At 62.2% G+C, this 57671-nt stretch carries 50 protein-coding genes (1 of these 50 running past the window's edge); 14 read left to right on the top strand and 36 right to left on the bottom strand.

The features are described from left to right. From tsaB to ppc, 4 genes are all read right to left on the bottom strand, one after another. Positions 1–544 carry the 5' portion of a tRNA (adenosine(37)-N6)-threonylcarbamoyltransferase complex dimerization subunit type 1 TsaB gene (gene tsaB, locus EZI54_RS05330; RefSeq protein WP_131479809.1) on the bottom strand. The gene continues 152 nt to the left of window position 1, outside the view, so only the first 544 of its 696 coding nucleotides appear in the window; the start codon lies at positions 542–544; its stop codon lies off the left edge, out of view. Positions 545–586: 42 nt separating this feature from the next. After that, entirely contained in the window at positions 587–1240 is a 654-nt protein-coding gene (gene adk, locus EZI54_RS05325) for an adenylate kinase (RefSeq protein ID WP_131479807.1), read from the bottom strand. 398 nt (positions 1241–1638) lie between these two features. Further along, positions 1639–3015 carry an aminoacyl-tRNA deacylase and HDOD domain-containing protein gene (locus EZI54_RS05320; protein WP_131479805.1) on the bottom strand — a complete coding sequence of 459 codons (1377 nt, stop codon included), beginning with the start codon at positions 3013–3015 and terminating at the stop codon, positions 1639–1641. 90 nt (positions 3016–3105) lie between these two features. Continuing rightward, positions 3106–5748, bottom strand: coding sequence for a phosphoenolpyruvate carboxylase (gene ppc / locus EZI54_RS05315; RefSeq protein WP_131479803.1), 2643 nt, complete (start codon positions 5746–5748; stop codon positions 3106–3108). 206 nt (positions 5749–5954) lie between these two features. Between ppc and EZI54_RS05310 the strand changes: the two genes are divergently transcribed. After that, a complete protein-coding gene (locus tag EZI54_RS05310) occupies positions 5955–6188 on the top strand; it encodes a hypothetical protein (protein ID WP_131479801.1) in 234 nt (77 codons plus the stop codon). 224 nt (positions 6189–6412) lie between these two features. Here the strand turns inward: EZI54_RS05310 and EZI54_RS05305 are convergent, their stop codons facing one another. The 5 genes from EZI54_RS05305 to cysM all read right to left on the bottom strand — a co-directional run bounded on the left by EZI54_RS05305 (position 6413) and on the right by cysM (position 12573). Further along, positions 6413–6757 (bottom strand): pilin assembly protein, encoded by a 345-nt coding sequence (locus tag EZI54_RS05305; RefSeq protein WP_131479799.1) that lies wholly within the window; start codon positions 6755–6757, stop codon positions 6413–6415. A 270-nt stretch (positions 6758–7027) separates the two neighbouring features. Continuing rightward, entirely contained in the window at positions 7028–7885 is an 858-nt protein-coding gene (mazG, locus tag EZI54_RS05300) for a nucleoside triphosphate pyrophosphohydrolase (RefSeq protein ID WP_131479797.1), read from the bottom strand. 14 nt (positions 7886–7899) lie between these two features. After that, the gene (relA, locus tag EZI54_RS05295) at positions 7900–10140 is read right to left on the bottom strand and encodes a GTP diphosphokinase (protein WP_131479795.1); all 2241 of its coding nucleotides are present in this window, start codon (positions 10138–10140) and stop codon (positions 7900–7902) included. Positions 10141–10229: 89 nt separating this feature from the next. Next, entirely contained in the window at positions 10230–11573 is a 1344-nt protein-coding gene (gene rlmD / locus EZI54_RS05290; RefSeq protein WP_131479794.1) for a 23S rRNA (uracil(1939)-C(5))-methyltransferase RlmD, read from the bottom strand. 106 nt (positions 11574–11679) lie between these two features. Further along, positions 11680–12573 (bottom strand): cysteine synthase CysM, encoded by an 894-nt coding sequence (gene cysM / locus EZI54_RS05285; RefSeq protein WP_131479792.1) that lies wholly within the window; start codon positions 12571–12573, stop codon positions 11680–11682. A gap of 388 nt (positions 12574–12961) precedes the next feature. On the opposite strand from cysM, the gene EZI54_RS05280 reads away from it, so the two are divergent. Then, complete coding sequence (locus EZI54_RS05280; protein ID WP_131479790.1) at positions 12962–15841, top strand: response regulator; 2880 nt, start codon at positions 12962–12964, stop codon at positions 15839–15841. 22 nt (positions 15842–15863) lie between these two features. On the opposite strand, the gene pdxJ is transcribed toward EZI54_RS05280, so the two are convergent. The 13 genes from pdxJ to rpoE form a co-directional block, all read right to left on the bottom strand. After that, a complete protein-coding gene (gene pdxJ / locus EZI54_RS05275) occupies positions 15864–16604 on the bottom strand; it encodes a pyridoxine 5'-phosphate synthase (RefSeq protein WP_131479788.1) in 741 nt (246 codons plus the stop codon). Further along, positions 16594–17322: a DNA repair protein RecO gene (recO, locus tag EZI54_RS05270; protein WP_131479786.1), complete on the bottom strand. Its 729-nt coding sequence runs from the start codon at positions 17320–17322 to the stop codon at positions 16594–16596. Before recO ends, pdxJ begins: the two co-directional genes overlap by 11 nt. A gap of 49 nt (positions 17323–17371) precedes the next feature. Continuing rightward, entirely contained in the window at positions 17372–18289 is a 918-nt protein-coding gene (era, locus tag EZI54_RS05265; protein WP_131479784.1) for a GTPase Era, read from the bottom strand. Then, positions 18289–18981, bottom strand: a complete 693-nt coding sequence (gene rnc / locus EZI54_RS05260; RefSeq protein ID WP_131479782.1) for a ribonuclease III — start codon at positions 18979–18981, stop codon at positions 18289–18291. The genes era and rnc overlap by 1 nt, the downstream gene beginning before the upstream one ends. After that, on the bottom strand, positions 18978–19343 hold the full coding sequence (locus EZI54_RS05255) for a DUF4845 domain-containing protein (protein WP_131479780.1): 366 nt from the start codon (positions 19341–19343) through the stop codon (positions 18978–18980). The genes rnc and EZI54_RS05255 overlap by 4 nt, the downstream gene beginning before the upstream one ends. Before the next feature lie 55 nt (positions 19344–19398). Then, a complete protein-coding gene (lepB, locus tag EZI54_RS05250) occupies positions 19399–20208 on the bottom strand; it encodes a signal peptidase I (RefSeq protein ID WP_131479778.1) in 810 nt (269 codons plus the stop codon). Positions 20209–20244: 36 nt separating this feature from the next. After that, a complete protein-coding gene (gene lepA / locus EZI54_RS05245) occupies positions 20245–22044 on the bottom strand; it encodes a translation elongation factor 4 (RefSeq protein ID WP_131479776.1) in 1800 nt (599 codons plus the stop codon). Between the two features lie 142 nt (positions 22045–22186). After that, positions 22187–24904 carry a bifunctional diguanylate cyclase/phosphodiesterase gene (locus tag EZI54_RS05240; protein WP_131479774.1) on the bottom strand — a complete coding sequence of 906 codons (2718 nt, stop codon included), beginning with the start codon at positions 24902–24904 and terminating at the stop codon, positions 22187–22189. A gap of 195 nt (positions 24905–25099) precedes the next feature. Beyond that, the gene (locus EZI54_RS05235; RefSeq protein WP_131479772.1) at positions 25100–26509 is read right to left on the bottom strand and encodes a DegQ family serine endoprotease; all 1410 of its coding nucleotides are present in this window, start codon (positions 26507–26509) and stop codon (positions 25100–25102) included. Between the two features lie 105 nt (positions 26510–26614). Further along, complete coding sequence (locus EZI54_RS05230; protein ID WP_131479770.1) at positions 26615–27106, bottom strand: SoxR reducing system RseC family protein; 492 nt, start codon at positions 27104–27106, stop codon at positions 26615–26617. Then, positions 27099–28082: a MucB/RseB C-terminal domain-containing protein gene (locus EZI54_RS05225; RefSeq protein ID WP_131479768.1), complete on the bottom strand. Its 984-nt coding sequence runs from the start codon at positions 28080–28082 to the stop codon at positions 27099–27101. The genes EZI54_RS05230 and EZI54_RS05225 overlap by 8 nt, the downstream gene beginning before the upstream one ends. 103 nt (positions 28083–28185) lie before the next feature. After that, complete coding sequence (locus EZI54_RS05220; protein ID WP_131479766.1) at positions 28186–28770, bottom strand: sigma-E factor negative regulatory protein; 585 nt, start codon at positions 28768–28770, stop codon at positions 28186–28188. Positions 28771–28819: 49 nt separating this feature from the next. Then, complete coding sequence (gene rpoE, locus EZI54_RS05215; RefSeq protein ID WP_131479764.1) at positions 28820–29431, bottom strand: RNA polymerase sigma factor RpoE; 612 nt, start codon at positions 29429–29431, stop codon at positions 28820–28822. Positions 29432–29696: 265 nt separating this feature from the next. Here rpoE and nadB point away from each other — a divergent pair, with 265 nt between their 5' ends. The 5 genes from nadB to EZI54_RS05190 all read left to right on the top strand — a co-directional run bounded on the left by nadB (position 29697) and on the right by EZI54_RS05190 (position 34036). Beyond that, positions 29697–31301 carry an L-aspartate oxidase gene (gene nadB, locus EZI54_RS05210; RefSeq protein ID WP_207389152.1) on the top strand — a complete coding sequence of 535 codons (1605 nt, stop codon included), beginning with the start codon at positions 29697–29699 and terminating at the stop codon, positions 31299–31301. Positions 31302–31338: 37 nt separating this feature from the next. Next, entirely contained in the window at positions 31339–31593 is a 255-nt protein-coding gene (locus tag EZI54_RS05205) for an FAD assembly factor SdhE (protein ID WP_131479761.1), read from the top strand. Further along, positions 31577–32047 (top strand): hypothetical protein, encoded by a 471-nt coding sequence (locus EZI54_RS05200; RefSeq protein ID WP_131479759.1) that lies wholly within the window; start codon positions 31577–31579, stop codon positions 32045–32047. The genes EZI54_RS05205 and EZI54_RS05200 overlap by 17 nt, the downstream gene beginning before the upstream one ends. 12 nt (positions 32048–32059) lie before the next feature. Further along, entirely contained in the window at positions 32060–33022 is a 963-nt protein-coding gene (gene ygfZ, locus EZI54_RS05195) for a CAF17-like 4Fe-4S cluster assembly/insertion protein YgfZ (RefSeq protein ID WP_131479757.1), read from the top strand. Positions 33023–33202: 180 nt separating this feature from the next. After that, the gene (locus EZI54_RS05190; RefSeq protein ID WP_131479755.1) at positions 33203–34036 is read left to right on the top strand and encodes an HDOD domain-containing protein; all 834 of its coding nucleotides are present in this window, start codon (positions 33203–33205) and stop codon (positions 34034–34036) included. Between the two features lie 37 nt (positions 34037–34073). On the opposite strand, the gene ung is transcribed toward EZI54_RS05190, so the two are convergent. The 13 genes from ung to ffh form a co-directional block, all read right to left on the bottom strand. Next, positions 34074–34814 carry a uracil-DNA glycosylase gene (ung, locus tag EZI54_RS05185; protein WP_131479753.1) on the bottom strand — a complete coding sequence of 247 codons (741 nt, stop codon included), beginning with the start codon at positions 34812–34814 and terminating at the stop codon, positions 34074–34076. A gap of 4 nt (positions 34815–34818) precedes the next feature. Further along, positions 34819–36330, bottom strand: coding sequence for a lysine--tRNA ligase (gene lysS, locus EZI54_RS05180; RefSeq protein WP_131479751.1), 1512 nt, complete (start codon positions 36328–36330; stop codon positions 34819–34821). 64 nt (positions 36331–36394) lie between these two features. Then, positions 36395–37490 (bottom strand): peptide chain release factor 2 gene (prfB, locus tag EZI54_RS05175; RefSeq protein WP_131479749.1). Its coding sequence is split into 2 segments (ribosomal slippage): positions 36395–37417 and positions 37419–37490, totalling 1095 coding nucleotides; the frame shifts between segments, so codons are not numbered across the junction. A gap of 66 nt (positions 37491–37556) precedes the next feature. Then, entirely contained in the window at positions 37557–39308 is a 1752-nt protein-coding gene (recJ, locus tag EZI54_RS05170) for a single-stranded-DNA-specific exonuclease RecJ (protein WP_131479747.1), read from the bottom strand. Positions 39309–39364: 56 nt separating this feature from the next. Beyond that, positions 39365–40765 (bottom strand): threonine synthase, encoded by a 1401-nt coding sequence (gene thrC, locus EZI54_RS05165; RefSeq protein WP_131479745.1) that lies wholly within the window; start codon positions 40763–40765, stop codon positions 39365–39367. Between the two features lie 69 nt (positions 40766–40834). After that, a complete protein-coding gene (locus tag EZI54_RS05160; protein WP_131479743.1) occupies positions 40835–42136 on the bottom strand; it encodes a homoserine dehydrogenase in 1302 nt (433 codons plus the stop codon). A gap of 139 nt (positions 42137–42275) precedes the next feature. Next, on the bottom strand, positions 42276–43043 hold the full coding sequence (locus tag EZI54_RS05155; RefSeq protein ID WP_131479741.1) for a DsbC family protein: 768 nt from the start codon (positions 43041–43043) through the stop codon (positions 42276–42278). Between the two features lie 85 nt (positions 43044–43128). Continuing rightward, positions 43129–44040 carry a site-specific tyrosine recombinase XerD gene (xerD, locus tag EZI54_RS05150; protein WP_131479739.1) on the bottom strand — a complete coding sequence of 304 codons (912 nt, stop codon included), beginning with the start codon at positions 44038–44040 and terminating at the stop codon, positions 43129–43131. Positions 44041–44127: 87 nt separating this feature from the next. Then, positions 44128–44484, bottom strand: coding sequence for a 50S ribosomal protein L19 (rplS, locus tag EZI54_RS05145; protein WP_131479737.1), 357 nt, complete (start codon positions 44482–44484; stop codon positions 44128–44130). Positions 44485–44509: 25 nt separating this feature from the next. Further along, positions 44510–45268 (bottom strand): tRNA (guanosine(37)-N1)-methyltransferase TrmD, encoded by a 759-nt coding sequence (gene trmD / locus EZI54_RS05140; protein ID WP_131479735.1) that lies wholly within the window; start codon positions 45266–45268, stop codon positions 44510–44512. 3 nt (positions 45269–45271) lie between these two features. Continuing rightward, positions 45272–45799, bottom strand: a complete 528-nt coding sequence (rimM, locus tag EZI54_RS05135) for a ribosome maturation factor RimM (RefSeq protein WP_131479734.1) — start codon at positions 45797–45799, stop codon at positions 45272–45274. A gap of 36 nt (positions 45800–45835) precedes the next feature. Next, positions 45836–46081 carry a 30S ribosomal protein S16 gene (gene rpsP, locus EZI54_RS05130; RefSeq protein WP_131479732.1) on the bottom strand — a complete coding sequence of 82 codons (246 nt, stop codon included), beginning with the start codon at positions 46079–46081 and terminating at the stop codon, positions 45836–45838. A gap of 204 nt (positions 46082–46285) precedes the next feature. Next, on the bottom strand, positions 46286–47671 hold the full coding sequence (ffh, locus tag EZI54_RS05125) for a signal recognition particle protein (RefSeq protein WP_131479730.1): 1386 nt from the start codon (positions 47669–47671) through the stop codon (positions 46286–46288). A gap of 168 nt (positions 47672–47839) precedes the next feature. On the opposite strand from ffh, the gene EZI54_RS05120 reads away from it, so the two are divergent. From EZI54_RS05120 to EZI54_RS05105, 4 genes are all read left to right on the top strand, one after another. Further along, positions 47840–48643, top strand: coding sequence for a cytochrome C assembly family protein (locus tag EZI54_RS05120; protein WP_131479728.1), 804 nt, complete (start codon positions 47840–47842; stop codon positions 48641–48643). 102 nt (positions 48644–48745) lie between these two features. Further along, positions 48746–50023 carry an HlyC/CorC family transporter gene (locus EZI54_RS05115; RefSeq protein WP_131479726.1) on the top strand — a complete coding sequence of 426 codons (1278 nt, stop codon included), beginning with the start codon at positions 48746–48748 and terminating at the stop codon, positions 50021–50023. Between the two features lie 430 nt (positions 50024–50453). Further along, a complete protein-coding gene (locus EZI54_RS05110) occupies positions 50454–52682 on the top strand; it encodes a DUF1631 domain-containing protein (protein ID WP_131479724.1) in 2229 nt (742 codons plus the stop codon). Between the two features lie 39 nt (positions 52683–52721). Further along, positions 52722–53537 carry an energy transducer TonB family protein gene (locus EZI54_RS05105; RefSeq protein WP_131479722.1) on the top strand — a complete coding sequence of 272 codons (816 nt, stop codon included), beginning with the start codon at positions 52722–52724 and terminating at the stop codon, positions 53535–53537. Here the strand turns inward: EZI54_RS05105 and grxD are convergent, their stop codons facing one another. Continuing rightward, entirely contained in the window at positions 53538–53873 is a 336-nt protein-coding gene (gene grxD / locus EZI54_RS05100) for a Grx4 family monothiol glutaredoxin (protein ID WP_131479720.1), read from the bottom strand. It lies immediately after the preceding gene. Positions 53874–54261: 388 nt separating this feature from the next. Here grxD and EZI54_RS05095 point away from each other — a divergent pair, with 388 nt between their 5' ends. Genes EZI54_RS05095 through EZI54_RS05085 form a run of 3 tightly spaced genes read left to right on the top strand, consistent with a single transcriptional unit; the run spans position 54262 to position 57482 of the window. Further along, on the top strand, positions 54262–55470 hold the full coding sequence (locus tag EZI54_RS05095) for an aspartate aminotransferase family protein (RefSeq protein ID WP_131479718.1): 1209 nt from the start codon (positions 54262–54264) through the stop codon (positions 55468–55470). A gap of 25 nt (positions 55471–55495) precedes the next feature. Then, entirely contained in the window at positions 55496–56404 is a 909-nt protein-coding gene (gene argF / locus EZI54_RS05090) for an ornithine carbamoyltransferase (RefSeq protein ID WP_131479716.1), read from the top strand. Position 56405: 1 nt separating this feature from the next. Then, on the top strand, positions 56406–57482 hold the full coding sequence (locus EZI54_RS05085; protein WP_423226986.1) for an ABC transporter ATP-binding protein: 1077 nt from the start codon (positions 56406–56408) through the stop codon (positions 57480–57482). The last annotated feature ends 189 nt before the right edge of the window (positions 57483–57671 follow it).

Genomic DNA, 57671 nt, shown 5'->3' with positions numbered 1-57671 from the left:
ACATTGCGGCTCTGACAGGTTCGGGCATCCGATCCGCGAGATGCCAGCCCGATCCGGCGCCCAGCCAGCGACTGGCGTCTCCGGACAGGACAACCTGATCCGGCGGGCAGACCCGCTCCTGCGCGGTGGATTGTACCCGACCTTCATGGATGCGATAACAGTTCCAGTAGACCTCGCTCATGCGCGCATCGAACGCGACGGCGATGCCGTCACCTTCACCGGCAAGGCCGGTACGCAGGGCCCGGGAGGCCACCGCAGCAAGCGAGGAAACGGGGACGACCGGCAGGTCGAGCCCAAACGCGAGCCCCTGCACCACGCCGGTCGCGATCCTCAGTCCGGTAAAGGATCCCGGACCGCGGCCGAAAGCCAGGGCATCCAGCGCAGCCAGGGGCACACCGCTTTCATCCACCAACTCCCGGATCATGGGCAGCAGGTGCTGGGTGTGACCGCGTGGCGACCGGATGGCACGCTCGAACAGCGTGCCGTCTGTCCAGAGGGCTGCTGAACAGCCCTCGGCGGTGGTATCCAGTGCCAGTAGTTTCATGCGAACGCCGGTTTTACAGGAAGTCGATCCAGATCGACGGTATTACTGCAGCTTGTTGAGGATCTGGTCGCGGATTTCCTGCATGCTACCGACACCGTCCACCCGGACGTAGGTCGGAGCCGCATCGGCGTCCTGCCTGGCCCAGTCCCGGTAGTAGTCGACCAGCGGTGCGGTCTGCTCATGGTAGATCCGCAGGCGATTGCGCACGGTTTCCTCAGAATCGTCGTTGCGCTGGATCAGCGGCTCGCCGGTCTCGTCGTCCTTGCCTTCCACCTTGGGCGGGTCGTACTTGACGTGGTAGATGCGACCGCTGGCCTCGTGCACACGACGACCGGACAGGCGGGTGACGATTTCCTCGTCGTCAACGGCGATTTCCACCACGTAATCGATGGCGACGCCCTCCTGCTTCAGGGCTTCAGCCTGGGGAATGGTGCGGGGGAAGCCATCCAGCAGGAAACCATTCCTGCAATCGGCTTCCTGGATACGGTCCTTGATGAGCGCAATGATGGTCTCGTCCGGCACCAGGCCACCGCTGGCCATGATTTCCTTCACTTCCAGGCCCAGCGGCGACTCCGCCTTAACCGCTGCGCGCAGCATGTCACCGGTGGAAATCTGGGGAATACCAAACTTCTCGGTAATGAATTGGGCCTGGGTGCCCTTGCCTGCGCCTGGCGCGCCCAAAAGAATGATTCTCATAGTGGAATTGCTCCCGTTTATCGATGAAATCGTCGTGCGGAATCGGGAGGTCAAACCTGCAACCGATCGGGTTTCGCACGCCGCATCCGCCCCCCGTTCGTCGGGGCCGATGGGCTGTCTTGTTTTTTATCGCCGGCCGCTCATGGCGAACCGGTCCAGAATCTGAGATTGCCGACGCCAATCCTCTCCGGATAACGCGGAGATTGACGGAGTCGGCCGGAGCCCCGGGGCATCTGACGCCACCATGGGAACCATCGTGCACGGAACGGGAGCGGCGCGCGCCACCCGGGCCACCGCACAACCTGCCTGACCGCCCGTGCAGTCAAAGGATCGGGCATTATACGAACTCGTGCCCGCTATAGAAAGGGTACCAAGGTAGGAACATCGCCCGGGCGATTTCAGGCCGCCAGCGAGCGGGCCAGCTCGTCCAGCTCCTGGGCCACATCGTCGGTCGCGGCGACGAACATCGCCACATCGGCCTCGGTGAATCCCAGCGAGCCGGCCAGTGCAGCCGTATCGTCAGGATTGAATTCATCACCGATATCCTTGCTCTTGAGGAGGCCGTTGGCGAGCTGGACAATATGCACGTAGTCGGCATGCTCCCCTTCGTACTCGGGATGCTGGTGCATACCGGCGGTCTTGACCACGGCATCGGGCAGTTGCCAGAGGCGATGCAGGATGCCGCCGATCGCGCCGTGGCCCACCGTGAGGAACTCCTGGTCACCACCGAACACCTGCATTTCCAGGGCCCGCATGCTCTGGTCCGGATTGGCCTCGCGCAGACGATTGAGCTGTTCGAATTCCATCGGGAACAGGTGGCCGACCAGCAGCAGCCCGAAGTTGTGCAACAGGCCACACAGGTAGGCCAGCCCCTTGTCGATACCCTTGAGCGCGGCCATCTGCTGGCAGAGGTGGGCACAATACAGCGAGTGGCGCCAGAACGCATCGGTACCCAGCATACCGTCGCGCGGCACATCGAAGGCGCGCACCGACGCAATCCCCATGGCCACGTGGGCGACGCGGTCGAAACCGAGCACCCGGGTGACGGCTTCCTGCACGGAATTGATCTGCCCGGGGTAGTTGAACAGGGCCGAGCGCGCGTAACGCATGATCTGGGCGGACAGACTGGGATCATACTCGATGAGGTCCGCCAGTTCCCGGGCCGTCGCCTCCGGGTTGGTCGTGAGGCGCAGGATCTTCAGCGCCAGGGCCGGCATCGGCGGCAGACGATAGAGCTTTTGCAGGCGGCGGGCCACGTCGTCCAGCGTGATGTCGGCCCCGTGCCCCTTTTCCAGGTCGTGTGCCGTATCAACAATGCTGATGCTGGCCTTGCGGGCACCCGCCAGGACCAGCCTCAACCCCCGGCCGTCCAGGCGCAGGAGGCTGTTGTTGGAGCCGGAGGTCAGGTAGGCGTGGGCCATCTCCAGGACGGGAGTGTCGACCACGACGGGGACATCGTAGGGCGCACCCACCGGTGGATGGAAACCGGGTTCGCAGTCGGCAAAGAGCCGGTCTGCCTGGCGGGCCGTCAGCAGTTGCAGGCGGCGGCCGGTCACCCGGGAAACCGCTTCCACATCGATTGCGGTCTGGTAACTGTGAACCGCCATGACGACCCCGTTGAGATCAATCAGCAGGGTCGCCCGCACCACCTCCTGTTGCGGTACGCCGACACTTGAGACAGCCACATCGAAATTCGGCATTTCGTCGTGATTGATCGTCTCGTAATCAATTCCCTTGCGATTGAGGAACATCTCCAGCTTGGCTGATGCCGGCACACCACTACCCCTGTCATGCAAACCTACATACTTCAAGCCTAACCCAAACCCATGGGTTTGGGATACGGTCCGGCGCCCCTTTCCTGCGGATCAGCCGGTATTGCGCATGCCCGCGGAGATCCCCGCCATGGTGACCTTGAGCGCACGCTCGACCTGCTCGGGAACCTTGCCCTGCCCTTCGCCCTCGCGGTCGCGGCGCAGCAGTTCCGCCTGCAGGTAGTGCAACGGATCGGTGTACGGGTTGCGCACCCGCATGGAGTGCGCAAATACCGGTTCATCGAGTAACAGTTCGTCCTGCTGCTTGAGCGCCTTCACCTGACGGATACAGCCGGCAAGCCGCTCCCGCAATTCCTTGCCCAGCGGCTTGTAGGCAGGCTCGACCAGTGTTTCCTCGTAGTAGCTGGCAATGCGCAGGTCGGCCTTCGCCAGCACCATCTCCAACATGTCCACATAGGTCTTGAAGAAGGGCCAGCGGGCCATCATGTCGCGCAGCAACGGCTCATGCCCGGCTTCGGCGGCCTCTTTCAGGGCCACATCGCTGCCCAGCCAACTGGGCAGCAACATGCGCATCTGGGTCCAGGCGAAGATCCAGGGAATGGCCCGCAGGCTTTCCACGCCGCCGGTGGGCTTGCGCCGCGCCGGACGACTGCCCAGGGCCAGCTTGCCGAGCGCCTGCTCCGGCGTCGACTGACGGAAATAGGGTACGAAGTCCGGATTCTCCCGCACGACGTCCCGGTAAGCCTTGAGCGACCGCTCCGTCAGCCAGTCCATCATGTCGCGCCACGCCTGCTCCGGCGCGGGCGGTGGTGCCAGGGTGGCTTCGATGACCGCCGTGCCATAGAGGGTCAGGCTCTGCTCCGCCAGCTTGGGCAAACCGAACTTGAAGCGGATCATTTCACCCTGCTCGGTGATCCGGAAGCTCCCGTTCACCGAGCCCGGCGGCTGCGACAGGATCGCGCGGTTGGCCGGGCCACCACCCCGCCCCACAGTCCCGCCGCGGCCATGGAACAGTGTCAGGTGCACACCGTATTCGGCCGCCACGTCCGTCAGGGCTTCCTGGGCCTGGTATTGGGCCCAGGCGGCCATCAGTTGGCCGGCATCCTTGGCGGAATCGGAGTAGCCGATCATCACTTCCTGGCGGTCGGCGCAGTACTGGCGATACCAGTCGACACTGAACAGGGCCGTCATGGTGGCTGGCGCGCCCCGCAGGTCATCCAGGGTCTCGAACAGGGGCACGACGCGCATCGGGTGCTGCATGCCGGACTCCCGCAACAGCAGGATGACGCTGAGCACGTCCGACGGCTGGCTGGCCATGGAGATAACGTAGGAGCCCAGGGATTCCGGCGTCTGCTGGGCCACCACGGCGCAGGTATCGAGCACTTCCCGGACGTTGTCGGAGGGGGTCCAGTGGCGCGGCACCAACGGCCGGCGGCTCCGCAATTCCTGCACCAGGAAAGTCTGGCGTTGCTCCTCGCTCCAGTTGGCGTAGTCGCCCAGCCCCAGTTCGCCGACGATTTCGGCCACGGCTTCGGCGTGGCGCCCCGCTTCCTGACGGATGTCCAGCTTCACCAGGGGCAGGCCGAAGGTATGGACGCGACGCAGCGTATCCAGCAGCAGTCCGTCGGCGATCTCGTCCAGCCCGGATGCCACCAGCGAGTCATAGCACAGCTGCAGTGGTCGTATCAGTTCCTCATTCCCGAACAGGATGTCCCTGTCGTCCACCGGCTCGCCATTGACGCAGGCTTCGGCCCAATCCCGGGTTTTCAGCAGGCGCCTGCGCAATTGCCCCAATACGGCCCGGTAGGGTTCGCGGGTTTCACCGGCCTCTGCACGCAGTTCGTCGGTCGCTTCCCACATGGACAGCTCGGCCCGCAGGGTCTGGATGTCCCGCAGGTAGAGATCCGCCGCCATCCAGCGGCCCAGCCAGAACACCTCGCGGGTCACTTCGTGGGTCACGTTGGGGTTGCCGTCCCGGTCGCCCCCCATCCATGAGGCGATGCGGATCGGCGCCGCGTCGATGGGCAGGCCCTTACCAGTGGCCTCGCGCAGGGACCGGTCCAGACTGCGCAGGAATCGCGGCAGTGCTTCCCACAGGCTGTTCTCGATGACTGCAAAGCCCCACTTGGCCTCGTCCACGGCTGTCGGGCGCTGGTAGCGGATTTCGTCGGTATTCCAGGCCTCGGAAATCAGTTGGCGCAGGCGGGTGGTGATTTCGTTTCTCTCCGCCAGCAGCAGATCGTCATGATCCAGTTGCCCCAGGCAATTGGAAATCTCGTCGTACTTGAGGATCAGCGTGCGCCGGGTCACCTCGGTCGGGTGCGCCGTCAGCACGAACTCGATGCTCAGTTCCGTGACCCGGCGGTGCAGTTCGTCCGGATCAACACCCTTTTCCAGCAGTCGCTGGAACACCTCGCCCAGGGATTCCACCATCATGTCGGCGTGGTGGCCCTGCTTGCGCCGGATGCCGTGATACTGCTCGGCGATGTTGGCCAGGTTGAGGAACTGGCTGAAGGCACGGGTAACCGGCAACATCTGATCATCGCTGAGTTCGCTGAGCAGTTTTTCCAGGCGCTGACCGGAACCACTCTCCTGGCGACGGTCGGCCTTGGCGGCTGCACGGATTTCCTCGATCAGGTCAAAGCAGTCCTGCCCGGGAAACTTGCGGATACTGTCGCCCAGCAGCTCGCCCAGCATGCGGACATTTTCCCTCAGATCTGGATGCAGTTCGGTCATAGTGCGCTATCGTCCCTCTTGCAGATTACCGGGCCGCGCCGATACCGGCGGCCCTTTGAGATGCAAATCGCATTTCAATATAACAGCCTGTTACCGGTACATCATCACAGGCTGCTAAAATACGGGAAGCTGCAGGATTGCAATCACTGCCCCAAACCTGTTTATTGGAAGCAGACTACCCGCCGTCGAACACGTGAGGACGACCCATGAAAGTGACCGACCTGCCCGCACACTGGGAAGGCAAGAAAGAAGAAAGCGAACGGCCACAGAGCTACACCCTGCGCCTGCCGCTGGAGGATGCGGCGCGGATTGCCGCCCTGGCCGAGCTTTACCCGGATCGCACCGAGACCGACATTCTCAACGATATGATCGGCGCGGCGCTGGACGACCTGACCCGCCAGACGCCGCTGAAAGGCAAGCTGGAATCCGTGAAGAAATAAAAACCGGTATCTTTCCGCCCGGGGCGCACAGCGGCGCACCGGGCACCCTTCCTGACGTCCCGTCCCACGATCAACTGCATCGCAGGTCAAAGAGTGTTCAAAACTTCGCCAAGGGGACTTATTCAGGGGAGTCGTGTGCTTCTCAGGGCCGCCGGGCGGCGACCCCGAAGGGAGAGGGGGCCAGTCGAAGTGCTGGCTTTAACGGGTCGATCAGACCGTCAGCGTCAGGCGGCGGATTCGAGCTGCCGCGCCTTCAGATCCTGCATGTGCTTCTGACTCAGGCTGACGAATCTCGGCGTGAGGCCCTCGTCCTCGTAGATTTCGAAGCCATCTTCATCAAAGGCAACCACCTTGGTGCCCTGGACGTAGGGAAAGCTGGTTTCCAGCTCGTCCAGTGCAGCAGAGACCAGGTCACGGATCAGGTCCTGTGGCGACTTCATCGGGTAAAGCTCGGCCAGCTTTTCCAGGCGCGCCTGATGCTGCTCGGACAGCGCAGCTTCAAACGAGTCCCGGCTCAGGCGACCACGTGCATGCTTATCCCAATACTTCACCAGATCCTTGATCTTCATGGTTCAACGCTCCCGCTTCAGTACTCGATCAAGACCGCGCAGGCACCTTTTGAGTCCCTTTGCGGCAAACTTCTTATTTGAGCGTTGCGTCAGGACAAAGCCACTCTGACGTAACGGACATCGCAATCCCGGTGGGTAACCGGCAGCGCTTGCTGAAAGTGTAGCTTAACGATGTTCGGCTTACTGCGTGATATCGTTACGGATTGTACCTAGTCAGGCGCTGAATGAATCCGCTCTGTAACAGTCAGCGGGGCCCTGTCCATCCTCGTTTCAGCTGTCGTTGGTGGCCTTCTCGACCCCCTTCACGGATTGCCAGATAGCATCCAGCTGTTCGAGCGTCTGGTCGTCGAATTCGCGCCCTTGTGAGGCCAGTTCCCGCTCGATGGCCCGAAAGCGGGCATCGAATTTCCGGTTGGTGCGTCTCAGCGCCTGTTCCGGATTCACCTTCAGGAAGCGTGCCAGATTCACGCATACGAACAATAGATCCCCCAGCTCATCTTCCAGCGCGTCCCGGTCGTCGGGATGCTCGCCGGTGTAGGCCCAGGCCTCCTTCAGTTCGTCGATTTCCTCGTGCAGCTTGTCGAAAACCGGCCCGATATCCGGCCAGTCGAAGCCATGGCTGGCCGCCCGGCGCTGCAGCTTTTCGGCGCGCACCATCGCCGGCAGCGATCCGGCAATCCCGTCCAGCCTACTGGTTTCCGCCGCTGGATCGGGGTTCGCCGCCCGTTCTTCCGCCTTGATGCGCTCCCAACTGGCCTTGATCTGCTCATCGGTGGGCCGGTTATCCGGGTCGACCCGGCTTTCCAGTGTGCCCTCCGGGAAGACATGCGGGTGACGGCGGATCAGCTTGCGCACCAGGTGATCGACGACGCCATCGAAATCGAAATGGCCCCCTTCCGCACCCAACTGGCCGTAGAAGATCACCTGGAACAGCAGGTCACCCAACTCATCCTTCAGGTGGGGGTAGTCTTCCCGCTCGATGGCGTCGGCCACTTCGTGGGCCTCTTCCAGCGTATGGGGGACGATGCTGCGGAAGTCCTGCCTGCAGTCCCACGGGCAGCCAATCTCCGGATCCCGCAGGCGCGCCATCAGGGTCTTGAGGTCGTCGATGTCATAGCTCCGGGGCATGTCTTCCTCCACGGTTACTGGCTGCGCTTGCGGTGAACGCCCATGATGTTGGGCAGGTTGCGGATCTGGGCCAGCAACTTGGCCAACTGCTCCAGGCTCGATATCTCCACCGTTACGGTCATGGTGGCGGAATTGTCGTCCTTGTTGGACAACGTATTCAATGCCAGCACGTTGGTCCGGGACGAGGCCAGGATGGTGGTGATGTCCCGCAGCAGACCCGACCGGTCGTATGCCTCGATCTCGATGTCCACCGGGTAGACCGCTTCCTGGCGACCGCCCCAATCCACCTCGATGATCCGGTTCGGTTCGTATTCGCGCAGGTGCAGGAAAGTGAGGCAGTCCTGCCGGTGCACGGTCACGCCCCGCCCGACCGTAATGTAACCGCCAATCGGGTCTCCCGGCAGCGGCTTGCAGCATTTGGCCACCTGGGTCTTGAGCTTGCCCACGCCCTGGATCTGGATGTCCGAGTCGGCATCGTAGGTCTGGTGGCGCGTGCCCTGGAGTTTCAGGTCCAATTGCTGGCGACGCGGCTCAACCAACTGCTGGGCGATGTTGGCCACATGGGTCGGACGCAGGTCGCCGGCCCCCACGGCGGCAAACATGTCGTCGGCGGTCTGGTAGTTGACCTTCTGCGCCAGCTGGGTCAGATCCACTTCGTAGATCGACAGACGCTTGAACTCGTCCTCGAGGATGGCCCGGCCGTCGACCACGTTGCGTTCGCGATCCTGCTCCTTGAACCAGTGGGTCACCTTGGCCCGGGCCCGGGACGTCTGGATATAGCCCAGGCTGGAGTTCAGCCAGTCCCGGCTGGGCGCCGGGTTGTTGGAGGTCAGGATGAACACCTGGTCACCGGTTTTCAGCGGATAGGTCAGCGGCACGATACGTCCGTTCACCTTGGCCCCACGGCAGGCGTGGCCCACCTCGGTGTGCACGCGATAGGCGAAATCCACCGGCGTCGCCCCCTGGGGCAGATCCACCACGTGCCCCTCCGGTGTGAAGACGTACACCCGGTCCGGCGTGACGTCGGTCTTGAGCTGGTCCACCAGCCCCGACAGATCCCCCAGATCCTCCTGCCATTCCAGAACCTGGCGCAGCCAGTTGATCTTGGCTTCATAGCCGGTGGACTTGTTGCCGGTGTCCATGCCCTTGTAGAGCCAGTGGGCACACACGCCCAGTTCGGCCTCCTCGTGCATGGCATGGGTGCGGATCTGGACCTCCATCACCTTGCCTTCCGGCCCGATCACCGCCGTGTGCAGGGACTGGTAGCCGTTTTCCTTGGGGCTGGCGATGTAGTCGTCGAACTCATTGGGAATGTGGCGCCACAGGCTGTGCACGATACCCAGCGCGGAATAGCAGTCCCGCACCGTCGGCACCAGGATCCGGAACGCGCGCACGTCATAGACCTGGCTGAAGTCGATGCCCTTGCGGCGCATCTTCCGCCAGATGCTGTAGATGTGCTTGGCGCGGCCCGACAGCTCGCCCTGGATACCGGCGAGATCCAGCTCGTGCTTGATGTCCGCCAGGACCCGCTTGACGTACTGGTCCCGGTCCAGCCGCTTCTCGTCCAGCAGCTTGGCGATTTTCTTGTAGGCGGATTCGTGCAGGTAGCGGAACGAGAGATCCTCGAGCTCCCACTTGATGTGACCGATCCCCAGGCGATGGGCCAGCGGGGCGTAGATGTCGAACACCTCGCGGGCCACCCGCATGCGCTTTTCCGGCGGCGCACTCTTAACCGCCCGGATGGCACAGGTCCGTTCGGCCAGCTTGATCAGGGCAACGCGGACGTCGTCGATCATGGTCACGAGCATCTTGCGGACGTTGTCCAACTGGCCCTGGCTCTGGCCCAGCACGTTGCCTTTGAGTGGATGATGCAGTGACGAGATGGCGGCCATCTGCTGGACACCGTCGATCAGGCGGGCGACGTCGTCGCCGAATTCCTCGCGGATTTCGTCCAGGGTGGCCCGCTCTTCACGCACCGCCCGATAGAGGATGGCGGCGACCAGGGCCGTCTGGTCCAGGTGCAGCTCGGCCAGCACCTGGGCCATCTCCACGCCGGTACGAAAGCTGCTGGCGCCCGGCGCCCAGAGCCGGTCTTCACGGACAGCCTGTAGATCGATGAGCGCGGCCTTTTCGCAGGCGCGGCGAAACTGATCCACATCCTCGAGGGTGGTCTGGGCCTGGATGTGCCGGACCCAGCCTTCGATGTCCACCTGACCATCCGTGGTCACGGCGTAATCTTCTCGAACCTTAACCATAGCGGTCCACTTTCCCCTTGTCCCTGGCGCCGGCAGTCAGCACTGCCCGCACCCCGGCCCCTGGCTGTTGTCGTTGTCGGAGGCAACGTCTAGCTGCGCTCGAACAGGGCCATTGATTCAACGTGCGTGGTGTGCGGAAACATGTCCATCACCCCGGCCTTGACCAGCCGGTAGCCTTTTTCCACCAGCACGCCCGCATCCCGGGCCAGCGTGGCCGGGTTGCAGGAGACGTACACGATCCGTCGGGCGCCAAAGGCCGCCAGGTATTCACAGACGTCCTGGGCACCCGAACGGGGCGGGTCGATCAGGATCTTGTCAAAGCCCTCGGCCGCCCAGGTCTCGGCGGTAAAATCGCCCTGCAGGTTGGCACCGTGGAAACGGATGTTGTCCAGGCCATTCGCCTCGGCGTTCTCCCGTCCGCGGACCACCATGGCCTCATCCCCTTCCACACCCACCACTTCACCAGCCTTGCGGGCCAGCGGCAGGGTGAAGTTACCGAGGCCGCAGAACAGGTCAAGGACCCGCTCATCGTCCTGCGGTGCCAGCCAGTCCAGCGCCTGCCGGACCATATTGCGGTTGATCCCTGCATTCACCTGCGTGAAATCCATCGGATGGAACTGCAGGGTGACGTCAAAATCGGCCAGCCGGTAGGACAGACGCTCGTCGGCCCGGCCCGCACTTGCCGGCCAGATCCGGTGCACCGTATCCGGCCCCTTCGGCTGCAGATAGATGTGCAATTCATGCGCCTTTCCGAAGGCGATCAGCTTTTCCGTGTCGCTTTCCGACAGGGTTTCCATATTACGGAACACCATGGCGGCGACATCGTCACCACAGGCCACTTCCACCTGGGCGATGGTACGGTAGGCCTCCATACCGTAGAAAAGTTCACGCAGGGCGCCGATCCGCTCACCAATGCGGGGATCCATCACCACGCAGCGGTCGATATCGGTCAGGAAGCTGTTGCGTTTCTCACGGAAGCCCACCAGGACGGCATCGCGCTTGGGCACGAAGCGCACCCCCAGGCGCGCCTTGCGGCGGTATCCCAGCCCTTCCGACCGCATCGGGGCCACCCACTGTTCCGGCTCGATGCCCCCAAAGTGGGCAAAGTGCTCTTTCAGCGTTTGCTCCTTGAACGCAATCTGGGCGTCCGGCGCCATATGCTGGAGGCTGCACCCACCGCACAGGTCGGCAAATTCACAGGGGGGTGTCTGCCGCTGCGGCGATGCCTCAAGCACCTCCATGGCACGCAGCTCGTCGAAGCTGCGGCGACTGCTTACATACTTGGCCATCACCGATTCGCCCGGCAGGGCAGCGTCCACGAACTGGGTCTTGCCGTCGAGGTGACAGATGCCCCGGCCATCATGACTCAGCTTTTCAATCTGACAGTGGATCGGTTCGGCGGGTAACGCTTTTCTTCTACGTCTCTTGCTCATCAGGAATTCCGGTCAGGCACGGCGGGCCCAGCGTGGGAGACTGTATGAAAACGACGTCATTCGTTACGTTTCCACACAGCGCCCGCAGCCCGCCTATTTCACAACTTCAGGCGCCGGGGAACACGCCGGTGGACAGGTACCGGTCACCCCGGTCACAGATAATGGCGACGATTACCGCATTCTCAACCTGCTCGGAGAGACGCAATGCGGCGGCAATCGCACCACCGGAGGAGACGCCGCAGAAGATGCCCTCTTCGCGGGCCAGGGCTCGCATGGTGTCCTCCGCGTCCTTCTGGTCGACATCCAGCACCTGGTCGACGCGGCTGGCGTCGTAGATCCTGGGGAGGTATTCCTGCGGCCAGCGGCGAATGCCGGGGATGGAGGAACCATCCGACGGCTGCAGCCCCACGATCCTGATATCCGGGTTGCGTTCCTTGAGGTAACGGGACACCCCCATGATGGTGCCGGTCGTCCCCATGGAACTGACGAAATGGGTGATCCGCCCCCGGGTCTGCTCCCAGATTTCGGGACCGGTGGTGCGGTAGTGGGCCAACGGGTTGTCCTGGTTGGCAAACTGGTCGAGCACCAGCCCCTTGCCTTCCTTCTGCATCTGCGCGGCCAGGTCGCGGGCCCCTTCCATGCCCTCTTCCTTGCTGACGGTGACGATCTCGGCCCCGTAGGCGCGCATGGAGGCCCGGCGTTCCTCACTCATGTTCGCCGGCATGATCAGCACCATGCGATACCCCTTGATGGCCGCCGCCATGGCCAGCGCGATGCCGGTGTTGCCACTGGTGGCCTCGATCAGGGTGTCGCCCGGCTTGATGTCGCCACGGCGCTCGGCTTCCTGGATCATGCTGATGGCCGGACGATCCTTGACGGAGCCCGCCGGATTGTTGCCTTCCAGCTTGGCCAGAATCACATTGGACGTCTCCCCCGGCAGGCGCTGCAGGCGCACCAGCGGCGTATGACCGACGTAATCTTCAATGGTGGGGAAATGCATGGATTTTCGGACTCCTGACAGCAATGACTTGTGGAAAAAACTGTCGGTTCGGTCCACCGGCAGCCACCGCAAGCTGTGATACACTCTGACGACGCATCATACGCGCATCGTCGCCGGTATCCCAATACAGCTTGTCGCTACCAAAATGACTGCAGGTTCTAAGCGGGGCCGGTGACATCGCTTTGTGCACCCTGAACGGGGAGCGGTGATGCCGTTCCCGATTCTGTCGGGGTTCAAGATTATGATGGTATGGCATACCCGATGTCGCCCCGCCCGACTCCGGGATGCCAATAAGAATCAGGGACGACGCTTTGTACATCCGGGAAGCTGTGTCCCCCGCCACGGATGATCCGGTACAAGGCCTGCTGACGGAATCAGGAAGCGCACCATGCGACGCTGGGGTATTCGCAAGAAAGTCATTTTTGTCACGCTGGTACCGACCATCCTGACCACGCTCATCCTGGGCGCATTCTTCACCCAGAGCTGGGTCGGCAACATCGAGCACCTGCTGCGCGATCGCGGCGAGTCCCTTTCCCGGCAACTGGCGGCTGCGTCCGAATACGGTATGTTCACCGGCAACCGCAGCCTGCTGAACAACCTGTCGAATGCCCTGCTCGAAGAGCAGGATGTCCGCTCCATCACCTTCTTCAACGCCAAGGGCCAACACCTGCTGCACACTGGCCCCAGCCTGTCCGATGACATTGGCGATAACAAGCTGACCGACAAGAAAACCCTGACCCTGCCGGGTGAGAACAGTTCCATCTTTATCGCGCCGGTCTTCCTGCAGGACCTGATGATTGACAGCATGCTGGACCTGGAGTCCCGCAAGACCGCGCCCAGTGCCGTCGAACCGATTGGCTGGGCGGCGGTGGAAATGTCCCACACCCGCACCGATGCCGAACGCTACAAGGCCCTGCTGATCAGCCTGCTGCTGATCCTGGGCGGCATTGCACTGAACGTGCTGATCGCGCTGCGCATGAGCCGCAGCGTTACCGACCCCATCTTCGAACTGAACTCCGCCGTCGCCCGGCTCAAGGGCGGCGATCTCAAGACCCGGGTGCACACCCAGGCCGGCCCCGAGTTCGAGCAACTGGAATCCGGGCTCAACGCCATGGCCCAGGAACTGAGCGAAGCCCAGGCGGAAATGCAGCAGAACATCGACCAGGCCACCGAGGACCTGCGCGAAACCCTGGAAACCATCGAGATCCAGAACATCGAACTGGATCTGGCCCGCAAGGAGGCCCTGGAAGCCAGCCGGATCAAGTCCGAGTTCCTGGCCAACATGTCCCACGAGATCCGCACCCCGCTGAACGGGATCATCGGCTTCACGGAGCTGCTGCTGAAGACCCCGGGGGCCCAGCAGCAGCGGGACCACCTCAACACCATTCGCAAGTCGTCGGAAATCCTGCTGACCATCATCAACGACATCCTCGACTTCTCCAAGATCGAGGCGGGCAAGCTGGTGCTGGACCGCATCCCCTTCGGCCTGCGCGACACGGTCGAGGAGGTCATGGTGATGCTGGCGCCGGCCGCCCACGCCAAGAACCTGGACCTGGTCCCGCTCATCTACAGCGACGTGCCGGACACCATCATGGGCGACCCGCTGCGGGTGAAGCAGGTGATCACCAACCTCGTCAACAACGCCATCAAGTTCACCCAGACCGGCGAAGTGGTCCTGCGGGCCAGCCTGGAGGAAGAGGACACCGAAGGCTTTCAGGTGGTGCTGCGCTTCAGCGTCACCGATTCCGGCGTGGGCCTGTCCCGTGCCCAGCAGCAGTCCCTGTTCAATGCCTTCAGCCAGGCGGACGCATCTACCGCGCGACAGTATGGCGGGACCGGCCTCGGTCTGGTGATTTCCAAGCGGCTGGTGGAAGAGATGGGGGGCGAGATCGGACTGGACAGCGAACTGGGACGCGGCTCCACCTTCTGGTTCACCCTGTCCACCGAAGTGGCCCGCAATGCCGAGCCTCCAGCTCCCCGCGATGCCCTGCAGCGTGAGCGGGTGATCTATCTGGAGCAGCAGAAGACCACGGCCCTGGCGGTCACTCACCTGTTGCGGGACTGGGGCATAACGGTGGACGAAGCGACCTCGCCCGGCGACCTGCTGGAAAAGGTGGAGCAGGCGCAGTACGACAACCATGGCTATGCCGTCGCCATGGTTGGCGTAACCCGCCACCTCCTGCACTCCAGCCAGTACCGGGAGATGTTCCATACCCTCGAGGTGGAGCGGGACTGTCGCACGCTGCTGCTGACACCCACCCTGGACGATCAGGACGGCCATCTGGCCGGCGTCTCCAGCGGCCACGTCTCCAAGCCGGTGTGCCGCGACCGGTTGTACGATGAGCTGTTCATGCTGATTCATGGCAGCCATGCCCCGGACCAGGCGCTGCCCGGCGACCCGCCTGCCGCCTTACCACCGCCTGCGCCGGACCACACGCCCCGTGTACTGGCCGTGGACGATAACGACGCCAATCTCAAGCTGGTACTGACGCTCCTGGCCGACTGCAAGGTCCGGGCGGAGGGCGCCACCAGTGGTTTCGAAGCCCTGAGCAAGGCGCGCCAGACCCGCTTCGACCTGATTTTCATGGACCTGCAGATGCCGGGCATGGACGGCCTGGAAACCACCGGCCGCATCCGCCATCTGGACGACCGCCAGCCGCCGGTGCCGATCATCGCGCTGACCGCCCATGCGCTGTCCGAGGAAAAGGACCGCCTGCTACGCCAGGGCTTCGACGGTTACCTGGCCAAGCCGGTGAGCAGCCAGCAACTGCTGGACACCCTGTACCACCACACCGGCTATCGCGGCCCGGGCACCGGTGACGACAGGACGGCCATGCCGGCGCCGGAACCCCAACCCCGCAGCATTCGCCCGTCGAGCCGGGAGAAACAGCTGCCCTGCGTGGACATCGAGGAGAGCATCCGGCTGGCCGCCGGCAAGGCGGATCTCGCGGAAGAGTTGTTCAGCATGCTGCTGGAACAGGTCACCTTCGACCAGAACAGCATCCGGGACCTGCTCGAGAAAGGCGATAACGCCGAGTTGCTGGAGCGGGTGCACAAGCTGCACGGCGCGACCCGCTACTGCGGGGTACCGGAATTGCGCAGTATCGCTGAAACGCTGGAAACCGCCATCAAGCGTGACAGCGACGAACGCGAACCCCTGGCCCGCTCACTGATGGCGGCCATCGACCGGCTGCTGGTGTGGTCCGAGGAGACGGACTGGCAGGGCATGTTCCGCGGCGAGGTCGGCGCGACCGCCGACCCGACCTGAGGGCACGCGGGCTCCCGGCGCGTTAGCGGGCGTCGACAGCCCGGTCCAGGATGGCGCGCATGTCCCGCACCGCTTCCTTCATGCCCGTGAACAGCGCCCGGGCGATGATGCTGTGGCCGATGTTCAGCTCGTTGATACCAGGGATCGCGGCCACCCGCTCGGTGTTGTGATAGTGCAGGCCATGGCCGGCATTGACGACCAGACCCAATGACTGGGCGTAGGCGACGCCATTGGCCACCTGCCTGAAGGCCGCCTCCACTGCTTCCGACGTGTCCGCGTCGGCATAGTGGCCGGTGTGGATTTCGATGACGGGCGCGCCGCAACGGGCCGCGGCGTCGATCTGGTCCTGGTCGGCGTCGATGAACAGGGAGACCTCGGCCCCGATGCGCGCCAGCCGCTCACAGGCCCTGGCCACCCGTTCCTCCTGCCCGGCCACGTCCAGTCCGCCTTCGGTGGTCAGTTCCTCCCGCTTCTCCGGCACCAGGCAGATACAGGGCGGACGCACCTGCTCGGCAAAGGCCAACATGGCATCGGTGACCGCCATTTCCAGGTTCATCTTGCTGTTGAGCATGTCCCGCATCAGCATGACATCCCGGTCCTGGATATGGCGCCGGTCCTCCCGGGGGTGAATGGTGATGCCATCCGCGCCGGCTTCCTCCGCCAGCAGCGCAGCCTGTACCGGATCGGGGTAGCGGGTCCCGCGGGACTGGCGCAGCGTCGCCACGTGATCGACGTTGACGCCCAGCAACACTCTAGGATTCATGCTTGTCTCCTCGCAATTGGGTAAACAGGGCGCGACTGTGCAACGTCCGTCCCTGCAACAGATGATCGATCAGGACCCGCATGACGCGCTTGGCGGTACGCCGGGCCTCGGCGGTTTCCAGCCGCGCGTCCGCTAACTCCAGCAACACCTCGCCACGCAGTCCCTGTAACAGGCTGCCGGGGCCGGCGGCGCCCTGCAGCCCCTGCTCCGGATCATAATAATAGTGGCCGCCGGCCGTCACGGGCGCTCCGGTATCCATCGCCATGGACCAGTCGAAGGCGTAGCCCAGGGCCTCCACCAAATGCCATTCGAAGCGCCGCAGGGTCGGCTCGAAATCGTTGGTTCCGGCCAGGGCATCGAGGGTCTCGATGTAATGGGCAAATAGTGTCTGGAAGGGTTCGGCGGGAGGCAGCAGACGCTGCAGCAGTTCATTGAGGTAGAGCCCGCAATAGAGTCGCTCGGTCCGGCGCAGGTCCGGGCCCATGCGGCTTTCGGCGGACGTCAGCGTCTTCAGGTCGGAGCGCCCCTGCCAGGCCAGCAACATGGGCTGGAACGGCTGCAGTTGCGCCTTGAGGGGGCTCTTCGGGCTATTGGCTCCGCGCGCCACCACCGTCAGGCGACCGTGGTTCAGGGAAAACAGGTCCACCATCAGGCTGGTTTCGCGGTAATTCCGGCGATGCAGGACATAGCCGGGCTCCTGATCGACCCTGTCACTCATGCCTCAGGTCGTCTCCTGGTTTCAGCCGGACCGCAGCTCAACGGCCGTCTCAGAAATCGTCCATGCCCAGGCTCTTGAGCGCCCGGTCGCTGTCGGCCCATCCCTTCTTCACCTTGACCCAGAGTCGCAGCATAATCTTGCTGTCGAACAGCTTTTCCATGTCGATCCGGGCTTCCTGGCCGATACGGCGGATGCGTTCGCCCTTGTCACCGATGATGATTTTCTTCTGCCCCTCACGCTCCACCAGGATCAGGGCGGCAATGTGCAGCACCATCCCTTCCTGTTTGAACTCTTCGATCTCGACCGCCACCGAATAGGGCAGCTCGGCGCCGAGTTGGCGCGTGATCTTTTCGCGGACGATTTCCGAAGCCAGGAAACGCTGGCTGCGATCGGTCAGTTGATCGTCCGGGTAGAAATGGATGCTGACGGGCAGCAGCCGGTCCACGGCCTCTTCCAGCGGTGCCAGATTCTGCCCGCGCAGGGCCGAGAGTGGGATGATCTCCGCAAAATCGTACTTCTTGGCCAGTTCCGCCAGGTGCGGCAGCAGACTGTCGCGGTTCTCGACCTTGTCCACCTTGTTGACCGCCAGGATGATCGGCGCCTTCACGTTCTCCAGTTTCCTGAGGACCATGTCGTCCGCCGTGGTCCAGTGGGTCTGGTCGACGACGAAGACCACCACGTCCACATCCTTCAGGGCCGAGGACGCCGCACGGTTCATGTAGCGGTTCAGGGCGCGCGGTTCCTCCTCGTGCATGCCGGGCGTATCGACGTAGATGGCCTGCACGTCGCCGCGGGTCTGGATGCCCAGCACCTGGTGACGGGTGGTCTGGGGCTTGCGCGAGGTGATGCTCAGCTTCTGGCCGAGGATATGGTTGAGCAGCGTCGACTTGCCCACGTTGGGGCGGCCGACAATCGCGACGAAACCACAACGGCTGTTGGGGTTTTCCGGTTGGCTGGGGTCGATCATCAATTATTCTCCACACCCAGCGATTTAAGGGCGTTGCGCGCGGCTTGCTGTTCGGCGACGCGGCGACTGCCGCCGACACCGGTCGTCTTGCGGTCCAGGGACGGCAGGGCACACTCCACATGAAAGGTCTGGGCGTGCGCCTCGCCTTCGATGGAAATGACGTCATAACGTGGCAGCGGATACTGGCGGGACTGCAGGTATTCCTGCAAACGGGTCTTGGGATCTTTCTGGGTATCCTGCAGGTCGAGGCGCTCCAGGCGCTCATTGAACCAGGCCAGTACCCGTGCCCGACAGGTGTGGAAATCGCTGTCCAGGTAGATCGCACCGATCACGGACTCCACGGCATCCGCCAGGATGGAATCGCGCCGGAAACCGCCACTTTTCAGTTCACCGGACCCCATGCGCAGGTAATCGCCGAGATTGAACTCGCGGCCGATCTCCGCCAGCGTCACCCCCTTGACCATGCGCGCACGCAGGCGGCTGAGCTGGCCTTCCCGGGCATTCTCGAAATGCCGGTAAAGGTGCTCGGCGATGACCATATTCACGATCGAGTCGCCCAGGAACTCCAGGCGCTCGTTATTCTGGTTGCCGTGACTCCGGTGCGTCAGCGCCAGGGTCAGCAGTTCCGGATCCCGGAACTGGTAACCGAGGCGCTTCTGGAGCCGGCCCAGTTCAATTTCACTTACCCTCACTGACCTGTCATCTCGTAGGCATGATTGAAGTGGACGACGGCGTCCACGTTCTGGAACAGATCCGTACGTACCTCATATTCGAGGTCGATATGCACCTTGCCGTCTTCCTTGTGGATCTTGATCTGCTTCTCGTCAAATCCTCTGACGTTATTGACGCTCAGCCGCTTGCGGACCAGGCCCTGAACATCGCGGACAGTGAGCTGGTCCAGATCCTTGGTGTCATTCAGGCTCTCGATGGCTTCCTGAATGGTGATGTCATCCAGATAGATCGGACCCAGTTTGATCACCAGCGTGATCAGACTGCCGAAAAAGAGGACAGCGATAAGGATACCCAGGGTGGAAGCGCCACGTTGAGTCTTCATTGATTACTCTCTTTTTATTCCATGATTCCGGAACCGCCGTACACCGGCATTCCGACTACTTGATCAGGCCGACACGATCAAAGCTCGGCACCCAGGACTCCAGGTGCATCCAGATGGCGAAGGCCTTGCCCACCACCAGGTCTTCCGGGACGAATCCCCAGTAACGGCTGTCGTTACTGTTATCACGATTGTCCCCCATCATGAAGTAGTGCCCCTGGGGGACCACCCAGTCGCCCTCTCCTTCCAGGCCACGGCGGGTATGGTTGAGGAGGATATTGTGGTGCACCCCTTCCAGATTCTCTTCCCGAAGTTCCACCGGCGGCAGGTTGGCAACGAAATCGGAGTCGATCACCTTGCCGTTGATGGACAACGTCTTGTCGTGATAGCTGATTTTGTCCCCCGGCAGACCGATCACCCGTTTAATATAGTTGGTCTCGCCATCCTTGGGGTACTTGAACACCATCACGTCGCCGCGCTCAGGTTCGCCAATAGGCACAATCTTGGTACCCAGCACCGGAAGCCGCAAGCCATAGGCAAACTTGTTGACCAGGATAAAGTCGCCCACCTGCAGGGTCGGCAACATGGAACCGGAGGGAATCTGGAACGGCTCCACCAGGAAGGAACGCAGCACCAGGACGATGGCCAGGACCGGGAAGAAAGAGCGGCTGAGCTCGACCAGGTAAGGCTCCTTGGCGCCCTCCGGTTCCTCGCCGGCACTCTCACCCGCCACGCTGCCGGTACCGCCGCTGGAGGATTCAGACAGGCGGGCTTCACGGCGTGAGCGCAGGAACAGCCTGTCAGCCAGCCAGATCAGACCGGTGGCGAACGTCAGGGTGACGAGGATCAGGGGAAAATTGATATCCATGCTTGGGTCCTAGGGCCTCTTATTGGAGCAGCGTGTCTAGTTGTCGACACGCAGTACGGCAAGAAACGCTTCCTGGGGCACCTCGACGTTACCAAGCTGCTTCATGCGCTTTTTACCTTCTTTCTGTTTCTGCAACAGTTTCTTCTTACGGCTGACGTCACCACCATAGCACTTCGCCGTGACATTCTTGCGCAATGCCTTGACGGTCTGGCGGGCAATGACGTGGTTGCCGATCGCTGCCTGCAGGGCAATATCGAACATCTGGCGCGGAATAAGTTCCTTCATTTTTTCCAGAACCGCCCGGCCCCGGTGGTGGGACTGGTTGCGATGTACGATCAGCGCCAGGGCATCCACACGGTCACCGTTGATCAGGATGTCCAGGCGCACCAGGTCCGCGGCCTGGAATCGTTTGAAATGATAATCCAGTGATGCAAATCCGCGACTGGCGGACTTGATCCGGTCGAAGAAATCGAGAACCACCTCTCCCATGGGCAGTTCATAGGTCAACTGCACCTGGCTGGAGAGGAACAGCATATTCTTCTGGACGCCGCGCTTTTCTTCACACAGGGCAATCACATTCCCCAGGTGTTCCTGCGGCACCAGGATATTGGCTTCGACAATCGGCTCGCGCATTTCCTCGATGCTGCCAATGTCCGGCAGGCGCGAAGGGTTGTCGACGTACAGCGTCTCGTTCTGCCTGGTGACGACCTCGAACACCACCGTCGGCGCCGTGGTGATCAGGTCCAGATCGTATTCCCGCTCCAGCCGCTCCTGGATGATTTCCATATGCAGCATGCCCAGGAAGCCACAGCGAAAGCCGAAACCGAGGGCGTCCGAACTCTCCGGCTCGAAGAACAGGGAGGCGTCGTTCAGGGTCAGCTTGTCCAGCGCTTCCCGGAAGTCGTCGTAGTCGTCGGAACTGACCGGGAACAGGCCGGCGTAGACCTGCGGCTTGACCTTCTGGAAACCCGGCACCATGGGTGTGTCCGGCGTATTCTGGTGGGTAATGGTATCGCCCACCGGCGCGCCCTTGATGTCCTTGATGCCGGCAACGACGAAACCAACCTCGCCAGTGCCCAGCACGCCGGTATCCGTCGGTTTGGGGGTAAAGATACCCACCTTGTCCACCTGCCAGGCGCGCCCGGTGGACTTGATCAGGATCTTGTCGCCCTTGCGCAGCGAGCCCTGACGCACCCGGACCAGCGACACCACGCCCAGGTAGTTGTCGAACCAGGAATCGATGATCAGCGCCTGCAACGGACCTTCGGTATCGCCCTGGGGCGGCGGCACCAGGCGGATCAGCTCTTCCAGGACGTCCTCGACGCCCAAGCCGGTCTTGGCGCTGCAGCGCACGGCTTCGGTCGCCTCGATGCCGATGATGTCCTCGATTTCCTGGGCGACGCGGTCCGGCTCGGCCTGGGGCAGGTCCATCTTGTTGAGGACCGGCACCACTTCCAGGCCCTGCTCGATGGCGGTGTAGCAGTTGGCTACGGACTGGGCCTCGACGCCCTGCCCGGCATCCACCACCAGCAACGCGCCTTCACAGGCAAACAGCGAGCGGGACACCTCGTAGGAAAAGTCCACGTGCCCCGGGGTGTCGATCATATTGAGCTCGTATTCGATACCGTCCCGGGCCTTGTAGCGCAGGGTCACGCTCTGCGCCTTGATGGTGATCCCCCGTTCACGCTCCAGGTCCATGGAGTCCAGGACCTGTTCGGCCATTTCCCGGTCGGTCAGGCCGCCGCAGACCTGGATGAAACGGTCGGCAAGCGTGGATTTTCCGTGATCGATGTGGGCGATGATGGAAAAGTTGCGGATGTGGCTCAGGTCAGTCACAGAATCGGGTGTCTCACGTCAGAAAAATGTCCGGCGCGCCGGCACAGGGCCGGCGGCAGATTTGGGAAGGCTGATTTTACCGGTTAAGCGACGCTATTGCCATGTAGACCGTTCAGGATTTATGCAGCCGCGCGAAGTCGTCTCAATAGCCCTTGCGCTCCTGCTGCCGCACCAGGAACCCGATCAGGGCATCCTCATCCAGCGGGTAGCTGAACAGGTTACCCTGGCCCTGGGCACAGCCATTGGCGCGCAGGAAGGACAGCTGCTGGGGTGTTTCCACCCCTTCGGCGATCACCGCCAGGTGCAGCTTGTGCGCCAGCGCAATGACGGCGGCGGTCACATCCGTGGCCGTGGCGTTGTAGGGAATGTCGCGAATGAATACCTGATCGATCTTCACGGCGTGCAGCGGCAACCGCTGCATGGCCGACAGCGAACAGTTGCCGGCACCGAAATTGTCGAGAATCAGGTAAACGCCGATATCATGAAGCGCAGTCATCAGGGGATGCACCACGTCCGGCTCTTCGTTGAGCAGGTCCGAGGGCAGCTCGAGCTCCAACTGTTCCGGCTTCACGCCCGTCTCGGTAACGACCCGCCGGAACATGTCGAGGAAATTCGGATCGGTTACCTGGCGCGATGACAGGTTGACTGAAATCCTCAGTTCCCCGAAGCCGGCCCGTTCCAACGCCTGGATCTGGATACAGGCCTGGCGCAGCGCCATTTCGCCCAACCGCACGATCAGGCCGGATTCCTCCGCCAGATTGATGAACTGCTGGGCCGGCACCAGGCCGCGTTCCGGATGCTGCCAGCGCAGGAATGCCTCGACACCGAGGATACGTTCACTGTTGAGGTCGATCTTCGGCTGGTAGTGCAGGACGAAGCGATCGGCATCCAGCGCGTTGCCGAGCTCCTCCTGCTGCAACAGGCGACGGGCAGCCTGGATGTTCAGGGCCGAGGTAAAGAACTGGACGTTGTTGCGCCCCAGCTCCTTGGCCCGGTACATGGCCAGGTCCGCATACTTCATCAGTGAGGTGGCGTCTTCGCTGTCCCCGGGGATCATGGCCAGACCGATACTCACGGTCACCCCGACTTCATGCTCCCCCAGTCGCACCCGCTGGCAGAGCCGGCGCAGGATGCTTTCGGCCACGGCCAGGGCGGCGTCCGATCCGGTCACCTCCGACAGCAGGACGACAAATTCGTCACCGCCCAGGCGGGCCACCGAATCCTCTTCCCGCACGCATCCGCTGAGCCAGCCGGCGACAGTCTGCAGCAGGTGATCGCCCACGTCATGCCCCAGGGTATCGTTGATGCGCTTGAACCCGTCCAGATCCAGGAACATCAGGGCGGCGGCATGGCCACTGCGCTTGCAGCGGCGGATCACGTGCTCCAGCCGGTCGCGGAACAGCTGTCGGTTGGCCAGTCCGGTCAGGGGATCGTAGAAGGCCAGGCGGTGAAGCTCCGACTGGGCCGCCTTGAGCTCGGTCAGGTCGCGCAGGCTGACCACGACCCCATTCACCCCGGGCACGTCGGTCATGGCGGTGTAGGTGCCTTCCATATCGCGCCATTCGCCACGCGCGTCGCGGATACGGGCGTGCACCACCGGCAGGCCTTTCCCGGGCTCGGTAAGCGCCTGGTCGAAGCAGTGCTGGAGCTGGGGCCAGTCGTCCGGGTGGACCTGGTCCTCCAGTTGCAGGTTCGGGACCGTGCCTGGATCGTAGCCGAGTATCGTCTCGGAAGACGGGCTGACATACTGGGTGTGGCCCTTCTGGTCGAGGATCAGCGTGATGTTGCTGGCGCCCTCGGTAATCGCGCGGTAGCGACCGGCATTGATCTGGGCCAGCAGGCGCGAGCGGATCATCGCCAGCGAGAAGGCAAACAGCAGCAGACTGATGATGATCCCGGCCACCAGCACGATCAGCGGCCGCGGATCCGAGGCCCGGAAATCGAACGCCGGTGTCGTGTGGGTCTGCAGCAGCCAGGTGCGCCCGCCATGTTCGACCTTCTGGCTCATCTTGAAGGTGTAATCGTCTTCCAGCGAGCCGAGGTTGGAGGCATACATCAGGTCCTCCTTGACCGGCACGTCGCTGTCGTAGATGCGTACGTCGAGGAACGGCGCAATCAGGCCGACGATGCCATCCATCAGGTTGTTCATGCGGAACGCGCTGAAGACGAAACCGCGCAGGCGCATACGCCGCTCTTCCAGGATCTTCGGCACTTTATCGCCTTCGTAGACCGGAAAGTACATCAGGAATCCGGCCTGCTCGTCGTCGACTTCCTCCTGCACCAGCACCACCTTTCCGGTCATGGTGGCCTTGCCGGTGTCGCGAGCCTCCTCCATGGCGATACGGTGGGTAGGATCGCCAAACGCGTCGTAGCCATAGGCGCGCCTGTTGCGCTGCGTACTCGGCTCCAGGAAAACGATGGGATGGTACTCGGCGCGGACGCCAGCCGGATTGATCAGATAATCCGGCAGCCCCTGGTCCCGGATCCGGCGTACGAAATCCTTGATCTCGTCACCTTCCACCCGGGCGGTGTAGCCGATGCCCTGGATGCCCGGATAGTAGCGGTTGATATCCAGCTTGTTGACGTACAGGCGCCAGTCGTCACGCCCGACCAGATCGGCCACGGCGAACAGCCCGGCACTGCCGGCCAGCACCTGCTCGTAGTTCAGCAGCCGTTCTTCGATGGCCGTCTTCAACTGCATGGACTGGTTTTCAAAACGGGCCTGGGTCCGGTCCTGCACCAGACGGATGGAGAACTGCCAGGCACCGGCGGTCAACAGCAGGGAAATCAGCAGGACCAACCAGGCTATGCGAGAAGACGAGCGTCGGGCCAACTGCCCCAGGGTTACTTCCTTCGCCATTACTTCAATCCGTTGAATCGGGGCGCCGCGCCCCTCAGTCTAAAATGCACCGGGTCCCCTTGCGTCAAGGGTCATCAGGGCCTGATCAATTTTAAACCGGGGAGTATAGCAAAACCCGTAGCGCAGGGTGGCACTACGGGGCCAAATGTCTGAAAGGCAGGAACGGCGCCGGCGCGGAAGCCGGCGCCGGCAGGTTTATTTCTCGGTCTTGATGACCAGGAAGGTCGACTGGCCTTCCCGCATGACCAGGACCGGAATGGCCTTGCCCTTGGGCAGGTTACCGGCGATCCGGCGGAAATCGTCAACCGAGCTCACCGTCTCGTTGTTCAGCTTGCGGATGACGTCGTTGGGACGGATCCCCGCATCCAGTGCCGGACCGGAGCCCACGTTCTGTACCAGAACGCCATCCTTGATACCCATCTGCTGGCGCTGCTCTGCCGTCAGGTTGGCCACCGACACGCCCAGCGGTCCACCACTTACCGACGGAGACGGCTCTTCGCTGGCGCTGGCCTGGCGATCTTCCGGCAGCTTGCCGATGGTCACATCCAGCTCTTTTTCCTCACCGTTCCGCAGCACGGTCAACTCGGCCGTCTCGTTGATCTTGGTGCGCCCCACCATCGGCGGCAGATCCGACGACAGGTTAATCTGCTCACCGTTGTACTTGAGGATGATGTCTCCCGGCTGCAGACCGGCGGCTTCAGCCGGCGAATCCGGCAGCACTTCAGCCACCAGCGCACCACGCGGGCGCTTCAGGCCAAACGACTCGGCCAGGTCCCGGTTCACTTCCTGGATCAGCACGCCCAGCCAGCCACGGGACACAAAACCCTGGTCCTTGATCTGGTGGAAGACATTCATGGCCACGTCAATGGGAATCGAGAAGGATACGCCCATGAAGCCACCGGACCGGGTGTAGATCTGGGAGTTGATACCAACCACTTCTCCATCCAGGTTGAACAGCGGGCCACCGGAGTTGCCCGGATTGATGGCCACGTCCGTCTGGATGAAGGGTACATAGTTTTCCGACGGCAGGGAGCGGCCGATGGCGCTGACGATGCCCGCGGTCACCGTATAGTCGAAACCAAACGGCGAGCCGATCGCGAACACCCACTCCCCCTGCTGCAGGTCACTGGAGTGCCCCATCTTCACCACCGGCAAGTGATCAGCCTTGATCTTCAGCACGGCGATATCGGAGCGGGGATCGGTCCCGATCACCTTGGCGTTGAGCTCGCGGCGGTCGCTCAGGCGGACGACGATCTCGTCGGCTCCATCCACCACGTGATTATTGGTCAGGATATAGCCGTCTTCGGACACAATGAAACCCGACCCCATGGAATGCAGCGGCTGTTGCTGGCCGGGCATCTGGGGGCCATTGGGGCCTTCGAAGAAGCGGCGGAAAAACTCGGGCATCTGATCCAGCTGACGCTGGTCAAAAGGCATCCCCGTCTGAGACTTGGGATTTTGTGTGGTACTGATGTTGACGACCGCCGCGGAGTTTTCCTTGACCAGGCCGGTAAAATCGGGCAACTCGGCATGGGCGCGGCTTGCCAGCAGCATCATTATCGCCAGAATGGGCGCAAACCAGACTCTCAGGCTCTTTGTGGGCATACCTCACTCCAGAATTTGGTTGGTTTTACAGAATGGACACGTCTATTTTCTAGGCAGATTTTGCCGTTTCAAATTAAGGAAATGTTATGCAGGGCGGTGACTTGCTCAGGGCATCCCCAGTGGACCTGAATCCCGCATGACGACTGGCTCGGCGGCCACATGATGCAGATCAACACGCAGCAGGACCGGTTCGAATCCCGGGTGCCGGCGCCCCTGCGGGGAGCGCATGCGGAGCGCTCCGAAACCGGCCGCCAACCCAAGGACGCCTCCCAGGATCGCGGGGCCGTCCTGACCGGGCCATACGGCGGCGGCCGCCAGCGCTCCCAACAGCATGACCGACAACGGCCAGGCATACACCAACAGGGAGGCCCGTAACAGTTGCGACTCCTCAATGCCGAGGATGACCTGGTCACCCACCCGGGCCCCCAGGTCGTTGCGCACCCGCACCTGATTCGCCCGACCGTCGCTCATGCTGGCCAGTGCGCCCTGACCGCACCCCTTGCGCGCGCTGCAGTTGCCACAGGTGCTCTGACGGATGGTCTGCACCCAGGCCGCCTCGTCAATGACCGCAACCACCGTGCCGCGCTCCTCAATCATGATCGCCTCCGGGCATCACGGCGGTATCCGCCTTGGCTGCCGACTTCTCCGGCTGTTCCGGCGCCGGCTGTCGCTCGATCCGGATGGACCGGGCTACTTTGACCGCCGTTTCCGGAGGAATTTCCCCGACGACCGTCACCAGATGACGCTGGTCATCTGCGACCACCTTGCTCATGAAAATCGTCGTTGCACCGATTCGGGAAATCCCTGTCGGCATGTCCATGTTTCCTACCGGGGCAATGAACACGGAGAACGAAGCCAGGCCATCCGAAAACGCCACGGCTTGTCCGCCCGGCGGATGCGGCGCGGGTGTCGCCTGGAATCCCTCGGGATGCCAGCTGAGCTTCCAGGTCAGTTGGGGCATGGGTGGAGGCGGTGACGGTGGCTGGGCCTGTCGCGCCCCGCTGATCGCCAGCTTACGGGTCGACTCCTGGCTGGGAATGCGGAACTCGCTGTCCGGAATATCATCGGTCAGTTCCAGCATGGTGAACTGGAATCGCTCCAATACCTTGTCGTCGTTGGTCAATACCTGGCTCTTGACCAGCAGCCCGGAGGTTTTCTCCAGCCAGAGCCGGTAACGGTAACGATGGATATCTTTCGGGTTCAGGGCAATGACGACGGCCTTGTGACCGGCAACACGGTCATCGTCAAGCAGCCGGGCGGCGTACCAGCGACGGACCGGAGCCATCTTGTCGGAGAAAACTTCCGAGAAGGGCCCTGAAGGCAACATGGCGTCCAACTGGATGCGGCCGCGGGACGGGAGTATGCAGAAGACGCGTCCACCCCGGCGGATAATCTCGCCCTGGTCGCCATCCTGCATGACCAGCCGCTCCTGGACCTCACCGTCGTGGAAGCGGTGAGCAATACGCATGGAGCTGACCTGATCGCCCCGACTGTAGACGAACACACCCTTGTAGCTGGTGGCGTTCAGCGCCGGTCCCATCTGCTCCAACCAGCCTTCCGCGGTAGTCGGCATCTCCCCGGCCAGGGCCGAAGCCGACAGGACCCATGCTCCGAGACCGCAGGCCAGCCACGGGAGGATGGCGCGACGCTTATGGTTCGCTTGCCTGGCCATTGGATCAGCGCAGGCCGGTCGACACGCTGGCCACCCGGGCATAGCCCATCGAGCCATACCCCATCCCCACACTGTTATGCTGGGCGTGCTCGAGCAGATAGCGGCTCATCTGTTCCCGCTGTTCGTCGTCCAGGCCCTGCAGGGCAATTTCGGGCACCTTGGGAGCACTGCCCGCCTCATCGTTGCCGGCCCCGTCCGCAAACAGGCCCGCCGTCAGGGTGTCGGCACGGCCCTCGTCGGAAATGCTCCAATGAGCCCCGGCACCAAAACCCACCAACAGGGCCATGGAGACGGCGGCTACCGCGGACCAGCGCAGCGAGCGGCGAGCGGAGTTGGACGCCGCTGTCCCCGCTTCTTCACGTTCCGGCAAATCGCCGTCGGCATCGATAGCCGCACGAACCGCGTTACTGACGTCCACCGTGGCCAGGTCTCGGCGCTCGTCATGCATCAAGTTGCGCAGTTGCTGCCACCGCTGCCACTGTTCCCGGACCTCCGGTTCTCCGGCACGAGACAGCAGACGACGCACAGCCAGTTCATCGGCCTGGTCATCCATCATGGCTGACAGCGTCTCTCTTAGACGATCATCCATTGCGCATGCACCTCAAAATCAACAACACCGTTTCAAGTTCTGTAGACATTCAGTCTGCACTCAACATCGGGGCCAGCTCCCGGTCCACGGCATCCCGCGCCCGGAAAATCCGTGATCGCACGGTTCCAATCGGGCATTCCAGGATCCGGGCAATGTCTTCGTAGCTCAGGCCCTCGTATTCACGCAACAACAGGGCCGAACGCAACTCTTCCGGCAATCCGGAGATGGCACGCTGCATGGCTTCGTACATTTCTTCGCGCTGCATCAGTTTCTCCGGGGTCGCGACATCGCGCAACCAGTCACCGGAGTCGAGCCGTTCGGCCTCTTCAGCCTCCATGCTGCCACGCGGACGCCGCCCGCGTGATTCGAGAAAATTCTTGGCGGTGTTCACCGCAATCCGGTAAAGCCAGGTGTAGAAGGCACTGTCGCCGCGGAAGCGTTCGACCGCGCGGTAGGCCTTGACGAAGGTCTCCTGCGTGAGATCCAGAATGTCCTGGGGATCGTTGGTGTAGCGGCTGATAATGGATGCCACGCGAGACTGGTACTTGAGCACCAGGAAATCGAACGCAGACCGGTCACCACGCTTGACGCGCTGGATGAGCTGCTTGTCGGTCTGGCTTTCAGAGGGAGACTGTGGCGTGCTCTCTGTCACCGGTTTCATCGCCGTTTGGCCACCTGCATTCGGGCGCTCTGGCAGGGAGGTTACCGTGGCTTTCTCCGGGGTGCCCTCCCCCGAACTCGTACGGCAGTCCCACAGGGCCGAAGTTGGCATTCTGGATAACGTCATGCTGCAGTCCCATTCGCACTTGACTTAAGAGCCCTCTGCCAACCCTGACTTGTGGCAGGTAAGCCCGTGTGGCCAAATAGACAGCAGCCGTAAAGTTTAGTTCAATAGCGCCCTCATTATGGCCTGCGATAGCGAACAGATGCCACAGTCCCACCAATACGATGTGCTGATTATCGGCAGTGGTGCCGCCGGCTTGAGCGTCGCGCTCAACCTGCCCGGCCACATGAAAGCCGCGGTGATCAGCAAAGGCGAACTGACCAGTGGCTCCACACTGTGGGCCCAGGGCGGCATCGCTGCCGTGCTCGATTCCGGAGACAGCGTCGAGGCCCATATCCGCGACACCCTGAATGCCGGGGCCGGCCTGTGCCATGAGGACGCCGTGCGCTTCACCGTCGAGCACAGCCGTGAAAGCATCGAGTGGCTGATCGACAAGGGCGTTGATTTTACACGGGATGGCGACCAGAAGTACCACCTCACCCGTGAAGGCGGTCACAGTCACCGGCGTATTATCCATGCCGCCGACGCTACCGGTCAGGCCGTATCCCACACCCTCAGCGACCGGGTTCGCCAGTGCCCCAACGTGGAGATCCTGGAAAACCGGGTCGCCGTCGACCTGATTACCCACCGCAAGCTGTCCCTGCCCGGGAACCGCTGTGTCGGTGCCTATGTCCTCAATCTTGACGACAGTCATGTCGAGCTGTTCCGCGCGCGCTTCGTGGTGATCGCCACCGGTGGCGCCAGCAAGGCCTACCGCTATACCAGCAACCCCGACGGCGCTTCCGGTGACGGTATCGCCATGGCCTGGCGGGTGGGCTGCCGGGTGGCCAACATGGAATTCAACCAGTTCCACCCGACCTGCCTGTATCACCCGCACGCCAAATCGTTCCTGATTACCGAAGCGGTGCGCGGCGAAGGCGGTCGCCTGCTGCTGCCGGATGGCTCCAGTTTCATGGAGCGATTCGACGAGCGCGGCGAACTGGCACCGCGGGATATCGTGGCCCGGGCGATCGACCATGAGATGAAACGTCTGGGTGCCGACCACCTGTATCTGGACATCAGCCACAAGCCGGCCGACTTCGTGAAGTCTCATTTCCCGACCATCTATGAGCGCTGCCTGGCGTTCGGGATCGACATCACCCGCGAGCCGATTCCGGTGGTCCCGGCCGCCCATTACACCTGCGGCGGCGTGATGACCGACTACCGGGCGCGCACCGACGTCAACCAGCTCTATGTCGTCGGCGAAGCAGCCTTTACCGGGTTGCATGGTGCGAACCGCATGGCCAGCAACTCGCTGCTTGAGTGCCTGGTGTATGGCCGCTCCGCCGCCGAGGACATCGCCCGGCTGGACGATGAGATCCCCGACCCGCCGCAGGCACCGGCGTGGGATGAATCCCAGGTCCGCGACTCCGATGAAGACGTCGTGATCTCGCACAACTGGGATGAGCTGCGTCATTTCATGTGGGATTATGTCGGTATCGTGCGGACCACCAAGCGACTGCAGCGGGCCAAGCACCGGGCCGACCTGCTGTCGCGGGAAATCGGCGAGTTCTACAACAACTACCGGGTCTCCAACGACCTGTTGGAACTGCGCAACCTGGTCACCGTTTCCGACCTGATCATCTGTTCGGCCATGCAACGCCGGGAGAGCCGCGGCCTGCACTACACCCTCGATTTTCCCGGAGTGTTGCATGAAGCGCGGGACACTGTCCTGACGCCCACCACTTTTCGTTCCCGGGCACCCTGAGTATCCGGAACCTGCTTTTCCACCCGAGGTCGTTTTTATGGATCGTGATGTCGAATTCAAACGCCTGTACTGGCACAGCCGCCGTGGCATGCTGGAGCTGGACGTCCTGCTGATCCCCTTCCTGGAGGAGGTCTACCCGGGCCTGCCCCCGGCGGATAAGGCGCGTTACCAGAAGCTGATCGATTGCGAGGACACCCAGATCTACCAGTGGTTCATGCAGCGGGAGCGCCCGGAAGACCCGGACCTGCAGGTTATCGTCGATATGATCCTGGACCGTGTACAACCGGATTGACCTCTCGCTGCAACGCTCCACACCACTGGCGCTCATCCTGGCCCTGTCCTGGGCGATCCCCACCGGCTGTGTATTGGCGTTGCCTGCCACCCCGGCCGCCGGCCAGTTGATCGCCTCGCTGACGCTGCTGTGGATTGGCTGGGGCAGTGTGCGGCGGCTCGCCCTGCTGCGTGGCCCGAAGGGCGTCACGGGCTTGTCGCTGCGGCGTCAGCAACTGACGATTCGCGATGCCACAGGCCTGGAAGTCAGGGTGGCCGTTGCCGGCAACAGCCGACTGACGAGCCGCCTTGCGCTCTTGAAACTGCGTCCCTGGGACTCCACCTTGGGAGAGTACACGGTCCTGCTGGTGCACCTGCCTTTCTGTACGAACGTCGACCCGGATGCCTTTCGGCGCCTGCGGGTCTGGCTTCGATTTTCCGGCAGCCCATCATCCTCATTGAATCAACCGGTCTGACAGGAGTCGCCCATGTCCGATACTACAGCGCCCCACGTTGCTTCCGCCCAGCGCCCGAGCCACGCGTTTGCCACCCTGGATAACGTGCAGCTCTATCGGGTGGGGGGCAAGGATCCCCGCAAATTCCTTCATGGCCAGTTGACCCAGCACCTGGACGAAGTGACCGACACCCGGGCGCGCCGTGCCGCCGCCTGTAACCCCAAGGGCCGGGCCTATGCGATCCTGCTGCTGGTCGGCGATCAGGACAGTATCCTGCTACGCCTGCCGACGGCAATTAAAGACAGTGCCACAAGCCAGTTGAACAAATTCCTCATGCTGTTCCGGGGCACCGACATGACGCCGCAGGATGAATCCCGGATCTTCGGTCTGTGGGGGCTTGAGACCGCCTGCAGCCTGTCACCGGAGGCGACCTCCCTCGACGGCGCCGGCGATGTGCTGACCCTGGACGACGGCAAGCTGATCCGTGTCCCCGATACGGCAGAGGGCGTGCCCCGTTTCGAGTTCTGGCGCCTCAGCGGCGATCGCCTGCCGGACGCCCCTGAAGCTACAACCGCCGACTGGGCGGCGGCGGAGATCAGTGCCGGCCTGGCCGAACTGGACAGCACCAGCAGCGAAGCCTACGTCCCCCAAATGCTGAACCTCCAGCACGTCGACGGCATCCACTTCAAGAAAGGCTGCTATACCGGCCAGGAAGTGATTGCTCGCATGCACTATCTGGGGCAGCTCAAGAAAAGCCTGTTCCGCCTGTCGATAGACTCGGACCAGCCGCTCTCACCCGGTACGCCCGTGATCGCCGGCGACAAGGCGGTGGGTGAGCTGGTCAACGTGGTGGCCTTCGATGACGGACACCAGGAGGCCCTGGCCGTGCTCAAGCATGCCGCCCTGACCAGCCAGCCCTGGACGCTCGAAGGGGTTGACGGCACCCTGGCGCGCCAGCCGCTTCCCTACCCGGTACCGGAACAGGAACAGAGCTGATCCCCGGGCGAACAGCGCGAAAGCCCGCAGGCTGGACGATGAAAGCCCGTGCCACTCGTTGCGTCGCCCTTGCAGATACGTTTTGTGACGGCCCGGGCCGGATTTATTTGCTATAACTGGTCAACAACGGCGTTGCGCCCTGCTTTTATGCCAGTCACTGATGGATGGAACATCTCAACTATGGCGACGATTTCGGAAACCCTTAGAGACGATCTGACCGCTGCGATCGAGAACGACAAACTGGTGCTGCCCACCCTGCCCGAAGTGGCCCTGCAGGTACGGGAAATTGCAGAGTCAGAGGACTCTTCCATACAGGATCTGGTGAAGGTCATCAGTAACGATACCGCCCTCTCCGCCCGCCTGATCCGCGTCTGCAACAGCCCACTGTTCCGGGGCTCCCGGCAGATCGAGAACCTGACCATGGCGGTCAGTCGCCTGGGCATGGCCTACACCAGCAACCTGGCCATGGGTCTGGCCATGGAGCAGATGTTCCAGGCCACTTCCGACATGATCGACAAACGCCTGCGCGCCACCTGGCAGACCAGTACCGAGGTGGCCGGTATCTGCCATGTGCTGGCCCAGCATTACACGCGTCTCAAGCCGGACCAGGCGACGCTCGCCGGCCTGGTCCACCTGATTGGTGTGCTGCCCATCCTGCGCTACGTGGAAGACAACGAGGTGCAGATCAGCAGTATCATGCTGGACAAGGTCATCGAAGAACTGCACGCCGATATTGGTCAGCGGATTCTCAAGAAATGGGATTTCCCGGCGGAGCTCCAGTCCGTCCCGGCCGATTTCACGGACTTCAAGCGCGTCGTCTCCAAGGCCGATTACGCCGATCTGGTGATGATCGCCAACCTGCAGCTGGTCGCCGGCACCGAGCATCCGTTCACGGAGCTGGACTGGAACACCATCCCCGCGTTCGAACGTCTGGGCCTGGATCCGAACATCGACATGAGCCAGGAAGAAGACCTGAATGCCGAGATGGAAGCGGCGATGGCGCTGCTTCAGTAAGTCGGCACAGACGCCAAACGCAAAAAAGGCCGGTAATTCACCGGCCTTTTTTGTATCGCGCGATCAGCTCTTCCTGATTGGGCAAGCCCCAGTCGATGGGTGGCCGCCCCTTTTCCACCAGCCAGTCGTTGGTCTGGCGGAAATGACCACAACCGAAGAAGCCGCGGTGCGCGCTCAGCGGAGACGGATGCGGCCCCTGCAAAACGAGATGCCGGTTCCGATCGATGATCCGCCCCTTCTTCTGGGCATAGCTGCCCCAAAGCAGGAACACCACGCCCTCACGCTCGGCGTTGATGTGCTCGATCACGCGGTCGGTAAAGTGCTCCCAGCCCTGCCCCTGGTGCGCGCCGGCCTGGCCCTGCACAACGGTCAACACCGCGTTGAGCAACAGCACCCCCTGATCGGCCCAGGGCTGCAAACAGCCATGATCCGGCGGATCGATGCCCAGCTCCGCCTGGATTTCCTTGAAGATATTGACCAGTGACGGCGGCGTTCTGACGCCCGGTCGCACACTGAAGCACAGACCATGGGCCTGCCCCGGACCGTGATAGGGATCCTGCCCGAGAATGACCACCGACACCTTGTCGAAAGGCGTCGAGTTCAGCGCGTTGAAACAGTGCTGCCGGGCCGGGAACAGCGTCTTGCCCGCCTGCTCCTCCCGGGCCAGGAAGTCAGCCAGCGTCTGCATGTACGGCTGCTCGAACTCGTCACCAAGACGTTCGAGCCAGCCGCGGTCGGGCTTGAGCTGCTGTCGCAGGGCTTCGGCCGCCGGGTTCATGGTCTCAGGCCTTTTCCGGACGCATCGCCGGGAACAGGATCACGTCCCGGATGGACGGCGAGTCGGTCAGCAGCATGGTCAGCCGGTCGATCCCGATGCCCTCCCCGGCCGTCGGCGGCAGGCCGTATTCCAACGCAGCCACGTAATCCTCGTCGTAGAACATGGCTTCGTCGTCGCCGGCCTCTTTCTCCGCCACCTGCTCGCGGAAACGCTCGGCCTGGTCCTCGGCGTCGTTCAACTCCGAGAAGCCGTTGGCGATTTCGCGACCACCGACGAAGAACTCGAAACGCTCGGTGACAAACGGGTTGGCATCCTTGCGACGGGCCAGCGGCGACACTTCCGTCGGGTACTCGGTGATGAACGTTGGCTGCATCAGGCGATGCTCGACGGTCTTCTCGAAAATCTCAATCTGGACCTTACCCAGCCCCCAGCCTTCCTTCAGCGGAATCCCCATATCGGACGCAATACGACGGGCCGCGTCGGCATCCGCCAGATCTTCGGCCGTGATGTCCGGATTGAAGCGCAGGATGGAATCGAACACGGTCAGGCGCTCGAAGGGCTTGCCAAAATCGTATTCCACGGTTTCGGTTTCGCCACCGGCCAGAAGGCGCGTGTTGGTGACGGTCGTCGACTTCAGGACTTTCTCGGTCGCCTCACGCAACATGGCTTCGGTGTGATCCATCAGGTCGTTGTAGTCCGCGTACGCCTGGTAGAACTCCAGCATGGTGAATTCCGGGTTATGCCGGGTGGACAGCCCTTCGTTGCGGAAGTTGCGGTTGATCTCGAACACCCGCTCGAAACCGCCCACCACCAAGCGCTTTAGGTACAGCTCCGGTGCGATACGCAGGTACATGTCCATGCCCAGCGCATTGTGATGGGTGATGAACGGACGCGCGGTGGCACCGCCGGGAATCGCCTGCAGCATCGGTGTTTCCACCTCGATGAAGTCGCGTTCGGCGAAGTAGCTGCGGATGCTGTTGATGATCTTCGAGCGCACTTCGAATACCCGGCGTGAATCCTCGTTCACCATCAGGTCGACGTAACGCTGGCGATAGCGCATTTCGGTGTCGGTCAGGCCCTTGTGCTTCTCAGGCAGCGGTCGCAGCGACTTGGTGAGCAGCTTGTACTCATCCATCATCACGTACAGGTCGCCCTTGTCAGACTTGCACAACTTGCCTCGGACACCAATTACGTCACCTCTATCCCAATGCTTGGTCGCCTTCTGCACTTCCTTCAGCGCATACACTTGGATGCGGCCCGTATAATCTTCCAACTCTTTGAAGAACTTTCTATCGAGCATCATGCGACCGGCAACAGATACAGTAACGCTCAGCTTTTCCAATTCCGCTTTTGACTTATCGCCGTAGGCCTTCTGCAGCTCGGCCGCCGTGCTGTCACGGCGAAAATCGTTGGGGAAGGCGTTGCCCTGCTCACGCAATTCGGCCAGCTTGGCACGACGCTCGGCAATGAGCCTGTTCTCGTCATGCGTTACGGCGTTGGGGGTCTGGTCTGTCATGATCTCTCGCTAACGTGTTCAGGCCCGGCGGCTTGATGCACCGGGCCCGCGGTTGGTTTGCAGATTAAAGGGCCATCTTCAGGCTGGCTTCGATGAACTTGTCGATATCACCATCCAGCACGGCCTGGGTGTTGCTGGTTTCCACCTTGGTACGCAGGTCCTTGACCCGGCTGTCATCGAGGACGTAGGAGCGGATCTGGCTGCCCCAGCCGATGTCGGACTTGGCGTCTTCCTGCTTCTGCTTTTCGGCGTTGCGCTTCTGCATTTCCAGTTCGAACAGCTTGGCCTTGAGCTGCTTCATGGCCTGGTCCTTGTTCTGGTGCTGGGAGCGTCCGGCCTGGCAGGCCACCACCGTGTTGGTTGGCAGGTGGGTCAGACGCACCGCCGATTCCGTCCGGTTGACGTGCTGACCGCCGGCGCCGGAAGCCCGGTAAACGTCAACACGCAGGTCCGACGGATTGATCTCGATCTCGAAGCTGTCGTCCACTTCCGGCGACACGAAGACGGACGAGAACGACGTGTGACGCCGGTTACCGGAATCGAACGGCGACTTGCGCACCAGACGGTGCACGCCGGTTTCGGTCCGCAGCCAGCCATAGGCGTACTCGCCCTGGATATGGATGGTGGCACTCTTGATACCGGCCACTTCCCCTTCCTGCAGCTCGACGATGTCGGCCTTGAAGCCACGGCGTTCCGCCCAGCGCAGGAACATACGCAGCAGCATATTGGCCCAGTCCTGGGCTTCGGTGCCGCCGGAGCCGGCCTGGATATCCAGGTAAGCGTTATTCTCGTCCATCTCGCCGGAGAACATGCGGCGGAACTCGAGCTTTTCCAGATCCTTGTCCAGATCGTCCAGCTCGGCCCGGATATCGTCGGCGGCCTGTTCGTCCTCTTCTTCCGCCGCCATCTCGATCAAATCCTCGGCGTCGGACAGACCACCGGTCAGGCGATCAATAGTCTTTACGATCAGTTCCAGGTTGGCCCTCTCCTTGCCCAGACCCTGGGCGCGCTCCGGGTCTTCCCAGACGCTGGGATCCTCCAGCTCGCGCTCTACTTCGACCAGTCGTTCACTACGCTGATCGTAGTCAAAGATACCCCCTAAGCGCTTCAGTGCGCTCCCGGAGATCCTTGATGGTGTTCAGTATCGGATTGATTTCCATGTAGCATCCATTTGACGAAAAGAATAAATCGGACACGCAGCCGTCGATGCCGGCAGGCCGGGCATTTTACCGGACTTCCGTCCCGAAATCAGCCGGCTCGATGTAGTCCACCAGCAGCTGCAACTGGGTGCGTCCGCGGAACGTGTTGGCATCCGGCTTGTAGACGATCCGGGCGCCGGTGCGGGTGAAATCCGGGACTTCGGCTCCGGTGTTAAACGCAATCCCATCGATCACGGCGCCGCCCCCCTGGGGTCGCAGTACCATCTTGAGATGCTTCTCACCGACGATGCGCTGATTGATGACTTCGAACTCGCCATCGAAAGCGGGCTCCGGGAAATGCTGCCCCCAGGGCCCGGAGCGCTTGAGGGTGTAGGCGGTTTCCAGCGTCAGCTCGTGCGGTGCCAGCGGGCCATCGGTGGTGATCGACGCTTCCAGGGCGTCGGCGGTAATGGTTTCACGGACCACCTGATCGAAGGCTGCTGAAAAGGTCTCCAAGCGGTCCGTGCCGATCGACATACCCGCCGCCATGGCATGGCCGCCGAACTTCTTCAGCAGTCCCGGGTGGCGGGCGTCCACCGCGGCCAGCACGTCGCGGATATGCAAACCCGGAATGGAACGAGCCGAGCCCTTCAGCAGCTCACCGCCGTCATCGGGAGCAAAGGCAATGACCGGGCGATGGGTCTGCTCCCGGATCCGCGCGGCCAGGATACCGATCACCCCCTGGTGCCAGTCCGGATCGTACAGCGCCAGCCCCCAGGGCAAACCTTCGATGTCCAGGGACAGCGACGCCAACAGCTCCTGCGCCTGCTCTTTCATGCCGGTCTCGATGTTCCGGCGCTCCCGATTCATCTGGTCAAGCTCCGTCGCCAGGCGACGCGCTTCCTCCCGGGAATCCGCCAGCAGGCAGGCGATCCCCAGGCTCATGTCATCCAGCCGGCCGGCGGCATTGAGGCGCGGTCCCACCACAAAGCCGAGGTCGGTAGCGCTGATCTGCGTATGATCCCGACCGGCCACTTCCAGCAGGGCCAGGATGCCGGGCCGCGCTTCACCCTGACGGATGCGGCGCAAACCCTGCTCCACGAAGATGCGGTTGTTGTGGTCCAGGGGCACCACGTCGGCGACGGTGCCCAGCGCCACCAGATCCAGCAGGCAGCCCAGGTTCGGTCCCTTGCCCTCGAACATGCCCTGTTCCGCCAGATGCCGCCGTAACGCCGTCAGCACATAGAACATCACACCGACGCCCGCCGCATTCTTGCTCAGGAACGGACAACCCTTCTGGTTGGGATTGACGATGGCATCCGCATCCGGCAACGCTTCGCCTGGCAGGTGGTGATCGGTGACGACCACACGAATGCCACGGCGCACGGCTGCGACCACACCGTCCACCGCCGCAATGCCGTTGTCGACGGTAATCAGCAGATCCGGCAGCGCCCCCTCTTCCTCCAGGCGTTCAATGATGCCCGGCGTCAGTCCGTAGCCATCGGAGAAGCGGCTGGGCACCCGGAAATCCAGGGAGGTGGCGCCCATCATCTGCAACCCGAGCATCGCCACCGCCGTGCTGGTGGCGCCATCGGCATCGAAATCGCCGAGAATCAGGATGCGCTGGTGCTGGCGGATGGCATCAGCAATCAGGGTAACGGCCCGCCCGATGCCTCGCAGGTCAAACGGTGACGCCAGCTCCCGCAGCGTATAGTTGAGCTCGGCCTCGGATCGAACCCCTCGAGCCAGGTAGAGCCGCTTGAGCAAGGGAGGTAGGGCCTGGCCCCAGTCTGAAGGCTGGTCCGGCAGGGAACGCCGGACGATTTTGCGTGGCGTCATAGTGTTGGTTTCAGACTTATGAATGCAATGCGGCCCCATCAGGGGCCGCTCGACGATCAGGCGTGTTTCCAGTGAGACCCGATGAAACCCTGCACAGCATCGAGGTCATCGTCCAGCACCGTATACCGCTCTTCCCGTTCAAACAGATCGGCCAGGTGGTGCGGCAATGCCGGCTCCACACCGACACCGGACTGCTTGACGGCATCCGGGAACTTGGCGGGGTGTGCCGTACCGAGGGTGATCATCGGCACCGCCGGATCGCGACGGCATGCGCGTGCGGCCTTCACACCGATTGCGGTGTGCGGATCGAGCAGGTACTCGTTGGCCTCGAAGACCTCACGGATGGTGTCGCAGGTTCCGGCATCATCCACAGCAGCACTGTCGAACAGCTTGCGCGCGTTCTTCCAGCGATAGTCTTCGATGCTGACCGGCCCCTGCTGGGCCCGCTCGAGCAGGTCACGTACGGCATCGCCGTCACGCCCGTGCAGGTCGAACAGCAAACGCTCGAAGTTGCTGGACACCATGATATCCATACTCGGCGACAGCGTGTGTTCCAGCTTCTGCTGCTCGTAGCGATTCCCGCTCATGAACCGGTGCAGGATGTCATTGCGGTTGGTGGCGATCACCAACTGGCTGACAGGCAGCCCCATTTCCCGCGCCAGGTAACCGGCAAAGATATCGCCGAAGTTACCGGTGGGCACCGAGAACGCCATGCTCCGATCCGGGCCGCCCAGTGCGAGTGAGGCCTGGAAGTAGTAGACGATCTGGGCCATGATCCGCGCCCAGTTGATGGAGTTGACCGCCACCAGTTGGGTCTTGCCCTTCAGGAACGACTGGTCGCCGAAGCTGGCCTTGACCATGCGCTGGCAGTCGTCGAAGTTCCCCTTCACGGCGATGTTGTGGATGTTATCCCCCGTCACCGTGGTCATCTGGCGGCGCTGTACCTCGGAGACACGCTGGTGCGGGTGCAGGATGAAGATATCCACGTGCTCGCAACGACGGCAGCCTTCGATCGCCGCAGAACCGGTATCGCCGGACGTGGCGCCCATGATCACCACGTGCTGCTTGCGCTTCTCCAGCACATAGTCGAGCAGACGGCCCAGCAACTGCAGGGCGAAATCCTTGAACGCCAGCGTCGGACCGCGGAACAGTTCCATCACCCATTCGTTACTGTCCAGCTGCACCAGCGGCGCGACCGCCTTGTGGGTAAACTGGCTGTAGGTGTCATCGAGCATGGCGCGGAAGTCATCCGCCGGAATCGCATCCTCGACGAAGGGATACATCACCCGGAAGGCCAGCTCGCTGTAGGACAGCCCCCGCCAACTGCGGATTTCCTCCAGGCTGAACTTCGGCAGGGACTCGGGGACGTAGAGCCCACCGTCGGTCGCCAGGCCGGTCAGGAGAACGTCTTCAAAACCCAGGGAAGGTGCGCTACCGCGCGTACTGATATATCTCACGATCAAATCCTGTCAGGGGTGGCGGTGCCTGTTCCGCCACCCGAATTACCGATGGACAGCCGCGCTGTCTCAGTTGAAGTTTTCAGCCCGGATACGCACCACTTTTTCCTGGATATCGGACAACGCCTCCAGGTCCTCGATGGCGCGATTGATCTGCCGCTCCTGCACCGTGTGGGTGAGGATGATGACCGGAATCTTGCCGTCTTCCAGCTCGGATTCCTTCTGCATGATCGACTCGATGTTGATGCCATGCTCGCTCAGGATGGAAGCAACCTTGGCCAGCACACCCGGGCGGTCAAGCGCCTGGATCCGCAGGTAATAGGCGGACTGGATATCCTCCATCGGCAGCACTTCGAGGTTTTCCAGGGCGTCCGGCTCGAAGCCCAGGTAGGGCACGCGCTGCCGGCTTTCGGCCGCCACGCTGCGGGCCACATCGACGATGTCGGCGATAACCGCTGAAGCGGTGGCCTCATCCCCGGCGCCCGGGCCGTAGTACATGGTCTGACCAACGGCGTCGCCGTCCACCAGCACGGCATTGAGCACGCCGTCGACCTGGGCAATCAGGTGACTCTGCGGTACCAGAGTGGGATGGACCCGCAACTCGATGCCGTTTTCACGGCGCCGGGCGATCCCCAGGTGCTTGATGCGGTAGCCCAACAGTTCGGCATGGGCGATGTCGTAGGGCGTGATGCGGGATATGCCTTCGGTGTAGGCGCGCTCAAACTGTAGCGGCACCCCGAAACCGGCCGAGGCCAGGATGGTGAGCTTGTGGGCCGCGTCGATGCCTTCCACGTCGAACGTCGGATCGGCTTCCGCATAGCCCTTGGCCTGGGCCTCCTTCAGAACCTCGTCGAACGCACGCCCGGCACGCATTTCGGTCAGGATATAGTTACCCGTACCGTTGATGATGCCCGCGATCCAGTCGATGCGGTTGCCGGCCATGCCCTCACGTATTGCCTTGATGACCGGAATACCGCCGGCAACACCCGCCTCGTAGGCGACGATCACGCCCTGCTTGGCAGCCGCCTCGAAAATCTCGTTGCCGTGGACGGCAATCAGGGCCTTGTTGGCGGTGACGACGTGCTTGCCATTCTCGATGGCGGCGAGCACCAGTTCCCGGGCCACGTCGTAACCGCCAATCAGTTCCACGACGATGTCGACATCATCGGCCCTGGTCACTTCGAAGATGTCGTTGCTGAAAGGGATATCGCCAAGGTCAATATCGTCGCGGCGCCTGCGGGACGCCACGCGACTAATTCGGATCGGACTCCCCGCCCGACCGGCAATCAGCTCCGCATTGCGCGTCAGCACATTGTATGTACCGCCACCGACGGTTCCCAGTCCGCAGATTCCGACTCTGACCTCTTTCAAGCCTGTACCCCTGATCCAGATGAATGTCACGGGAGGCCGCGACACAAACGCAGCCCCAGCGCGGCAAGTTTATACCGATTGGCGCCCGAAAAAAACGCTCGCGGCCTTATCCTGTGATCTGTCGGGAATCAGGCCGGATTCAGAGGATGCCCAGTCCTTTGGCAAGCTGGTCGGACGGCACATAACCACGCACCATGCGACCGTCTTCGAGAACGATGGCCGGTGTCCCGGTCACGCCGACCTCGCCGCCCAGGCGGTACTGTTCCAGCACCGGATTGTCGCAGGTCTTCGATGGTACGGCGTTGCCCGCCTTGGCATTGTCCATCGCCTCCTTGGGGTCGTCCGAACACCAGACGGAGACGTACTTGCGGAAGGAAGGTGTGTTCGGGCCGGTGCGCGGATACGCCAGGTAGTGCACGGCGATCCCCAGCTCGTTGAGCCGCGGGACCTCCTTGTGCAGCTTGCGGCAGTAGGGGCAGTCGATGTCGGTGAACACGTAGATGTCCGCCTTGGACTTGCCCTTGGGCGAGAAGGTAATCATGTCAGCCGGATCCACCTTGGCGATGCGCTCGGCGCGTGTCTTGGCCCGGGCCTTCTCCGTCACATTGTCGAGATCGCCCTGATCGCTGACGCGATACAGATCACCGACAAAGAAATACTGGCCGTCCGCCGTCGAATAGATCATGTCGGGATTATTCGTCGAGACCGCATAGAAACCATCGATATCCGACGGCGCCACCTGCTGCACCTGCAACCCCGGGATGGCCGACTCCAGGCGCTGGGTGATTGCGGATTCCACATCGGCGGAACCGGTCTTGCCGGCCGCCTCGGCGATGGATACGGCGGCCAGGCTGGTCAGCACGGCCAAACAGGTGGCCAGCAACCGGCCCGGGAAATTCTGTCTCATGAAGCCTCTTGAATATCGTTGGTACATCGGGATTGTGGACAACAATACCTGCTGAAAGTTCGCCGCACCAGTCCGGTCGCCCGGATCAGCCGCGGGGGTGATGCTCGCCATGCAACTCCTGCAGGCGCTGCCGCGCTACGTGGGTATAGATCTGGGTGGTCGACAGGTCGGCATGGCCCAACAGCATCTGGACCACGCGCAGGTCGGCGCCGTGATTCAGGAGATGGGTTGCGAAGGCATGGCGCAGGGTGTGGGGCGAGAGCTTCTTGCGGATACCGGCCCGGCTGGCGTACAGCTTGATCCGATGCCAGAAGGTCTGGCGGGTCATGGCCTGGGCCCGGTTGCCCGGGAACAGCGCATCGGCCGGTCGCTGGCGCAGCAGCTCACCGCGCGCCTCGCGCATGTAGCGGGACAGCCAGTCGAGGGCTTCTTCGCCCATCGGCACCAGTCGCTCCTTATCCCCTTTACCGGTAATCCGGACTACGCCCTGGCGCAGGTTGACCTGATCGACAGTCAGGTTGACCAGCTCGGAGACCCGCAGGCCACAGCCGTACAGAATCTCCAGCATGGCCCGGTCCCGCAGCTCGATGGCCACCGACGGGTCCGGTTCAGCCAGCAGTTGCTCGACGTCCTGCTCCGACAGGGTGTCGGGTAAACGCTTTGGCTGATTGGGACTGTCGATACGCAGGGTGGGATCCTCGCCGATCACCCCCTCACGCAGGAGAAACCGGTAGAACCGCCGCAATCCGGAAAGACGACGGGCGGCCGTCGACGCCCGGGTTCCGGCCGCCATTCCCTCGGAAATCCAGGCCAGCAGGTTGATACGGCTTGCGTCTTTCAGCGGCGGATGGCCGGGCTGCTTCTCCAGCCACGCCGACAGGCGGGCCAGATCGCCGCAGTATGCCTCCCGTGTCCGCTCCCCCAGCCCAAACTCCAGCCAGAGAGCGTCATTGAACCGCCGCATCAGGGCGAGATCGTCTTCACGACACGTCGTCATGGACCACTACCCGCAAACGCAAAAAGGCAGCCCCGTAAGGCTGCCCCCTTGCTGCTCGCATAAGTCACGCTGCAATGGCCGTGACTCTTAGTTGAGCTTTTCCTTGATACGGGCCGCCTTGCCGGACAGCTCACGCAGGTAGTACAGCTTGGCCTGACGCACATCGCCGCGACGCTTCACGGAGATGCTGTCGATCAGCTTACTGAACGTCTGGAACGTACGCTCGACACCGACGCCGTATGAAACCTTCCGCACGGTGAAAGATGAGTTAAGGCCGCGGTTGCGCTTGCCGATAACCACCCCTTCGAAAGCCTGCAGACGCTCACGGTTACCCTCGGTCACGCGGACCTGAACCACGACGGTGTCACCCGGACCAAACTCCGGGATTTCCCGGGTCATCTGTTCCGTTTCAATCTGACTGATGATGTTGTTCTTGCCGCTCATCGTTAACTCCTGAATACCCAATCTATCAATGCCCTGATGACCCAGAGGCACCCGGTTCGTTCAAAGCCTGCTCCAGCAGCTCTCTCTCTTCATCGGAAAGCTGCCGCCTTTCCAGCAAATCGGGGCGCCTCTCCCAGGTCCGCTTCAGCGACTGCTTCAGCCGCCAGCGCCGGATCTGCTCGTGATGCCCGCCAAGTAGGACCTCCGGTACCCGCTGCCCTTCATAAACTTCGGGGCGGGTGTAATGCGGACAGTCCAACAATCCATCGGCAAACGAGTCCTGCTCTGCCGACTGCGCATGGCCCAGTGCGCCCGGAATGAAGCGGGTTACCGCATCAATCACGGCCATTGCAGCCAGCTCCCCCCCGGACAGGACAAAATCCCCCAGGGACACTTCGCGATCGACCTCCGCGGAGATCAGCCGCTCATCCACCCCTTCGTAACGCCCAGCCACGAGGACCAGTCGCTCGGCGCCGGCAAGTTCCTCAACCAGTGTCTGGCTGAGCGGCTCACCCTGGGGTGACAAGTAAACCACTGTTGCGTCGCCGCCTGCCGCAGCCTTGGCGGCATGGATAGCGTCCCGCAAGGGTTGAATCTTCATCAACATGCCCGGGCCGCCGCCATAGGGGCGATCGTCGACCGTTCGGTGCCGGTCGTGCGTGAAATCCCGGGGATTCCAACGCTCCACCGTCAGCAGCCCATCACGGACCGCGCGACCGGTGACGCCGTATTCCAGCACCGCGTCGAACATGCCAGGAAACAGGCTGACAGCGCCAATCCACACCGATCAGAACTCCGGATCCCAATCGGCAACCATCACACCGGCGTCCAGATCGATCCGCAGGATCACCTGATCGGGCAGATACGGAATCAGCCGTTCCCGGTTGTCCATCGAATCCGCCGTCGGTCGCACCACGATGACATCGTTGGCGCCCGTTTCCATCAGATTCTTGACAACACCCAGGCATGCACCACCGGGCGTCTCGACCCGCAAGCCTTCCAACTGGCGCCAATAGTATTCACCCGCCGGAAGCTCAGGCAGGTCCTCTGTCGGCACAGTGATGTCGAGGCCACAGTACGAGCGGGCGACATCCCGATCATCTACACCCTTGAGCCGGACAACAATGCCGGGCCCATGGCGCTTTCCTTCAGACACTTCGAGGCGAATCCGCTTACCGCCCTGACGGACATGCCAGTTGCGATACTCGAGAATGCCTTCCATGGGGGCGGTGTAGGAATAGACTTTCACCCATCCCTTAACCCCGAAAACCGAGGTGATGCGGCCGATCACAGTTTCCTGCGATTGTTCTGCCATACATGCGCCCCGGTTCGTATAACGTAAGCCAGCGGATTACTGTGCTGCCGCTTCCTTCAGAAGCTTGGCAACGCGATCACTGGCCTGAGCGCCCTGGCTGACCCAGTGCTGAACGCGCTCCTGATCAACGCGCAGACGCTCTTCGCCGCCGCGGGCAATCGGGTTAAAGAAACCGACACGCTCAATGAAACGGCCGTTACGGGCGTTGCGGCTGTCAGTGACTGTCAGATGGTAGAACGGGCGCTTCTTGGAGCCACCACGAGCCAAACGGATAGTTACCATTTCGACCAATATCCTGTTCTGTTGATACGAACGTTGTCCTGTTCGCGCCGGGCGTATAGAGCCCGTGGCGCGAAGACCCATACTCGAAAGGGGCGCTATTCTATGCTAATTCCCGACCAATGAAAACAGCTAAACGCTGCTTTTATCGCCGGACCGGGTCGTGGTTTTCACGGAGGCGCGATCCGGCCCGTCAGCGATACGGCATCAGCGACCGAAGGGCGGCATCCCGCCCCCACCGCCACCCGGCGGCATCATGCCCTGCATGCCACGCATCATGTTTGCCATGCCGCCTTTCTTGCCCAGCTTCTTCATCATCTTGGACATCTGCTTGTGCTGTTTGAGCAGTCGGTTGACGTCCTGGATCTGGGTTCCCGAACCTGTGGCGATACGGCGCTTGCGGGAGTTGTTGATGACATCCGGGTGACGCCGCTCTTTCGGCGTCATGGAGCAGATAATGGCTTCCAGTTGCCCCATGCTCTTGTCGTTGACCTGCTGCTGCGCCATCTGGGCCATATTGCCCATGCCCGGCAGCTTGTCGAGCAGGCCACCAACGCCCCCCATGCTCTTCATCTGTTGCAGCTGATCGCGGAAGTCTTCCAGATCGAAGCTCTTGCCCTTCTTGATCTTGCGGGTGAGCTTGTCCGCCTTCTCCTTGTCGATCTTGCGTTCGGCTTCCTCGATCAGCGACAGGACGTCGCCCATCCCCAGAATGCGGGAAGCCACACGATCCGGATGAAACGACTCCAGCGCCTCGGTCTTCTCACCCACCCCGAGGAACTTCACCGGTTTGCCGGTGATGTGGCGCACCGACAGCGCAGCACCGCCACGGGCATCGCCATCGGTCTTGGTCAGCACCACGCCGGTCAACTCGAGCGCGTCGTTGAACGCCTTGGCCGTATTGGCCGCGTCCTGACCGGTCATGGCATCGACCACGAACAGGGTTTCAATCGGCTTGACCGCCTTCTGCAGGCGACCGATCTCGCCCATCATCTGCTCGTCGATATGCAAGCGACCGGCCGTATCCAGAATCACCACATCGATGTGCTTCTTGCGGGCCGCATCGATCGCGCCCTCGGCGATGGCCACCGGATCCTGGTCGGTGGAGCTGGGGAAGAACTCCGCCCCCACGTCGCCGGCCAGGGTTTCCAGTTGCCGGATGGCCGCCGGGCGATAGATATCGGCACTGACCACCATCACCGACTTCTTGCGGCGCTCCTGGAGATGGCGCGCCAGCTTGGCCACGGTGGTGGTTTTACCGGCACCCTGCAGGCCGGCCATCATGACCACGGCCGGGGGCTGCGTCGCGAGGTTGAGGTCTTCGTTGGCCGAGCCCATGACCCGGACCAGTTCGTCCTGAACCACCTTGATGAAGACCTGCCCCGGTGTCAGGCTCCGCTTCACCTCGGTACCCACGGCGCGGCGCCGCACGTCGGCGATGAAGTCCTTCACCACCGGCAGGGCGACGTCCGCTTCCAGCAACGCCTTGCGCACTTCGCGCAGCGTCTCCTTTATATTGTCATCTGTCAGCTTTGCCTTGCCCTGGATTTTGCGCAGACTTCCTGACAGGCGATCGGTAAGATTCTCAAACATGGTGACTCGGCATTCTCTGTGAATAGCGCATGAATACGAAACAGGCCCGGTTTACAGCATGTTGCGGGCCGTCAAAGATTGATTCCAGTTGCACAATCGGCACATTATAACCAGACTGTCGCTCTCAGACGAACCAGCCAACGATAAACGGACTAACCAGAACACGCCATGGGCACCCTCATCCTCGCGGTTACGACTCTTTTCCTCTATAGCGTGGGCACTGCCATGCAGACCCTCGTCTTCCGCGGCAGGATCAAACCCAACCGTGGCCTGACATCGCTGATCGGCGTGCTGGCCCTGATCAGTCACGGCGCCCTGATCTGGGATCGCATCCCGGAAACCAGCACCATTAATATGGGACTTTTCCCCGCGTCGCTCCTGATATCCTGGTTTGTGGTGCTGCTCCTGCTGATCCTCAACAGCCGCAAACCGATGCAGATCCTGTTCCTGGCCGCCTACCCGCTGGCCGCGCTGACGGTGGTCTTCATGCTGCTGTTCCACTCCCCGCCACACTACGTATCGCAGAGCAACTGGGGCATGCTGGCGCACATCGCGCTGGCGATCACCGCCTATAGCCTGTTTACCCTGGCAGCCATCCAGGCTTTTCTGGTCAACCTGCAGAACCGCCAGCTCAAGAGAAACTACAACAGCCTGCTGATCCGCAACCTGCCCCCACTGCTGACGATGGAGTCGCTGCTGTTTGAGCTGCTCTGGGCGGGCGTGATCGTGCTGACGCTGGCAATCATTACCGGTGCGCTCTTTATCCACAACATGTTCGACCAGAACCTGGCCCACAAGAGCCTGTTCTCGATCATGTCCTGGTTTGTCTTCACGGGCCTGTTGATCGGTCACTACACCCAGGGCTGGCGCGGCCAGACGGCCAGCCGATGGACGCTGGCCGGCTGCGCCCTGCTGATGATCAGCTACTACGGCAGCAAATTCGCGCTGGAATTCATCTTCCACCGGGGCTAATCGCCGCACCCTGCGCAACCAGGGGTCGCAACGCTTGACACTCCGCGCCGCAACCTCCTATTTTCACCCTTCCTATCGTCAGCAATAAAAGGATCACCCTGCTTGAACGAGGCACCGCTTTCGGCGCTGTTCATCCTCCTCGCCGCCCTCATCGTCATGTCCGCATTTTTCTCCAGCTCGGAAACCGGCATGATGACACTCAACCGCTACCGGTTGAAACACCTGGCCAAGACCGGACACCGGGGCGCCAAGCTCGCCAACAAGCTGCTCCAGAGAACGGATCACCTGATCGGCGTTATCCTGATCGGCAACAACTTCGTCAACATCTTTGCGTCGTCGATTGCCACGGTGATCGCCATCCGAGTCTGGGGCGACGCCGGAATTGCCATTGCCACCCTGCTGCTTACCGTGGTCATCCTGGTTTTCGCCGAGGTCACGCCCAAGACCCTGGCGGCCCTGTTCCCGGAACGCATTGCCTTCCCGGCAAGCTATATACTCCGGCCACTGTTGAAAATCCTCTATCCGTTCGTCTGGCTGGTAAACCTGTTCACCGGGCTGATCCTCCGACTGCTTCGCATCTCCGCCGAGGACGCCTCCAGCGATCACCTGAGCCGCGAGGAATTGCGCACGCTGGTGAATGAGGCCGGCGCCCTGATCCCGCGCAAGCACAAGGATATGCTGGTCAGCATCCTGGACCTGGAGAAGGTCACCGTGAACGACATCATGGTGCCCCGCAACGAAGTGGTGGGGATCGACCTGGACGATGACCTGGAAACCATCCTGCGCCAGATGCGCAGCAGCCAGCACACCCGCCTGCCGGTGTTCAAGGGGGACATCAACAACATCCAGGGCATGCTGCATCTGCGCAACGTGTCCAGGCTGCTGATGCAGGAGGACATCAACAAGGCCATGCTGATGCAGTTGTGCCGCGAGCCCTACTTCATCCCGGAGAGCACCCCGCTGCACGTGCAACTGATCAACTTCCAGAAGGCCAAGCGACGCATCGGGGTGGTGGTCGATGAGTACGGCGATGTCCTGGGGATCGCCACCCTGGAGGACATCCTCGAGGAAATCGTGGGCGACTTCACCACCGATTACGCGGCCACCAGCCCGGACCTGATCCCCCAGGACGACGGCACCTATATCATCGACGGCTCCGCCCACATCCGGACCATCAACAAGACGCTGGGCTGGAAACTCCCGACGGACGGCCCCAAGACGCTGAACGGCCTGATCACCGAGACCCTGGAAACCATCCCTGAAAACAACGTCTGCCTGACCGTCAAGGGAATACGTATCGAGGTTCTGCAGATCAAGGATAATGTGGTCAAGGCAGCCACCGTTCACCCACCCCGACGCCGTCAGAAACAACGCGCCTGACAGCCCGGCCAATTAGCTCACAACGGCATAACGGCAGCCGCTCTTGAACGATTAAAATTTAAACGACCGCTTGACCGTTCTCTTCCGCACTTGGACACTGGAGCCAAGGTGTGCCCGGATGGACTGACAACCCCCGGGCACCACACTCGGGCAAGGACGCGGACCGGATATGAGCGACTGAAGGCACATACAATGGCCCGGACTGCCGCTTTTTGCGGGCGGTCTATTTCGCGTTGTGATGTTATATTTTGTTAATGTCTCGGCGCGTACATACACTTTGAGCGGGATTGCGTTTATTCTCGAAAAACGTGCATGAAGTGATAGCGATTCCGAATTATACCGTATCAGTATCCGGTGCCAGAGATCTTATAACGATAAGGAAAGTTCCGCTCGGTCATGTATCCGGTTGAGGCGTAGCAAGGAGTTGGCCATGAACAAGCAGTCCGGCATACATTATCTCCACGAGCACAAAGGCCCGGGGAGCACTGCTGGCTTGCCCAAGGAAATCAGCAAGATCCGGGACACCGTCGTGGCCGGGCTGGGCGACCTGTTGCAAGGCGCCTTCGATGCCGTCGACGATTCCCTCTTCGAGCTGGCCAACAACGCACGCAGCAACAACGAGCAAAACCGCTATTTCGAAGCGATGCGGGAAATCCGCATCAAGCGCAAAGGCGTCGAGAAACACTTCCAGTCCGCCGTTGGGCAGCTGTTCGTCACACCACCGCGAACAACATCGCCGGAAGTGACGGATCACAGTGCCACGACGGCTGACACCCTGTCGCTGGTCCATAACGACGAGCTCGAGGAGCAGGTTGCGCTGAACGCCATGATTTCCAAGGCACGCGCCTATTTCCAGGGCCCCCTGCTCCAGCTCCAGACCCGCTTCAGCTCGGTCTACCCCAATGCCAGCGACGCAGACCCGGTCAACCCACTGGCCCCCGAACATCTGTGCAGCGCCTTCGTCGAAGCGGCCCAGGCACTGGAAATCCAGATTCGTGAGCGCCTGATCGTTCTCAAGCAGTTCGACCGTTATGTGGTCTCGAACCTGGGCATGCTGCTGGACGAGGCCAACCGGATCCTGATCCAGGCCGGCGTCATCCCCAACTTCCGCTATCACGGCAAGACCGGGGAGACGACCCGGAAACCGTCGGACGGCGTTGCCGAGAAAACACCGGCATCGTATGCAACCGGGCCGACGGAGGAAGGCGCGGACCGGGGCGACGCCATCTTCGAACAGATCCGCGAGCTGCTGGCCCAACAGCGCAGCTACGGCGGCCAGCCTCGTTCCGCCAACCCGAACGTCCACGTCGTGGGCGGTGCCGAACTCTACCAGGTGCTGGCCCAGTTGCCGCAGACGGTGGATACCCAGGCCACCGACAATCTCAGCCGTGGCGAACCGGTCGTTGTCGACCTTCGGTCTGTCATTGAAAACCTGCTCCAGCAGCAGAAGACCAGCGACGGCAAGCCCGCTGCCCTCAACGAGAACGACGAAGATCTTATCAATCTCGTCTCCATGCTGTTTGAATTCATCCTGGACGACTACAACCTGTCCGCTCCGATCCAGGTGCTCATCAGTCGCCTGCAGATCCCGATCCTCAAGGTGGTCATCAAGGACAAGAGCTTTTTCAGCCGGGCCACACACCCGGCACGCAAGCTGCTCAACTCCCTGGCCCGCGCCGGCATCGGCTGGAGCGAGAGTGACGAAAAGGTACGGGACAAGCTCTATGAGCAGATTCACAACATCGTGCTGCGCATCCTTAACGAATTCGATGGAGATATCAGCCTGTTCGAACAACTGAACGAAGAGTTCGACCAGTTCCTGGCCAAGGAAAATCGCAAGGCCACCCTTGTTGAACAGCGCACCCGGGAATCCGAACGCGGCCGCATCAAGTCCCAGAAGGCCCAGGAAACCGTGGATGCCCTGCTCCAGGAGCGACTCAACAAACATCACGTGCCCGACACCATCCACAACATCCTGACGAACGGCTGGAGCCGCGTCATGTTCCTCGCCTACCTTCGCGATGACGTGGAACACCGCTGGAACCAGTCGGTGCGGGTGGTGGACGATCTGATCTGGTGCCTACACCCGCATCTGGAAGACGAGGAGCGGGACCAGTGGGTACGCGTCGTCCCCGGGCTGCTCAAGTCCCTGCGCGCAGGACTTGAGGAGGTGTCCTACAATTCCGCCGGCCTCGACACCATGATGCGGGACCTCAAGCATGAGCTTACCGAGGCCTTCCGGGCCCATGCCCTGGCCGAAGCCCAGGAGGGCGGTGCCCGCGATCTCCGGCCGACGCCCCCGACCAACATGCCGGAGACGGACGCCGACGACGAGCCGACGGCCATCCAGCGCCAGCAGGAAATTGAGGACGCCGCAACCGCCGAATACATCAGCAAGATCGATGCTATCGACATCGGCCATTGGGTGGAATTCAACCTGGTCAATGGTGCCCGGTTCCGCTGCAAGCTGTCCGCCATCATCGAAGAGGCCGACTGCTTCGTTTTCGTCAACCGGATGGGGCTGAAAGTGATCGAGAAGACCCGTATCGATCTGGCCCATGAAATGCGTCGCGGACGGCTGACCGTACTCGAACAGGGTGCGTTGATTGATCGGGCTCTCGATGCGGTCGTCGGTAGCTTGCGGCGCAATACGGGATAGGATAGTGTCCCTGCCGTTGTTCTCGGATGCAGGAGCGCCATGCCGTTGCGCAGTCAACCCAATGCCCAGCCGGTGTCTGTCCGACTGGCCCTGACGCTGTCACTGGCTCTCCTGCTCCATACCCTGATCCTGGCCGTCGTGGTGCACTGGCTGCGCAAGCAACCCGATCCACCTCCGGCCACCCTGCACTTCACGCTACTCGATCCCGGCGACACCCCGAGCCAGACCAGCAACCCCAGCGCCTCGGCAGCGTCGGAATCGACGTCCTCGCCCGGTAACCCACCGGAGTCGTTCCGGGAGACCCTGGAGCCCGTCGTCACCCGGCGGGACGATCAGCCACGCGCCGAGACCAGGACCAAACCGGCGACGGCAACCCATCAGGAACCAACCGCAAGATCGCCATCACCGACAAGCACACAGGCGAATCTCAGCCAGCCCAGCACACCCAGCCCGAATTCCGTGGCCAGCAGGAACGGCGGAGCCAGCACTTCCAGGGAGATTCCGGAGCCGGTCACACCGGACGATAGGACGACCCAGATTCCCCGGCAACCGTCGGAACAGGATCCATACGTGGCCCTGCTCTGGCAGCATATCAGCGAGGAGTTGGACCACCGGCCGGTTCGATCCATTCATGAACTCAAACGGGTGCGCACCGTGCGGCTGGAACTGCACCTGATGGATAACGGGACACTCAGGCAGGTCGATACGATTGAGAGTTCCGGTAAGCGGGAGCTGGACAGTGCCGCCGTACAGAGTGCCCTGGCGGCCAGCCCCTATCCCGAACCGCCGGAATCGGCCCGGGAACGGGGCTTTCGGTTTCAGGTGGAACTACGCTTTAGCCCGCGCAATCCCTGATCAGCCTTCGGCATCGGCCTGGTGGGCGGCCGCCGCCTTGACCATTTCCGCCAGTTCGCCGGTTTCGGACATCTCCAGGACGATGTCACAGCCGCCTACCAGCTCTCCGTTGATGTAGAGCTGCGGATAGGTCGGCCAGTTGGAATAGACCTTCAGCGCTTCACGCAGCTCCTGATTATCCAGGATATTCACGTAGGCAAACCGCTCGCCACAAGCCATCAGGGCCTGAACGGTACGCGCGGAAAAGCCACACTGCGGCTGCTGCGGAGAGCCTTTCATGTACAGGATGATCGGGTTGTCCTGAAGTTGGCTCTTGATGGTTTCGTTAATATCCATAATCAGATGCTACCTCGTGGTCTTGCCGGCAGGCGCCGGGAATCACCGTTTATTGGAATAGCGTCATTGTACACGGCTGCATAAACCCTGGCCATGCAGCCATTGGTACGCATCCCCTCGACCACCGAACCGGGCCGCAGTCCTGCATTGTCAACATCCGCATTTACCGCTACTATGTCTTGCCTGCTTTGTAGCAGGCTCTCTGATCACAGTTCCCGAACGCTCAGCTTACCGGCGCGGACCAGCCGCTCGCCGGTTATTGCTATTTCTCTCGGCAAAGGGATCCCCTGAAACGTTGCCCGGCATGGGTGCAGACGGATTCAGCGGTTACCCGGTTCATCCTGTGTCAGCGGGCCATTATCCAGAACACCCTGTGAGGGGAGAGGCTATGGCGGATCAGCCGCTGCTCAATACCTACGGGCGACTGCCGATCGTCTTCGATCATGGCCGGGGCCCGTGGCTCTACGATGTGGATGGTAACCGGTACCTGGACACCTTCTGCGGTATCGCCGTGACCGGACTGGGCCATGCCCATCCCGCGGTCACCCGGGCCATCCAGGACCAGGCGGCCCGCCTGGTCCACTGCTCCAACCTGTTCCACAATACCGCCCAGCGGACGCTCGCCGGCAAGCTGTGTGACATCTCCGGCATGGACGGTGTGTTTTTCGCCAACTCCGGGGCCGAAGCCAACGAGTGCGCCCTCAAGCTGGCTCGCCTTTACGGGCACAACCGGGGCGTTCACTCACCCGCTATTATTGTCATGCACCGCTCGTTCCACGGGCGCACGCTGGCCACCCTGACGGCCACCGGAAACCGCAGGGTGCAGGCCGGCTTTGAGCCGCTGGTCAGCGGATTCATCCGGGCACCGTTCAATGACCTGGACGCCATCGCCGCGATTGCCCGATCCAACCCGAACGTGGTGGCCGTGCTGGCGGAACCCGTCCAGGGCGAAGGCGGGGTCAACGTGGCGGATCCGGCCTGGCTGCAGGGCATCCGCGAAGTCTGCGACCATTACGGCTGGCTGATGATGCTGGACGAAATCCAGACCGGGAACGGGCGGACGGGCCAGCATTTCGCGTACCAGACCTACGGCGTCACGCCGGATGTGGTCACGCTGGCCAAGGGCCTGGGCAACGGTTTCCCCATCGGCGCCTGCCTCGCGCGCGGCGAAGCCGCCCGCACCTTCCAGCCCGGGCACCACGGTTCCACCTTCGGTGGCAATCCGCTGGCCTGCACCGCCGCGACCGCGGTAATCGAGACCCTGGAACAGGACAACCTCCTGGCCAGGGCCCGCTCACTGTCCGAACGTATGCGCACGCGGCTGGGAAGCGCTTTCGAGGGCGCCGAATACGTGCGCGACATTCGCGGCCTGGGACTGATGATCGGTATAGAACTGGCATCACCGTGTGCCGAGCTGGTACCGCTGGCCAAAACCCAGGGGTTACTGCTCAACGTCACCGCCGAGCGCGTCATTCGCCTGCTGCCGCCGCTGACGCTTTCCGACCAGGAAGCCGACATGATGATCGATCAGGTTATCCGCATCCTGCGACTGTACGCCGGCGACGACCACCAGCCGCTGACCCCGAAAACCCCCTGATTTCTCCCAAGTATGGACGACACCCATGGCTGTTAGACATTTCCTGACCCTGTTGGATCTATCCCCCGCTGAACTGGATCAGCTCATCGACAATGCCATTGCCCTCAAGAGGAGCTGGCAGACCGGTGAGGTGCGCGATTCCCTGAAGAACCGCGTCCTGGCGATGATCTTCGAGAAGTCCTCCACCCGCACCCGGGTTTCCTTCGAGGCCGGCATGGCACAGCTCGGCGGATCCGCGCTGTTCCTGTCCCCGCGCGATACCCAACTGGGTCGGGGCGAGCCGATCGAGGATACGGCCCGGGTCATTTCCAGCATGTCGGATGCCGTCATGATCCGGACCTTCGAGCACGACAAAATCGAGCGTTTCGCCGGCGTCTCGGCCAAACCGGTCATCAACGCCCTGACGGACGACTATCACCCGTGTCAGTTGCTGGCCGACATGCAGGCTTACCGTGAGCATCGCGGCAGTATCCGGGGAGCGACCGTGGCCTGGATCGGCGACGGCAATAACATGTGCTCGTCCTACATCAACGCGGCACGCCAGTTTGACTTCCACCTGAACATCGCCTGTCCCGAGGGTTACGACCCCGACAGTGCGCTTATGGCCGAGAATGCCGATCGGGTCAGCCTCGTGCGCGAGCCGGAAGAAGCCGTACACGATGCCCACCTGGTCGTAACCGACGTCTGGGCGTCCATGGGCCAGGAAGAGGAACAGGCGGCCCGCGCCCGGGCGTTTGCACCTTACCAGGTCAGCCCTTCGCTGATGGAGCGGACCGATCGCGATGCCGTCTTCATGCACTGCCTGCCCGCCCACCGGGGCGAGGAAGTCTCTGAAGACATGCTCGACCACCCCGCCGCCATCGTCTGGGACGAAGCTGAAAACCGCCTGCATGCGCAGAAGGCGCTGCTCGAGTTCCTGATCCTGGGGGCCTGAATTGAGCGCGATTGCGACAGTGCAGCCAGAGGATCACTGGCTCCTTGACGTGGAGGACCTGGCGTGCGGCTATGGAAGCCATAACGTCGTCAGCCAGATCAACCTGTCGCTGAGCCAGGGTGATATTGGCTGCCTTCTGGGACCGAGCGGCTGCGGCAAGAGTACCATCCTGCGTGCCATCGCCGGCTTCCTCCCCCTGCGGGAGGGGCGCATTAACCTGGCCGGGCAGGTCATCAGCCTTCCGGGAAAAGCCGTACCGCCGGAGAAGCGTCGCATCGGCATGGTCTTCCAGGACTACGCCCTGTTCCCGCACCTCACCGTTGCCGAAAACATCGCCTTCGGCCTGAGAGGGCTGGATCGCGCGGAGCGTCAGCAGAAAGTCCGGGAACTGCTGGACCTGGTCCACCTGCAGGATCTTGCCGATGAACACCCCTACGCCCTGTCGGGCGGCCAGCAGCAGCGGGTCGCCCTGGCCCGGGCGCTGGCACCGGAACCAACGCTGATCCTGCTGGATGAGCCTTTCTCCAACCTGGATGCCGACCTGCGACGGCGCCTCAGCCTCGATGTGCGGGACATCCTGAAAACCCTGGGCATCAGCGCCATCCTGGTCACCCACGACCAGCAGGAAGCCTTCGCCATGTGCGATCAGGTGGCGGTGCTCAAAGAGGGGCGGATCCAGCAATGGGACGTGCCCTACAATCTTTATCACGAACCGGCCAACCGATTCGTGGCCAGCTTTGTCGGCCAGGGTGGATTCGTCAAGGGCAGGGCCCTGGGGCCGGACAGCATCGAGTCCGAACTGGGCGTCATCCAGGGCAACCGGGCGTATACCTGGCCTCCGGGGACGCTGGTCGACGTGCTCATCCGGCCGGACGACATCGTCTATGACGCCGATTCTCCACTCAGGCCCAGGGTGGTTGAGAAAACGTTTGCCGGCACCTCGACGCTGTACCGCTTCCGGCTATCCGCCGAGACGGAGTTCGAGGCCCTGTTTCGCAGTCACCTGGATTTCCGCCTGGGCGAGCAGGTCCCGGTGCGCGTGGCGGCGGACCACCTGATCGCCTTCGAACGCACCTGAAAACCGGGCGAGTCGCGACTTTTGAGCGGTAACGGGCGGAGGGGAAGGTACGAATCGCGCGGAATCGAGTAGGAGGGGGAGTTGCCTCCCCCGTCCTCTCACACCACCGGGCATACGGTTCCGTACCACGGCGGTTCATGATTGGCTCTGAAGCCGGTTTATCGTATCCAGCAAACTGACCAGAGACAG

Source organism: Marinobacter halodurans (genome assembly GCF_004327985.1).
Classification (GTDB): Bacteria; Pseudomonadota; Gammaproteobacteria; order Pseudomonadales; family Oleiphilaceae; genus Marinobacter_A; species Marinobacter_A halodurans.
The sequence above is the reverse complement of the archived record's forward strand: the minus strand, read 5'-3'. Positions and strand labels throughout refer to the sequence as shown.

Bases quoted from the DNA above. Each gene is read 5' to 3' on its own strand.
- adk (WP_131479807.1), bottom strand. From the start codon at position 1,240: ATGAGAATCATTCTTTTGGGCGCGCCAGGCGCAGGCAAGGGCACCCAG.
- ppc (WP_131479803.1), bottom strand. From the start codon at position 5,748: ATGACCGAACTGCATCCAGATCTGAGGGAAAATGTCCGCATGCTGGGC.
- EZI54_RS05310 (WP_131479801.1), top strand. From the start codon at position 5,955: ATGAAAGTGACCGACCTGCCCGCACACTGGGAAGGCAAGAAAGAAGAA.
- EZI54_RS05305 (WP_131479799.1), bottom strand. From the start codon at position 6,757: ATGAAGATCAAGGATCTGGTGAAGTATTGGGATAAGCATGCACGTGGT.
- mazG (WP_131479797.1), bottom strand. From the start codon at position 7,885: ATGCCCCGGAGCTATGACATCGACGACCTCAAGACCCTGATGGCGCGC.
- relA (WP_131479795.1), bottom strand. From the start codon at position 10,140: ATGGTTAAGGTTCGAGAAGATTACGCCGTGACCACGGATGGTCAGGTG.
- rlmD (WP_131479794.1), bottom strand. From the start codon at position 11,573: ATGAGCAAGAGACGTAGAAGAAAAGCGTTACCCGCCGAACCGATCCAC.
- cysM (WP_131479792.1), bottom strand. From the start codon at position 12,573: ATGCATTTCCCCACCATTGAAGATTACGTCGGTCATACGCCGCTGGTG.
- EZI54_RS05280 (WP_131479790.1), top strand. From the start codon at position 12,962: ATGCGACGCTGGGGTATTCGCAAGAAAGTCATTTTTGTCACGCTGGTA.
- pdxJ (WP_131479788.1), bottom strand. From the start codon at position 16,604: ATGAATCCTAGAGTGTTGCTGGGCGTCAACGTCGATCACGTGGCGACG.
- recO (WP_131479786.1), bottom strand. From the start codon at position 17,322: ATGAGTGACAGGGTCGATCAGGAGCCCGGCTATGTCCTGCATCGCCGG.
- era (WP_131479784.1), bottom strand. From the start codon at position 18,289: ATGATCGACCCCAGCCAACCGGAAAACCCCAACAGCCGTTGTGGTTTC.
- EZI54_RS05255 (WP_131479780.1), bottom strand. From the start codon at position 19,343: ATGAAGACTCAACGTGGCGCTTCCACCCTGGGTATCCTTATCGCTGTC.
- lepB (WP_131479778.1), bottom strand. From the start codon at position 20,208: ATGGATATCAATTTTCCCCTGATCCTCGTCACCCTGACGTTCGCCACC.
- EZI54_RS05240 (WP_131479774.1), bottom strand. From the start codon at position 24,904: ATGGCGAAGGAAGTAACCCTGGGGCAGTTGGCCCGACGCTCGTCTTCT.
- EZI54_RS05235 (WP_131479772.1), bottom strand. From the start codon at position 26,509: ATGCCCACAAAGAGCCTGAGAGTCTGGTTTGCGCCCATTCTGGCGATA.
- EZI54_RS05230 (WP_131479770.1), bottom strand. From the start codon at position 27,106: ATGATTGAGGAGCGCGGCACGGTGGTTGCGGTCATTGACGAGGCGGCC.
- EZI54_RS05225 (WP_131479768.1), bottom strand. From the start codon at position 28,082: ATGCCGACTACCGCGGAAGGCTGGTTGGAGCAGATGGGACCGGCGCTG.
- EZI54_RS05220 (WP_131479766.1), bottom strand. From the start codon at position 28,770: ATGGATGATCGTCTAAGAGAGACGCTGTCAGCCATGATGGATGACCAG.
- rpoE (WP_131479764.1), bottom strand. From the start codon at position 29,431: ATGAAACCGGTGACAGAGAGCACGCCACAGTCTCCCTCTGAAAGCCAG.
- nadB (WP_207389152.1), top strand. From the start codon at position 29,697: ATGCCACAGTCCCACCAATACGATGTGCTGATTATCGGCAGTGGTGCC.
- EZI54_RS05205 (WP_131479761.1), top strand. From the start codon at position 31,339: ATGGATCGTGATGTCGAATTCAAACGCCTGTACTGGCACAGCCGCCGT.
- ygfZ (WP_131479757.1), top strand. From the start codon at position 32,060: ATGTCCGATACTACAGCGCCCCACGTTGCTTCCGCCCAGCGCCCGAGC.
- EZI54_RS05190 (WP_131479755.1), top strand. From the start codon at position 33,203: ATGGCGACGATTTCGGAAACCCTTAGAGACGATCTGACCGCTGCGATC.
- ung (WP_131479753.1), bottom strand. From the start codon at position 34,814: ATGAACCCGGCGGCCGAAGCCCTGCGACAGCAGCTCAAGCCCGACCGC.
- lysS (WP_131479751.1), bottom strand. From the start codon at position 36,330: ATGACAGACCAGACCCCCAACGCCGTAACGCATGACGAGAACAGGCTC.
- recJ (WP_131479747.1), bottom strand. From the start codon at position 39,308: ATGACGCCACGCAAAATCGTCCGGCGTTCCCTGCCGGACCAGCCTTCA.
- EZI54_RS05155 (WP_131479741.1), bottom strand. From the start codon at position 43,043: ATGAGACAGAATTTCCCGGGCCGGTTGCTGGCCACCTGTTTGGCCGTG.
- xerD (WP_131479739.1), bottom strand. From the start codon at position 44,040: ATGACGACGTGTCGTGAAGACGATCTCGCCCTGATGCGGCGGTTCAAT.
- rplS (WP_131479737.1), bottom strand. From the start codon at position 44,484: ATGAGCGGCAAGAACAACATCATCAGTCAGATTGAAACGGAACAGATG.
- rimM (WP_131479734.1), bottom strand. From the start codon at position 45,799: ATGGCAGAACAATCGCAGGAAACTGTGATCGGCCGCATCACCTCGGTT.
- rpsP (WP_131479732.1), bottom strand. From the start codon at position 46,081: ATGGTAACTATCCGTTTGGCTCGTGGTGGCTCCAAGAAGCGCCCGTTC.
- ffh (WP_131479730.1), bottom strand. From the start codon at position 47,671: ATGTTTGAGAATCTTACCGATCGCCTGTCAGGAAGTCTGCGCAAAATC.
- EZI54_RS05120 (WP_131479728.1), top strand. From the start codon at position 47,840: ATGGGCACCCTCATCCTCGCGGTTACGACTCTTTTCCTCTATAGCGTG.
- EZI54_RS05110 (WP_131479724.1), top strand. From the start codon at position 50,454: ATGAACAAGCAGTCCGGCATACATTATCTCCACGAGCACAAAGGCCCG.
- EZI54_RS05105 (WP_131479722.1), top strand. From the start codon at position 52,722: ATGCCGTTGCGCAGTCAACCCAATGCCCAGCCGGTGTCTGTCCGACTG.
- grxD (WP_131479720.1), bottom strand. From the start codon at position 53,873: ATGGATATTAACGAAACCATCAAGAGCCAACTTCAGGACAACCCGATC.
- EZI54_RS05095 (WP_131479718.1), top strand. From the start codon at position 54,262: ATGGCGGATCAGCCGCTGCTCAATACCTACGGGCGACTGCCGATCGTC.
- argF (WP_131479716.1), top strand. From the start codon at position 55,496: ATGGCTGTTAGACATTTCCTGACCCTGTTGGATCTATCCCCCGCTGAA.